This window comes from Porphyromonas sp. C0041D3 (genome assembly GCF_056590575.1).
In genome coordinates this window covers 1-40,400 of sequence record NZ_JBWPWJ010000013.1, presented here as the reverse complement: position 1 = coordinate 40,400, position 40,400 = coordinate 1, and the positions used below count along the sequence as shown (strand labels likewise).

Here is a 40,400-nt window from a genome sequence, read left to right as displayed (position 1 = left end):
CCACCCTCCCCACCCTCGTGGAGCAGCTGCACAACAGCATCCTGCCAGAGGGAGAGGTTGGGCGTCTGCTCGAGATAAGTCCGCCAGAGGTGGGAGAAGCGCCCCCTATCGCTCTGAGAGCGAGGGCTCCACATCGCAGGTCCCTTGCTCCTATTGAGCATCCGAAATTGCATTGACGACCTATCGGTGATGACCCCCATCAGGCCGCCGAGGGCATCCAGCTCGCGCACGATCTGCCCTTTGGCGATGCCCCCCACGGCGGGGTTGCACGACATCTGGGCGATCTTGTCGAGATCCATAGTGATGAGGAGGGTACGGGAGCCGAGCAGGGCAGCCGCATGGGCCGCCTCACAGCCGGCATGGCCGGCACCGACCACGATAATGTCATAGGATAGTCTCATACCTACAAAGATACGCAGATTTGCGCCGTCGCGTGACACCTATCCCGGCAGCGCCAGGGCTGACGTATTAGAGCATTACAGCTATGCAAAGGAGAACTGCGGCGCGAGACTCCTCTCCTAAAGCACAAGCCTGCCGATCCCGCAGGGGCTAAGCCCCGGAGGGATCACCGGACTTTAGCCCGGATGTCGAGGGGCGAAGCCCCGAAGACTCCGGGAAAGAAGAGCTCGGGAAAGATATACGACCCCGCCAGGGTGTCGCACTTACCCAGTCAGACAATCAGTGCGACACCCTGACGGGGTCGAGGATTGCTTGCGAGCCCGGTCCACGGGTCTTCGGGGCTACGCCCCTTGACCCGTGGCTAAACACCGTGCACCCCTGCCGGGGTGCCTCGTTCCCCACCCTTCATAATGAGTTGATGGACTTCTGTGCTACTCAAATGCGTCACCCTTGGACACCCGTCCCGGCAGCCCCAGGGGTGGCGCATTAGAGCATTAGGGTAATTGAGAATGTTGCACGAAGTGCCATTCTCGCACATTTGTTTCAAATGTGCTGAGACTTTGCACGAAGGATGATATGCAAGGCGCTGAGGATGAGGCAGAAGGTAGCGTACTCACGTACGTGACCGAGGCCGAATTCCGAAAGCAACGCAGCAGATCGCCTTCGTGCAACAGCCTCTAATCATATACCAAGGGGGGCACATCCGGGAGGCACCCGAAGGGTGCTCGCTCCATAGGCATCGGTCATCCGCGAAGCGGTGACCGATGTGCCGAGGCCCTCCCCTATCCCTTCGACCCCTTGTGGGTCGCCGAGCAGAAATCCCCCTTTCCAGCGACCCCGCCAGGGTGTCGCACTTGTTGCCTATTCAAGCAGTGCGACACCCTGGCGGGGTCGTATATCTTTCCCGAGGTCTTCGGCACTTCGTGCCTCGAGACCCGGGCTAGGAAGCGATGATCCCTACGAGGCTCTGCCCCTGAGGGATCGGGCGCATCATAAGCATGCGTCACCCCTGACCGGGCTTGTTACCTCTGGTGAGGTGCCCTAGCGGTGGTGCACTGGTTAGTCGTGTCCCGCATTCATACGGTCGATGACTGACTCGAGGGCGCCGGTGCCTTGGTACTTGTCCTTGGAGCTATTGAATCGGTAGGAGATAGTGAAGGCAATACGTGGTGGCACGTGCTCGGTGGACTCCATCACGCTGTACCTGGTGGCGGTACGCACAGAGTGGGTGGTATTGAAGAGGTTGCTGATGGAGAGGGTGGTGAGGAGATTTTTCTCCTTGAGCCACTGCTTGGAGATCTCGGCGTAGCTGGTGAGGATGGGGGCGGTGAACTCCATATTGTCTTCGTTGCCAAATGGGGTGTAGCCGACGTTGAATACCATGCTGATATCCCTGGGGAGCGTCAGTTGGTTGGCCACGCTGAGGGCGAGGGTGGGCTTACGATTGGTGATCCGCTCCTCGAAGTTCCAGAGGTCGTAGCCGATCATCTTGGAGAGGCGCAGAGTGAAGGTGGGCTTCCACCACTTAATCGTAGGGCTGGCTACCATCGCCGCCGAGAGAGCATGGTGTGGAGGGGCGTTGACAGTCTTGTATAGGGTGATATAGGGCCGCACGACTCCGGTGGTGGGGTCGGTAAAGAGGGCGGTCTCCGGGGTGAGACAGTCGCGGCTATAGATGTGGCTGAGAATGGTGGTAAGCCAGCTCTTACTGAGGGTGAGAGAGGTGGAGTAGTCGATGGCGTCCTTGAGGTTGGGGTCACCCACCTTGTACTCGTATCGGCTCACGTAGAGGTACTGTGGCTGTAGCTGTACGTAGCTTGGTCGATTGATCCGGCTCCTGAAGGAGAGCTCGGTGCGCACACCCCAGAGGCGGCCTGAGACTGCCAGTGTGGGGAATAGATTGGTGGTGGTATGGCTCTTATCGGGATCCAGTACCCCCTTGTCGATATACTTATTTTCGAGGTGCTCCATACGTAAGCCTGCGGTGGCACTCCACTCGGAGGCTATCTTGCGCTGATACTCTAAGTAGAGAGCCAGTAGCTGCTCCCGCTGCTCGGTGTCGAGGTCGGTGAGACTGAGGCTGGCATCGAGATGATTGTAAAAGCGGTTATGGACCCTAGTGTACTCGCCACCCATCTCGAGGCGTCCGCCCCAGAGTGGTCCGGAGATGTCCAAGCGTCCTCCTGCAGACTGGTACTTCGCCCCATGGCTATTCTCCACACCGGAGAGCTCGTACGCCTCCGTGTGTCCCTCTGCTGCCCTCTCGGTGGAGTGGCTCATACCGGTCTGGAAGTAGTCGAGGTCGATCTGTGCCCTCCAGTCCCCAAACCTCCTCAGGTAGTAGAGATTGGGGCGGTGTGAGGCATTCCAGGGCTTGAGGGTCTGTGATTTGCCAAAGTAGCGCTCCACCGCCTCGGGTGTGGGCCTGAGGTGGTTGCTGGTGAGGTCGGAGAACATCCAGGAGTCCTCCTTATCGGCGGCAATGCGGTATCTGAAGCCTGCGCTCTGCACCTCATCTTCGTAATTGATGCCCACCGTATACTCCTGTGTCTGTACACCCTCCTTGTGCTTGGTGGTGGATTGATTGATCCACTCGCTTTGATCGGTTTTGCCATGAGTGCGCAGAGAGGGGAAGGAGTGATTGGTCTGCTCGTCCTTGTACATGACACTGGTAAAGAAGTCCCAGTTATTGAGCCGATAATTGAGCCGAAGGTAGGGCTGATAACCCATGGGGCTACCTATCTGATTATTTAGATCGAGCTTTACCTCGCCACTGAGACCGGTGCCCTGCTCGCGCTTGGTGTAGATCTTGATCACCGACTCGGTGGAGGAGCTATACCTGGCTCCGGGATTGGTGAGCACCTCTATGTCGCGGATGAGGTAGGGCTTGAGATTGCGCAGCTGATTGGGGTCGGTCATCAGTCGGTCGTTGATGTAGATGATGGGGGTCCCCTTGCCAGCTACCCGGACTTCGGTCCCCTCGATCTCGACGAGTGGCACGCCTCTGAGCACACTATAGACGTCCGATAGATTTGCGAGCGGAGAGGCCTCTATGGAGGTGCTGATACCGCCGGCGACCATCCGGTGTGTGATACGATTGGCGGTTACGGAGAGCTCCGCCAGCTCTAAGGCACTCTCCTGTAGTATGATCTTGTAGTCGGTGGAGCTTTCGCACCTCACCTCCTTGGGGGTGAAGCCGATCAAGCTTGCCTCGAGTAAGAGGGGTAGCTGATGCTGCTCGATCTGTAGAGTGAAGGAGCCATCGTCACGGGTTACACCTCCTGTGAGCACCTTGCTGCCGTCAATACTTTTCACCTTGATGGTGGCGTAGGGGATGGGCTCCCCGGCTTCGTCATACACTACTACACGGAGATCTAGTGCCGAAACTTCCAAGCTCCCTACCATCATCAGCAGGGAGATCAATAAAAATAATCGCCTCATTAAAACTTATCTATTGTGTACTGAATCGCCTCCCCTTATCACCAGCAAAGGTAGGTACTATCGCTCGCAACTCAGTTGCACACTTCTGCAGACTACACGAATGCGATCTGCAGCGTTGCTTTCCGCCATCCCTACGTGAGCAGCCCACTCCTCAGGGAAATCTCTAATACCGATATTAGAGACGCCTAATACCGATATTAGACTTCACTAATATCGGTATTAGACAAGCCCTGATCCACCGGGCATTGGACACCGTTCTATTATGGTCTCCACAGCAAATGCGATCTCTTTCTCCGCTCCCTCCCAGTTCAGCAGACTGCGAACCGGCCTTATTATGTTCGCCAAACATTATCTTTGTCAAACATAGTTTTTGGCGGAGCAAAATTCATCGGTGATTTTGTGTGTTGGTACCGATCAAGTTATTATCTTTGCGAAAGATAATGTTTGACAAAGATAATTATTGAGGGTATGAAATTTATAGACAGGGTAGAAGAAACAGCTGCACTCAAGCGCTCGCTAAGCCTTAGCCGGCCTGTGCTGATTGTGATTTATGGTAGGCGGCGCATCGGAAAGTCAGAACTCATCAAGCATGTTTTGACCGAACAGGATGTGTACCATCTGAGCGAAGAAGCACAGACTCAGCAACAGATCGACTCCTTTGCCAAGACTGTTTCTTTTACTTTTGACGGCTTTGATCGAGTATCCTACAACGACTGGGAGACAGTGCTTACCTCCGTCAATCTATATGCAGGGGATAACACATCGGTCTGCTTAGATGAGTTTTCCTACCTCGTCAAGAGCGATCCCTCACTGCCCTCCATCATCCAAAGATTAGTGGACAACAAAAGGCTGAAATACAATCTGATCCTGTGTGGTTCCTCCCAGCTGATGATGCACTCACTGGTCCTCAATGAGAAGTCTCCTCTATATCAACGCTGTGCGTGGCAGCCCAAGCTAAAGCAACTGCGCTTGCCTTATATAAAAGAAGCCTTGCACTGCTCTGACCAAGAAGCCATAGAAGAATATGCTATTTGGGGCGGTGTGCCTCGCTACTGGGAACTTCGTGCCGACTATAACAGCATGGAAGAGGCGGTGCGCCATCTGCTAGTCAATAACTATGGCACACTGTACGACGAACCAACTCGCTTGCTCCGTGATGAGCGTAGAGATACGGCTACGTCTTTCTCCCTGCTTACTACGGTGGGCAATGGAGTAAATCGTATTTCGGAAATAGCCGGTCGTATGCAGCAGCCTGCTACTAACCTCTCCCAGCCCATCAGCATACTGACCGACTTGGGCTATGTGGAGAAAGATATCCCCTTTGGGGACAACCCAAAGAGCAGCAAGAAAGGACTGTATCGCCTTGGTGACAACTTCCTCTCCTTTTACTACAGGTTTATCAATCCCAATAGATATCTTATCGAGCTAGACCGCCAGGATCTCGTAATGGATATCATCCGTAAGGACTTCAGTACATACGTTGGTCAGAAATGGGAAAAGAATTGTCGCGACTTCGTCACAGGTAATGAAATCGATGGTGTAGTCTATGGCATCGCCTCACGGTGGTGGGGCGGCATACCCAAAGAGAATGGTAGCAACGACTATGAGCATGTGGAGCTTGACCTTGTAGCTGAGTCAATAGACAAGAAGCACATCCTCGTGGCAGAGTGTAAATGGCGAGAGCGTGACGAGGCACAGAGCGTATATGAGCAATTAACAAGCCGTGCCGGCCGCTTACCCTTCGTAAAGAAGGGGCAAAAGGTACACACGATATTGTTCCTCAAAACAGAAACAAAGGCTGACGTCCCCTGTTATTATCCCAAAGACATCATAGCGTCTATGCTTCCATAAGATACCTCCTAAGGCCACTCGTCTATGATTGGGTTTCTGACCCGCGAGGGCGTCGCACTATCAGACGGCAGCGTGGCACCCCTCCCCTATCCCATCACGCCATAGCCTATCTCAGGAGAGGGGGAGCCGAGGGCGTATGTGACTGGTCGCTACTTCAGGTAGGCCTCAGCGAGCGAAACCCAGTAATTGGCTCCGATGGGGAAAATCTCTTGATCCAGAATGTACTTGGGATGATGCACCATTGGGGTATCCCCATTTCCAATCATCAGATAGGAGCCGGGCTTCTCCCGGAGCATAAAGGCAAAGTCCTCGCTGCTCATAAAGGAGGCGGCTGGATTGACCACATTCTCCTCTCCGTAAGTATCTATTGCTACTTGAGTGGCAAAGGCAGTCTCCTCGGGGGTATTGACGAGTACAGCCCCGGGCTGACCCTCCCTGATCTCGTAGGTACAGCCATAGCACTCTGCTTGGGCCTTGGTGATCTCACGGATACGACGTAGCACCAACTCCCGATCCTCGGCAATCATATTGCGTATTGAGAGACGTAGGATGGCACTATTGGCAATCACATTGCCCGCATTTCCAGCGATAAAGGCCCCAATGGTGACGACGGCATTGTGCCAGGGGCTGAGGTTGCGTGAGACGATGGTCTGGAGTGCCATCACGAGCGAAGCCCCTGCCACCACGGGGTCGATACTCAGCTCGGGCATAGAGCCGTGCGAGCCCTTACCGACCAACTCTATCTCCCAATTATCCACGGCCGACATGGTGGCTCCCTCTCGGAAGTAGAGCTTACCCTTCTCGAGACCGGGGATATTGTGCATCGCAAAGACGGCATCCACCGGGTACCGCTCGAATAGCCCATCTGCGATCATGCCGGGGCCTCCCTGCATGGTCTCCTCGGCTGGCTGGAATATAAGTGTCAGGGTGCCACTGAAGCGCCTGGTATCGATCAGGTACTTGGCTGCTCCGAGCAGCATGGCGGTATGCCCATCGTGCCCACAGAGATGCGACTTGCCCTCAATGACGCTTCGGTAGGGGAGCTCATTGACCTCCTCTATGGGGAGTGCGTCAAACTCCGCCCTTATACCGAGGTTCTTGGAGCCGTTGCCCACCTTGAGCGTAGCCACCAATCCAGTGGTACCGATACCCTCCTCCACCTCATAGCCCATGGCACGAAGCTCTGAGGCAATGTACTTCGCGGAGTTGACCTCCTCAAGAGCTACCTCGGGATGCTTATGCAGGTGCTCCTGCCACTCCCTCATCCTTGGAGCGAGGGCCTCTATCTCTTCTCTAACTTTCATATGCTTTTTATACTCAAAACGAAATGGGGGAGTGTACGAAAACGGTGATACAGTTCACGGCAACGGCGAGCAGCACCAGACAGATATCACTTCCTCGGGGGAGGCGTCAGGTGGTATACTCGGCGGGGAGGGTCGGCATGGCGCCTGCCTGAGTGCAGACGTAGGCAGAGACCTCTACAGCCCTCCGGTGCGCCTCCGAGACAGACATTCCCCTTATGATACTCGCCACGAAGGCAGCAGTAAAGGAGTCCCCGGCTCCGACGGTATCCGCCACCTCTACCTCAGGGGTCGCTTGGTAGGAGATATCCCCCGGGGTAAAGATGTGACTGCCATTGACGCCGCAGGTCAGGATCAGCATCCGGAGGTGGTACCGATCGAGCAAGGCCCGGCACTTGCTCCGGAGGTCGGTACCGGGATAGCCGAGCAGCCGGCTGATGACGATCAGTTCTTCATCATTAATCTTCAGCACGTTGCACTTCTTCATCGACTGATCGAGGATCTCCTTGGTAAAAAATCCCTGCCGGAGATTCACGTCGAAGACGATCAGGGTGTCCTTCTCCTTGGGCATCTCATCGATGAAGCGGTTGATGGTCGCGCGAGAGACGCTACTCCTCTGCGCCAGAGAGCCGAAGCAGACAGCGGTGGTCCTCTGTGCGAGAGCTTTAAGGTCGGCCGTAAAGGGGATATTGTCCCACGCGACACCCTCTCGGATGACATACTGAGGGACACCGACCTGATCGATCTCCACCTGTACCGTACCGGTCGGGTAAGGGACGGTGGCGATATGGGTGCAGAGACCTTTGGCGCTGAAGTTATCCAGGATCTCACTGCCCAGAGCGTCCTCACCGACGGCACTGACGACACAGCTTGATAGCCCGAGCTGAGAGACGTGGTAGGCAAAGTTGGCCGGAGCGCCACCAATCTTCTTTCCCTCGGGGAGTACATCCCAAAGGGCCTCGCCAATCCCGACGACCATTTTTTCTTGCTTCATAATAAACTGGCTACTGGGGGTGTTAGATCCGAAGTCTATACGGAGCGGATCTATCGGAAGCGAAAGTCGTCCAGCATCAGAGCGACATCGGATGCACCGCCTAGCTTGATGGCAAGCATCTCCCGCGCGGGATCCGTATTGAGATCGACGGAGGTGAGGTCCAGCGTGACCGTGATCCACTGACCTCGCGTGTCGATGGTCCCCTTGTAGAGATTTCGCGGCTCAGCCCGAAGCACCTTATCATGCGATGACACCTCACCAAGATTGTAGCAGACGTAGCTCTGCTGACCATTGGTGCCGAGGTGATCACCGTAGACATTGACGGAGAGGGAGCGGGCGGAGCTGGCACCCTTGAGCAGAAAAGTGAGCAACCTCGCACCGGAGGGGATAGCACCCTTGAAGGAAAGGAGGTAGTCGTTGCCACTCAGCTGCTTGACGACTGAGAGGACCTGCCCCCGATCGGGATAGGCGTGGTCGCGAGAGAGGATCGCATAGGAGCGGAGACCCTGCTTGCCGAGCGCAGTGCGGAGGTTAGGCTCGCTCTCGCAGTCAGCCCCGGGGAAGAGCAGCCCCTCGGTCGGTTTGACCCCGGGATCCGGGGTGGCGGAGTCCTCTTGCGGGGTGTCACGCTCCCCTACCCTCAGCACCACATCATCGATACGCCAGAGTGCTTCCTGGTAGTCTCTGCTCTTGTAGACGAAGGCAAAGCGTACCTGCTTTTGCCCGTAGACAAAGTCGGGGAGGGGAATCGAATTGGCCACAAAGTCCTCTGACCCCGCCTCGGGGTACTTGGGGATCTCCACCCGCGTCCAGCGCGCCTCCTCGGGGTAGTCGGGCGTGATCTCCTCCGTCGTCACGTAGAGCATCTGCTCCTCAGACGGACGCTTCCCCCTGCTGATGCTGTGGACAAAGGAGAGAGTCGCCCCTGAGATGTCTGTGAAGTCAAGGGCGGGAGACATTAGGAGGATCTTGGTCATCCCTATGCGGCGACCGGTGACGACGGCGCACCCCTCCACGGCCTCAAATCCGATCCCCTTGCCCAAGATTGTGTGGTTAGTCATCTCACCGAGGGAGGAGTCAAAGTGCTCCTCCAGCAGGATAGACCTCTTGGTGGAGGGCTCGGGGTCGATGAAGATATCCCCCTCGATCGTACCGCCCTCCACAAAGGAGCGGATAGAGGCTGAGAGATCGACGGTGTTCGGCTCGGAGGGGGTACGCCTGAGATGCAGGACGATCTCGTAGTACTTGCCACTCTCCGTCTCGGCGACCCCGCTAATGGCGGGCTCACTGAGGAGAATGGACTTGGTCCCCACCTCGATCTGTATCTTATGGGCGGGATCACCGATGGTCTCACCGGGCAGGATGTAGGTGAGGAAGGTATTGCCGATCCGTGACGATGGGAGCGGGTGGACAGCGGTCCCCGGATCGATGATGCCACTCCGCTTCTCCATCACTCCACCGGAGCGGTAGCCCTGCAGTTCCACCCTCGCATCGGAGAGGTCCAGCCCCTCGATCTCGGAGACAAGGCGGACCCGAAGCTGCGAGAGTCGGTGGGAGAAGGAGAGCGCCACCTTCGTCTCTCCTTTAATCCCTTTCCCCTCCCCATAGAGCAGAGGACACTGGTCTCGCAGGTCAAAGGAGACAGATCCCCCACCGCCGTAGCTGTAGGGGTAGTAGGCGTGGAAGGTCTCCCCCTCAGGAGCCATGGAGATACGCCGATCACCGCGAGGGGCAAAGGTGCCGTCCCCATGCGCCGTGACGTAGGGGACATCGGTCTCGCGTGAGGAGAAGATCCCGATCTGATCGCCTGCCTCCCACCGGTCATTGAGGACACGGAGGAGGGGCACCGTGGCGACAAAGTCGGGGTAGATACGCCCATCGGGCTCCTCGATCAGCTCCGCCTGCTTTTGGCACGCGGGGAGGAGTAGGAGGAGGGTCAGGAGCGTGAGGTAGGAGTATTTTTTCATAACCGTGAGAGGACATTAGCGATCTGCTCGCCTATACCAATGGTGTAGCCCTGGTGGAAGTAGACGACACGATTGAAGGTATCGGCAACAATCACCACCGGGTAGTCGAGTGGTAGGGAGCGCTCCAGACCCTCTGCAAGCGCCTTATCCAGTCCCTGGGTATCTACACCCCAGGCAGCCCCCGGAAGGAGGCCGTGAAGCGTCTCAGAGGGCTTCTGTCGCGTGAGCACCACGGTCGGGATGGGCAACTTGCCGGACCGGTCAGCGATGGCACCGAGGTCTCGGAGGATGTGGTCGGACGGCTCGTGGGCATCGCGTGCCAGCACGAGGAGGTAGTAGCCCCGCCCGGTGGTGCTGAGGAGTGAGCGCTCCTCGCCCTCGAGATCCTGATAGAGCGACTCGGAGTCAAAGTTGCCGATCACTGCCAGGGCGCCCTCCTCCCGATCGAAGTCGATCGCCATAGGCTCTCCGCAGCGCATCCTGCGGATGGAGGCGAGGACGGTGCCGTCTGCAAGCCTGCTGCCGGTGAGGAGGAAATTGTCCGGATAGAGGAGCGACTTGCCCTGCAGATCGGTGTAGGGGACCATGTCATCAAAGTAGTAGGTGCTCATCTGTCCGTCAGCAGGATCAAAGTAGCCGACGGTGAAGTGAGACGTGTAGTGGGGCGTGCGAACGGTATTCGTCCCCTGCTCGTAGGTGAGCTGTAGGGGGCAGTCGGCAGCAGCGGACTCCTTCTCCTCCATTAAGAATGGGATCACCCGCTCCCTACCCTCGTCATCGCGGTAGCGGACGACGCTGTTGCCGAAGTCAAACCATGCCGGCACCTTGACCGTGCGGAGCAGTCGGATCAGCAGGACGGTGAGGGAGCGCTGGTTGCCTCGCTGTAAGATCCAGGTGGAGGCGGGCGTCATCGGGAGGTTGAGGGGATTGTACTGCTTGTCGTAGGCGAGCTGTCCCACCCGCTCAAGGATCCGGGTGACCCGCTCCTCTCGGCTGAGCTCCTCACTGCCGAGGATCTGCTCACAGATCAGATCCAGCTCCGGCTGCTGGGGCGCTATCGGCTCGCGGTCTAGGACTCGCGGGCAGTAGATCATCGGCTCCTGCCACTCGGCATCGGTGAGATCGCGGTCGAGCACCTGCTCGAGGGCGGTGATGGAGACGTCGTGGAGATCTTTCTCGGTAAGCGAGGAGAGGAGGAGCAGCGCGTGATGCAGACGACCGCTCTCAGCCGAGTGGCGGAGGAAGCTCTCTACCGTGGCGTGGTAGCCGCGGCTCTTGGGGAAAAGGTCGAGGAGCAGGGTGCGATCCTCACCAGTGGCGCCCAGCCGGTCCGCCAACGAGGCGGCCTGCTCTGCTGTGGGGAAGGTGGAGGTGTACGCCTCACGGACCGCATCCTCCTCGGCGAGCAGGCGGGCATTCTCTGCCGCCTGAGCCTCGGTATAGCGAACCTCCGGCGTCTGCTCCACCGGTGGAGTAAGTCGCAGGTGCTGCTCTGCCGGGATGGTGTCGAGCGGACGGAGGGTCAGCTCGAGGGTGCTGCCACCCTCCTTATTGGTCATCTTCTCCATCGCCACTCGGTCCTTGCCCATAGAGGCAAAGATCACCACATCCCCGAGACCGAGGTTGGTCACCGCTTCCCCTCGAGCATCGGTTGTTCGTGTGACGAGAGGATAGAGCTCTGCGTAGTTGTAGATGCGGTAGGTGACGGTGGCGCCCTCGACCGGCTTACCGGTTTCGTCCAGGACGCGGACGGTCATCGGTGCGGTGCGGATGTAATTGGGCGTCACATTGAGCTCGGTGAAGCAATCGTTCTTGCTCAGCACCTCCTCGTCGCCATCGTAGTCACCGAAGGCGGTGGTGTGGAGCATCATCGCCCGCATCACCGGGGCGTCAAACCAGGCGTTGTCCAACACGGGGGCAGGTTCACTTGCGCCGAGGTAGTGCCACTTACCATCGACCCAAGCCTCGACCCAGGCGTGGTTGTCGTCCGTATGCGCCCAGCGGGGCGTATAGACCTGACGCGCCGGGATGCCGACGGTACGGAGCACAGCGACGACGAAGGTACTCTGCTCGCCGCAGCGCCCGAGGGCATTCCGCAGCGTGGCTATGGGGCTGGAGGTCCGCCCATCGGAGGGCTGGTAGGTGATGTGCTTATGGGCCCAGCGATTGAGCGCCAGCACCGCCTGCTCCATGGTCATGGTATCGACGAGGGCAGACAACTCATCGTAGTAGGTGGTCCGGAAGTCATCCAGCACCTCGTTATTGACCCGCTTGGGGAGGACAAAAGCGCGGAAGAGCGTCCCGGGGACCTTTTTCCCCCACGGCATCTCCTCCCTTGCCCGCAGCGTCACCCGGACATTATCCAGATGGTAGGCAATGCTGTGATCCATCAGGTCCGGCAGACTCATATAGGCGTAGAGGTAGGTCATGGCGTCCCGCTCCTCGGCGGTCACGTCGACGAAGCGGAGAGAGTCGGTCGGAGAGACGATGCCGAGGGTATCGATCTTCGTCTCGAGGGCTTTCTCCGCACGAGTCATCACGTCTGAGGGAAAAAGCGACTCGCTCCGACCCCCGCCACATGAGGTGGCGAAGAGAGTCAGAGCGAGTAGAAGAGTAAGGGGTGTAAGTCTATTCATGGCTAACGGTTTTATTTACAGACCAAAGTTAGCCAGAAAAACTTAACCGTCAGAAGCCGAACTGGAACTGCATCCGGATGTGGTGGTCCATCGGTCCGTGTCCCTCACCCTGCGGAGCGACGAGGCGGTACTCCAGCTGCCAGCGGGAGAGCTTGCCAAACCAATGCTGCACGCCGAGCGTGCTGGTGAGGAGACTGCCGGGACCCATACCGGTCTTGAGGTAGTCGACAGAGGCGACGAAGTCGTATCGCTTGGTCATGTGTGCCACAGCGGTGAGGTAAGCACCCTGACCACTGACCTCGGCATCCTTGCCATACATATACTCACCCGTAAGGGAGACCGGCTTGGTAGTCAGCTGTACGGCGCCGCTGACACGGTGGCGGATATAGGGAGCACCCGCCTCTATGCCCTTGCCGGCCCCCATCGCGTGGAGCTCACCACCGAGGTAAGAGGCATGGAGCGTCAGCATGGAGGTGGGGCGTAGGTAGAGCGCACCGCCATACATCTTGGAGGTGCCGAGGTCGAGGGTGTTCATCCCCTGACCATTCATCACCGCCAGCTTGTAGGAGAGCACCCTACCCCAGAGGTCACCCGACAGCTCGAGACCAATGTCCCGCCCGGAGGTGCCCGAGTAGAGCGGATCCATCCCCACGCCGGCGAAGTAGACCGTCGGCATGGTCCCGCCAAGGCTCAGCGGATTGAGGAAAGGAGCCACCTGGTTCTCCAGCCCGAAGGGCGTCTTCATCTGCCCCACGCGGAGACTCAGCTCTGGGGCAAAGCGGTAGGACATGTGGAGCTCCTTGAGTATCGCGGGGCTATTGAGCTGAAAGAGGACAGCCGCACTCCACCGGTCGGTGATGCGCATCGTCCCCATAAGCTCCGACTTATTGACGCCAAAAGAATTTTTCCCCGGTCCCAAGAGGGCATCGTAGTAGACCTGACCATACCCATGGATCTCGAGACGCTTTCCCTTATTGAAGTGGTGGTGCCCCTGTGCCGATAGGGCCGGCACCAGCGTCAGGAGGAGGAGGAGAAGTGAGAGTAGTACTTTTTTCATAAGATAAAAAAGAAGTGCATTTAGTGACCTGCAGAGCGCCAGCGACAGAAGCGCTCCTCTGCTATATCTGTGAGGATAAATAGAATAAATCCGGTGATGCTCAGGACGACAATGCCGCCGTACATATCGATGTAGTCAAAGCGCATCCACGCATCTGTGATGAAGTACCCCATGCCGCGCTCCGTGCCGTAGGTCTCGGTGACAAAGAGGACCGAGATCGCCGTGCCGATGGCGACACGTAGGGTGGAGAGGATATCCGGCAGCGCAGCCGGCAGGAGGATGTACCGCAGGATACGCCACCGATCGGCACCAAGAGAGCGGGCAATGTGGAAGCTCTCCCGGGGGATATTCGTGAGGCTGTCGCGGACGTTGACGATCACCTGGAAGATCAGGATCAGGACGATCATCGCTACCTTGCCTCCGTCCCCCAGCCCAGCGATCAGCATGACGATAGGCAGGAGGGCGAGCTTGGGGATCGGATAGGCGAGGTAGGTGAGGGCGTTCATCGCCCGTCCGAAGGGGCGATAGCTGTAGATCAGCCAGGCGATGACCAGACCGAGGAGTAGCGCAATGGGGATGCCGAGGAGGATCCGGTAGAGACTCGCCAGGAGGTGCGGTCCCATCTTCCCCGCCAGGAGCGCCGGCAGATGACGGTATACCACCAGAGGCGAGATCAAGGCCCCCTCTCCGATGAGGAGGTAGGCGACGTACCAGATCACGTTGATCAGCAGCGTGCCGACGAGGAAGCGGTAGGTGATGCTGTCCGGTCTCATGACTTGATCTCCTCTGCGAGGCGCTCCGCCGATGCCCCTCTCGTCTCAGAGAGGATGCGTCCCGGCGTGCCACCCATGACGATCACTCGCTCCGCGAGTCCGGTGATCTCCTCGACATTGTGGCTGACGAGGATCGTCGTCAATCCGAGCCTGCGGCGGAAGTGCTGCAGGAGCGCCCTACTCCGCTCTGCCGTCCCGATGTCGAGTGCCGAGAAGGGCTCATCGAGGAGCAGCAGGTCCGGGTCCTGCACCATCGCCCTCGCTAAAGCGACCCGCTGTCGCTGCCCGCCACTCAACTCGCGCGGATAGCGATCGACGAAGGGGGCGATCTCGAGGGTCTCCAGCACCTCATCTAGGTGGGAGAGATTGGGACACTCCTTTCCTCCTAGCGTATGGGGAAGGAGAATATTCTCTCGCACCGTCATCCACGGGAGGAGGGCAAAGCCCTGCGGCACCAGCGCCACAGAGTGGACCTTGGGATCCGGGGGCAGGTCATCGATCAGCACGGTCCCCTCATAGTCAGTGATGATCCCCGAGAGGACGTGGAGGAGCGTAGACTTACCGCACCCCGAGGGGCCGGTAAGCCCGAGGATCTCCCCGTCATCAAGCGTGAGGGAGAGATTCTCTACCGCCACCGTCTCGCCTCGTCGCCCCTTATAGGCGACCGAGAGCCGGTCGATCGTCACCCGACTCATAAGCTCGGTTACTGAGGGAGGTACGAGCCATCGACCAGTCCCTCACCGGTATAGTCCGCCGGGACGAGATCGTGCTCATGGAGCCAGGCGAGTGTCTCCTCCATATCCTTGGCTGAGGGGAGCGCCGCATGACGATAGTCCGGCAGGGTGACCCGGTCAGCCAGTCCCTCGGGGATGCCGGCGTCCTCGACGAGGATCGACTGCCACTCCGAGCGGGGATGAGAGAGGAGGTAGTCAACGCCGAGATTGTACCCCCTGAGGAGGAGCTTCACCGACTCCGCCTTCTCGTCCAGAGCCTCACGCCGCATCATCGTACCGGTGACAGAGATGCCGAGAGCCTTCGTGGAAGAGAGGGAGGCGAAGCCCTTAGACTTCGCGATGGTGATGAAAGGATCGGGGAAGACCGAGCCGTCCAGCTCTCCTCCGACCATCATCTCGAGCCGAAGGGGGATCTTATTTACCTCCGGCTTCTCGACGTCCGTCGGCTCCATGCCTGCGGTGCGGAGCATCAGGTCGGTAGAGTAGTCGATCACGGTATTGCGGGAGACGCCCACCTTCTTTCCTCTCAGATCCTCCATGGTGGTGAGCCCGCCGGTTGCCATCATCTCGAAGTAGCCATCGTGCGCTGTGATGAGTGCGAGAGGCATCCCGGCGGCATGCTGGATCGCGGCACCGGTATAGTCGATGACCGTGCCATCCACCTGAGCGGCACGGAAGGCGGCATCCCGATCGTTGGCGGAGAAAAACTTGACGATCTCCACCTCCAGACCGAGTGAGTCGTAGATCCCCATCTTCTCAGCCACCACGTAGGGCAAGTAGTCCATCGAGGACATCGCACCGATCTTAAGCGGGGGCAGTTGCTTGCTCTCCTTCCGCTGTCCCCCACAGGCGGAGACGGCAAGGGTGAGCAGCAGTGCGACAGTTAGTACTAGTAAAGACTTAGACTTCTTCATAATACGGTATGGCTCATTTAACATATATTCTCAGCGAAGATACCCAAAAGCCCCGAGATAGAAGGCGGGACGCTTTTTGGTACCTTTGTGCTACTTATGAGTGAGCAAGGATTTACATACACGGGGCGGCGCGTCGCCCTCTGCACGCTGGGCTGTAAGCTCAATTTTGCCGAGACCTCATTCCTCGGGCAGGCACTCCTGGAGCGGGGCATGGTCCTCGCCCAGGAGGGCGAACCTGCCGACCTGGTGCTCGTCAATACCTGCTCCGTTACCTCGGTGGCGGATCGGAAGAGTCGCCAGCTGATCCGCCGCGCTCACCGCGACCATCCCGATGCGGTGATCGTCGTCACCGGCTGCTCGGCTCAGCTCCAGCCGCAGCGGTACGCCAAGCTTCCCGGCGTCGATCTGGTGCTGGGAGCAAAGGAGAAGGGCGCACTCCTCCACTACCTCGACCACCTGAGCGCAGTCGATACGGTGGAGGTGTCGCCGTATGAGGAGGCGACCACCTTCGTCCCCAGTGTCTCGTCGGAGGGACGCACGCGTCACTTCCTCAAGGTGCAGGACGGCTGCGATTACTGCTGCTCCTACTGCACGATCCCCTTCGCTCGCGGTCACAGCCGCAGTGGCGAAGTGGCGGACCTCGTTCGCCGAGCCGAGCAGGTGGCAGCGCACGGCGGGCGGGAGATCGTCCTGACGGGGGTCAATGTGGGCGACTTCGGGCGAGACACCGGGAGCTCCTTCCTCCGGCTCTTAGAGGCATTAGACAATGTGGAGGGGATCGACCGCTTTCGCATCTCGAGCATTGAGCCCAATCTCATCACCGACGAGATCATCGACTTCGTCAGGGGTAGCAAGCGCTTTGCCCCACACTTCCACATCCCACTCCAGAGCGGCTCGGATAAGGTGCTGCGGCTGATGCGGCGGCGCTACCGGCGGGAGGTCTTTGCCCACAAGGTGGAGCTGATCCACCGGCTCATGCCGGACGCCTACATCGGCGTCGACGTGATCGTCGGCATGCGGGGCGAGGAGGAGGCGGACTTCGAGGAGAGCGCTGCCTTCATCGCCGGACTGCCGGTCTCCAAGCTCCATGTCTTCCCCTACAGCGAGCGAAAGGGCACCGCAGCGCTGCGGATCACCCCGGTGGTATCGCCTGAGGAGAAGCACCGACGTGCACATCGGCTGATCACCATCAGCGACCACAAGCTGAGCCACTTCACCCGGAGCCAAGTTGGGAGCGAGAGGCGGCTGCTGGTGGAGGAGCCGGAGGAGCAAGAGTGGCTCTATGGCTATACAGAGAATTATCTCCGCGTCCGGATCCCCTATCAGCCGGGGCTCGTGGGCGAGGTGGTCAAGGTCCAGGCAGATCACGTGGTGCAGGGACATCCGGACTTGGTGGAGGGCGTACCGGTATGAGGAAAAAGGTTGCCGTCGTCGTACTCAACTGGAACGGCTCCACGCTGATCCCACACTACCTCCCGACCCTACTCGAGCATACCGATCCGGAGCTGGCAGACGTGATCGAGGCGGACAACGGCAGCACGGACGACTCCCTCGAGATACTGGCGCGGGACTACCCTCGGGCGGTGGCGCTTCCGCTCGGGAGCAACCTTGGCTTCGCCGCCGGGTACAATCGCGCCATCGCTCAGCTGGAGGGGTACGACTACATCTGCCTCCTCAATGACGACGTCCTCGTGACCAAGGGCTGGCTGGAGCCGCTGGTCGCCTTCCTCGACAGCCATCCCGAGGTGGTCTCCGTCCAGCCGACGATCCGCTGGGAGCGTGAGCCTGAGCGGCTGGAGTATGCCGGCGCTCTCGGAGGCTATATGGATCGGCTGGGCTACCCCTTCTGCCGAGGGAGACTCTTCTCCACCCTCGAGGAGGATCGCGGACAGTATGGGCGGGAGCCGATGCCGGTCTTCTGGACCAGCGGTGCCTGTATGCTCTGCCGACGGGAGGCCTACCTCGCCGCCGGAGGACTGGACGAGACCTTTGTCGCTCATCAGGAGGAGATCGACCTCTGCTGGCGGTGGCAGGCTGCCGGGCACGACCTATACGTCATCCCCGAGAGCGTCGTCTACCACTGGGGTGGGAAGTCGCTCAGCGCCGACAACCCACGGAAGACCTTCCTCAACTTCCGAAACAACATCCTGATGCTGCGGAAGAATCTCCCCTCGCGGGTCCTCCGCTCCACGCTGCGGAAGCGGTGGCTGCTCGACCACATCGCCGCTCTCCACTTCCTCCTCTGCGGGCACCTCGGTGATGCCCGGGCCGTGCTGCGTGCCAGGCGGGAGCTGCGGAAGCTCCGCCCCGTGCGCAGTGGCGGCGACCCGGAGCGCGCCTACAGCCGACTTTATCATAGATCCATTCTCCTCGAGTATCACCTCCGAGGACACCATACCTACGACAGACTATCACCATGAGACCGACACTTGCACTTATCATCCTCTTGCTCCTCACCGGCTGCGTCAGCAAGGAGGAGCGCGCCGCCAAGCAGCTCCTTGCGGAGGCGCAGATCGCCTATCAGGACTCCGACTACAGCCACTCTGCTCAGCTCCTCGACTCTCTCCACCGCACCTACAGCGGTGCCGTGGAGACGCGTAAGGTGGCACTCCACCTGCAGCAGCTGGTCCGTACGGCCACGGCAAAGAGAGACTCGATCCGGATGACCTCGCTCGCCGAGGAGGGCGTCGCCCGCCTCGACTCGCTGCAGCGGCTCTTCAAGCTGATCGAGTACCCCCGTATGCCGGATGAGAACATCCTCCGGTACAAGGGCTACGACCCCTCAGCTGCTAATCCTGAGGCAAACTTCCTCGATGCGTATATCAAGGCAGACGGCAAGATCCAGCTCATCGCCGGCACCTCAGCCCCCAAGGCTCAGGGCGTCACCTACCTCAGACTGATGGAGGAGACCGGCGGGACCTATGTCCTCAGCGACACCATCCCCTACGATAAGGCGCTCAACTACCGCTTCCGCACCGGTGGCGTGACCCACGAGCGGCTGACCCTCTCCCTCGAGGCCTCTGAGCGGCTGGGTGCTTTTGTCCACGCCACCCCGGCATCGTCTGCCATCCGGGCCTCCTTCGGTCCTCAGGGGAAGAGCTTTACCCTCGATGCCCGAGCACGCGAGGCGATCAGCGCCACCTACCTCTACTTCCGCACCTACGTAGGGATAAAGAATGCGGAGGGCGAAGTGGAAGCCGCCACCGCCCGAGCCGCCCACTTCGGTGCCAAGGCTCACCTCAGCACCTCGCAGAAGGAATAAGCTAAGACCTTTGCATAATGGTCTTTCGCCGAAAAAGCACCGCTTTTTCGGCAGGGACTTTGCAGAATACCCCAGATGCAAGGAACTGAGAGTGAGAGCGAAGGGAGTGTGCTTACGCACATGACCAAGCACGAATCTCGAAAGTGACGCTGCAGATGGGGTATTATGCAAAGGTCTCAAGCGGTCAATTTTTCTTAGGCATCAGCACCCGGTCGGGGTCGTCCGGCAGGGCATCGAAGGGGGAGGTGTAGACGATGACGGTGCCGGGGACGATGGAGAGCATATCGGCAAGGACTGCTCCCGCTTCGCTCCGAGCGCGGGAGAGATTCTCTGCCGAGGAGACGCGACGTCGCGCTTCCTCGACCGCTCTCAGCCGCATCGCATTCTCCTGCTGCGTCGAGAGCCTTGGACCGATGAGGTTGGTCCCCAAGTCACGGCTCCAGACATCGACTAAGACGAAGCCGCGAGTCTCATCCTCAAGGATCGCCACCTCAGGCTGGGGCAGCCGGACGAAGAGCGTATCCCCGTGCTGCACCGCCGCCAGCTGCTCCACGTCGAAGTAGATCCTCGTCCGATAGTGCCCCACCCCGAAGGCCTCAGTCCGGCCGGTGCGGTAATGGACCGGCACCACCTCCTCGCTCTCCAGCACCGTCACCCGCAGCACATCCGTAATGTCGGTGATGACGGTATCGTAGAGGTGGGAGAGCCGTGTACGCTCCTTTGCCCTCTCTCCCCGCAGGACCAGGACGCCTCCGATGATGAGGAGGGCGATCCCTATGAGGACTATCACGTACAGCCCTTTACTCTGCTTACTCATGGCGGTCAAAAGCTATATGGACCATCTCGTAGCCGCGCGAGTGCAGTAACCCCCGGAAGTAGGCGGTCGCCTGTCGCTCCCCTCGCTGACGCAGCATATCGTAGGTGGCACTGCCCGGGCGTAGCCGAGCAGCAGTCCGCCGGGATGCCTCATCCTGCAGCTCCTTTCGCTCCCCTGAGGTGATGGGCCTCTTTGTGCCAGTCACCCGCTCGTGCAGCACCTCGAGCGTGGGGGAGCGTCCGGCGAGCTTCACCTCCACAGGTGGCAGGGTGAGCCACACCTTCTTCCCCTCCACCCGCACCTTATCGGTACCGAGCTCGCTCAGGTCGATATAGGCGATGGCGGTATGGGTAAAGGAGTAGACCCCGATGCGGTCGCCGGGTCGGAGGAGGTTGTCGACGTAGTCGGCCGCCTCGCTGAGAGATCGGATGCCCTCAATCGTGGTGCCGCTACCGCGGATGATGAAGCTCTCCGTCAGCTCCATCTCCGTCAGCTCAAAGTGCTGGACTGAGCGGACCTCACCGAGGATCGCCTCATCGTCAGGGACGCCCTCACCGCATCCGACAAGGAGGAGGAAAAGAAATAGGAGAAAAGAGAGCCTACTTTTTTTCATCATCACCGGGGAGAGGAAGCTTCTCTCTAAGGGAGCAGACAAAGAAAAGGACCATCGACGTGATCTCGATGATCAGCCACGTGGTGAGCGGGAAGTCGGGGACGTAAAAGGGGTTGAAGATCACCCCGACGCCCAGCATCAGGACCGCAAGGAGACTGATCCGCGGTCTCTCCATCAGGCGCTTGTAGACGTAGTAGAGGGCAATGCCGCAGATCAGCAGGTGCATCAGGTGCATCACCCACGGCAGCCCGCCGTCGGGCATATCCAGCCGGTCGCCCCTCACCCTCAGGAAGAGCGAGATCAGGCAGGCGAGCGACCCGACAGTGTAGAAAAACTTATTATTCATATCTGCCAACAAAGGTACCAACTCCCTACCTACTGACGAAAGTCTCTTTGCTATCAAAATAAAGAGAGATCGCTCATAGGATGATCCACAAGGCGTATGAACCCATCTAATTAGAAAATACACACCTTGATTCTAAGTTATATTAGAAAGTCAACTGACTCAAATTGCCAGTCGGAGATAGCATTATGGTAAAAAGAGTAGACATATTGACGGGAAATTAAGAAGATTAGACCCGCATTTGAGGATCTTTGTTTGACTTCACTTAAATTGTCTATAGATTTGTGAGGTGCCCAAAGGGGCCCATAGCGAGCAACCATAATCACATAGGACATACACCTTAATCTACATTTCATAACATGGTCAAACACTTCTCTACCTTACTAAGGATGGCGACCATCACGATCGCCACCGTACTGGTGTGCAGCTGCTCCCAGCAGATGCAATCACCAACCCCTCCGGAGGATGTGGTCACTGAAGACCCCTACTTCGTCTCAGAGGCAGATGCCCATCAAGTGGCGGAGTCATTCATCCAAAGCACGGGCCTCAGAGCCCTCACAGACTCACGGATCTCACTGCTGCTTGACGACCTGTCCCTCACAGAGAAAAAGGAGACAGATCAGCAACCGGCTTACTACGTCTATGAGCTCGACAAGGGGGGCTTTGTGATCGTCTCCGCCACAAGACTGGCCAGCCCGGTGCTGGGCTTCTCGCTGCAAAACAACTTCAGCAAGGACAATCGCAACATGCGCTCCTTCCTCTCCGTACTCTCCGACCAGATCAGGGAGGCGAGAGTGGCTCTCACCGCTAATGATCCCGAAAAGGACGATCCTCGATACAAGGAGGGCGAAGAGGTCCCCGGTATGGGGCATGTCGTGGTGCCGATGATGCTACGCACCAGATGGAATCAGGATGAGTTCACCGGTGGTCTCCTCCCGCGAGGCTACGCCATCGGCTGTCTCGCCCTTGCGACCGGTCAGGTGATGAAGTTTTGGTCCTACCCCTCTGAGGCCATGGGCTCCTACAGCTACACGGACAAAAATCTCGGTCCGATCCGGCACGACTACAACTACAAGATCCACTGGGATGCGATGCCCAATATCAATAGTGAGCGAAACCCGATGCTGGAGAAGTTCTTCTACGGGCTGGCTATATCGATGAATATGAACTTTGGTCCGGAGAGCGGTGCCGTCATGACAGACGTGCCGAGTGCCCTCGCACGCCACTACGGCTACCCCAAGGATATGTACGTCCAGCAGAGAGGAAACACTCGGGCTGCTGAGTGGATCGTAGGCGTCAAGGGGGAGATCGACAAGGGACGTCCGGTGCTCTATGGTGGTCAGGGAGATGGTGGCGGTCACGCCTTCGTCCTCGATGGATATACCGACCAGGACTTCTTCCACGTCAATTGGGGCTGGGGTGGCATGTCCGACGGATGGTTCCTCATCGATGCACTCAATCCTGACGCCCTCGGCACCGGTGGCGGTACCGGTGGTGGCTTTAGCAAGTATCAGCATATGATGATGAACTTCCAGCCGCCACTCACAGCCACCGGTGACGACACCGATCCGGTCCCCGGGGATGAGGAGGAAGAGGTCGAGGAGATCGTCTACTCCCCCGCCTACGGTCTGTCACAGCTCTACGCCTTCCTCAGCTTCACCCGCTTCAATGGGAGGGAGACCTCGTCCGGTCCCGAGTCGTACACAAGCTTCCCGGATCGTATCATCCCGGCTGATCGGAGCAAGGGTATCACCTACCTGATCAATCCCACCTTTACCGCAGACGTGAAGCCGGCATGGATCAGCATCTGGATGGACATAGATAATGATGGCTACTTCGCAGACTACGAGATCTTGGCTCAGCACGAGAAGGTCTCCGGTCCTGTCGAGGGCGTCATCCAGATCCCCGAGATCATCTCCGATGGATCGCACCGCATCCGCGTCTACCTGTCTCTGGATGGTGCACCCTCAGCACAGAAGAATACGCTCAATGGTGAGGTAGAAGACTACGTCGTCGTCATCAAGTAACCACTAAATCGAATATTATGTTGAAAAAACGCCATACCGTCCTACTGCTGTCACTTATGACACTCTGCGCGCTCCTCTTTGGATGCTGCGAAGAGGAGGACCCGGTCATCCCTGTACAGTCCGTAGAAGTCAATAGCGATGGAGCAGTACATCAGCTGGCCTTAGGTGAGACACTCAAGCTCTCCGTGACCATTACTCCGACCAATGCCACTGCCGATGTCATCACCTGGACCTCCTCCGATCCCACGATCGCCACGGTCAGTGATACCGGTGTCGTCACAGCCCTGAAGCCCGGTGAGGTGACCATTACCGTCACCGTGGGTGGGAAGAGCTCCAGCTTTACGCTCACGATCTATGATCCCAAGGCAGGCTTCATCACACTGGACATCACAGAGAAAAGTCTCCTCGTAGGGGATGAGCTCACCCTCACCCCCACAGTGAGTCCCGAGACCCTGAAGGATAAGACCATCACCTGGACCACATCAGACGACAAGGTGGCATCAGTCAGCGATAAGGGTATCGTCAAGGCACTGGCACCCGGCGAGTGTACGATTACTGCAGCGCTCTCCAATGGTGAGACCGCTACGGCAAAGGTGACGGTGACCAATTCCTTCTCCATCAGCCCGACATCCCTTGAGCTATTTCCGGGGGAGGAGAAGACGATTGCCGTAACCGATCCCAAGGAGAGAAGCCTCACTTGGGAGAGCTCCGACCCCTCCATTGCGACAGTCGATGGTAAGGGGAAGGTGACAGCTGTAGCACCCGGGAAGGTGACCGTAACAGCCTCCACGGACACCGGTGAGAAACTCAGCTGCGAAGTCACCGTCAAGACCCCACCCTTGGCGATCGCAAAGTCCACCATCGAGATGAATGTCGGTGATGCCACGATCCTCAAGACTACTGGTGGCTCCGGTGAGTCCCTCGAGTGGGTCAGCTCCGACCCCGCCGTCGCTACAGTCTCTGCGACCGGCAAGGTGACCGGCAAGGCTGCCGGCAAGGCAACGATTACCGCAACGGACAAGAAGATCAACCAAAGTGTCACCTGCGAGGTGACTATTATTGCTGATAGAGCCGTACGTACCATCGAGGTCACGCCACGAGAGATGAAGATCGAGGTGGGGTATGTCCACTTCTACACGCTGACTGTCCTGCCTAAGAATGCCGACAATGCAGAGCTTGATATCTGGTCGGACAACAAGGAGATAGCCGAGCCCACCACCTATAAGGAGAGACCCTGCATCTGGGGCAAGAAGCCTGGCAACACCACGATCCACTTCGCTACTAAGGACAAGAAGCACGAAGCCACGATCAAGGTGATCGTGACTGCCCCGGCTCTTGAGTCTATAGTGCTCAATCCTGCGAGCGTGACACTGAAGCCCGGTGGCACCAAGCAGCTCTCCGTAGTACTTGATCCTGAGGAGGCACTGATGCCTGTCCTCGTCTGGAAGTCGTCTGATACTGCCATTGTCACCGTCGACGATGCCGGCAAGATCACTGCTGTGAAGAATGGCAAGGCGACGATCACAGCGACAGTCAAGGGGAGTACCCTCTCTGCCTCATGCTCCGTCGTGGTTACGGACGAGACGATCCCGGACATTCCCGGTCATGAGCTCTAATTCCTCTCTCACCGATCAGAATCATCAGATAATACAATGAGATACCACCATATAACATATCTACTACTCCCGCTCCTCTGCCTCCTCTTCGGGTGCAAGCAGGAGGGGATCCGCCCGGAGGACGACACAGCATCGTCTGATCCGAGGACGCTCACCTTCCATGCCACGGTAGACGATGCCGTCACCCGTGCCATGGTCGAGGAGATCGATGGATCGCTTGACCTGAGCGTCAAGTTTACACCCAAGGACAAGATCTTACTCTTCGTCTCACAGGCCGACACGACAATTTTCCTCACCACCAAGCCGACCGATGTCGGTACAGATGGCAAGAAGTGTGTCTTCGAGGCTACCCTTCCCGAGGACATCGATATCACTAAGCCGATGACCATCATCGGTTACTCGGGTCTCCAAGATGCCATTAGATATGGCACAAATCTTCCCTACAGCTTTGTCATGGACAAGGATCAGGTCTACCTGGAGGCAACCCCCATCAACGGCAACGACCTCACGAATATGAGACCACCGGTCTCCTTCTGCCTGAAGGACTGGACGGTCTCCGAGGCTAAGCTGTCCGGTCTTGATGTGACCTTCAGCCACATTGGAGCCTATGAGGTGATCCACGTGACCAATAAGGGGACCAAAGAGACCGTCGCCAATAAAGCAGAGGTCTGCCTGACAGATGTCGCGGCCTCATTCCCTCCTGCGACCCCATGGACCTACGCCTCCGAGTGGGATCGTACGACTAAAAAGAATATGTACCCCTTCCTCAATCTTGCCACAGGTGAGGTCATCATGGCACCCGCCGGATACTCTCCCAAGTCGATCCGCGCAGCCTCTATCCCTGTGGACGGCAAGGGCATCTACGTCAATTGGTTCCTGCCCCGTCCCGGGGCCACCTTCGGCTCCGTGGGTCTCTGCTACAAGAATGGGGTCAGCTACAGGGGAATGGTGAGCACCGCCAGTCTCTCTAACGACCGCCCCATTGAGGTGGGACACGCCTACCATGTCTACGGAGATATACTTGACGATGGGATAGTCCTCAAGACCAAGGGCGGTGACGAGGTGCAGCCCAAGAACCCTCGCATCACCTTCACCACCACCCTCGAGAAGGGATCCAAGATCACCCTCTACACCTACTTCGACTTCCGCGAGCGCGAAAATGCTTTCGTAGACCTCAATGGCAACGGCATCAAGGATTACGGTGAGGGGATAGACAGAGCCATTGGCGAGTACACCAAGACTGTTGATAGCCAGACCATCACCATCTATGGTAAGGCGCAGGCAATCAAGCTCCCCGAGTCCGGCATCACCTCCATGCGCCTCTACGATCAGTCAGACCTGACGCAGCTGGATCTGACTAAGAACGAGATGGATGGTAAGGCTCTCGATCAGATGATGGAGGATCTCCCCGACATCCACCACGTCAAGGCAGACTTCGTCAATCCCAAGACCCTTAGCATTGGGCGCAATCCCGGAGAGGACTCGTGCAACCCCAAGATCGCACTCGACAAGGATTGGATTATTGATATTCCGGTCATCGATGATACTAAGCCCTACATCTACCTCTGGATGGCCAGTAGCACCAGCGATATTTACCTCAATGTCGATGCTGCAGAGGCAGATAGGGAGAACGTCTGGATCGACCTCAATGGCAATGGTATCAAGGATGAGGGCGAGAAGATCACCCGCTTCGGCATGGAGCAGGACAAGATGGTTGCCCTCAGAGCGACTACCTCTAACGTTGTACTCTACGGCAAGGTGACGATGCTCTCCGCACCGGAGAGTGGCATCTTTGCTGTCATCGAGTCCAATCACACGAGCCTCAAGTACGTCGACCTGTCAAGCAATGGTCTTGTGGCATTCTTCCTCAAGGACATGATCAATCTGGAGTACCTCAATGTATCGGATAATAACTTCCAGCTCCAGGCGATACCTTTCCTTGTCGGGTGCTACCCCAAGCTCAAGGTGCTCGATATGAGCAACTCCAATATCTCCGCTGTGACAGGTGGGTTTGGTGAGAATACCGAGCTCGTCTCTCTCAATGCCAATGGCTGCAACCTTGGCAAGATAGACCTCACAGCCAATACTAAGCTCCAGACGCTCCTGCTCTCAGGCAATGGACTCGAGGAGCTCAGCATTGGTCATCTCAAGGATCTGAGGTACCTCGAGGTGATCGGCAATAATATGAAGAGCCCCGCTCTCACGCAGGTCATCTCCGATCTCTGCACCGTACCCGGTAATGTACCCGGTCGACTCTTCGTGGGTGGAAACCCCGGATCCTCCGGCATCGATATATCCCCGGCGATGAAGAAAAATTGGCAGGTGGATATCGATCACCTCAAGGGAGACAACTACATCTTCCGCCCCGGATTTAAGGGAGAGAAGTGGTAACGCATAGATCATACCATCCACAGACACCTTTTATGATTATGAAACATACTAGCCTTACACTCTCGCTCCTCTCACTGCTTGTCCTACTGGGCATGGCAGCCTGCACGGCAGACACCGTCGGGACTCCGGAGACACCTGACCCCGTACAGGGCGACCGCACCTTTACCCTTCACGTCTCTAATCCCACCAAGTCGGGCTTGAGAGCCATCGTGAAGGATCTCAACTCCGACGACATCATCCTCAAGTGGGATAAGGATGCATTCGCAATCCATCTCATATACAGTCAGGAGGGAATGCTTATCGATGGCGGGCGTATCGCCCCGTCGCTGGTCACGATAGACGGCTTAGAGGCGCTGATGGACTTTACACTGCCTCAGTCCGTTGACATCAAAAAGCCCTTTGACCTCTACGCAGTCATCGGACAGGGTGTCAAGATCCGGGACGGCAAGATCCTCACACGCGTCGATGCTCATACGATGTATGCCCTGACCGAGACCTCATCCAATAAGGATGATCTCGCACCTATGTATGCTGTGATCAAGGGCATCACGCTCAAGGATCGAGAGCTGGAGGCGGAGTTTATCCACCTCGGGACGATGGCCTCTGTTGTCATCAAGAATAGCTCTGACAAGCCCTTCAGCATCTCCGGTCTCGCCATGCTCCCCAAGGATGAGACAAAGGCCTTCTACCTGCCCGGCTCGCTCCCCTTTGCCGGAAATGCCGACCTCCCCTATCTCGACATCCTTGATCAGGAGGCTAAGCCGGTGATGATCCGTACAGAGGTCACCTATCCGGTCTACGACATAGCCCCCGGTGAGATCTCCTATGGCGGATTCTGGTTCCGTCCCACGGGAGAGGAGTGTCCTGAGACGGTACTGGCAGCTTACGACAAGACTACCCGCAAAGCGATCCTCAGCAAGCAGTCCAAGCCCGCCAGGGCAGCACTGGAGATAGGCAAGGCCTATGCCCTCTATGCCGAGTGGGATGGTACCGAGCTGAAGCTCCTCGATGAGGAGCCGGAGAATCCTCTACCCGCAGATCAGCCCTACATCGAGCTCACCACCACCAAGGCGGTAGGCGACACGATTAAGCTCAATATTGATGCGCCTATGAGTGAGCGGATCAATGTGTGGGTGGACCTCAATAACGATGGCAAGCGGGAGCGCGGAGAGTATGTCACCACATTCACCGATGAAAAACGCGGATCGGTAATCCCCTTCAAGCTGGGGTCTCAGACGATACGCATCTACGGAGAGGTGACAGCTCTGACTGCTTCTAAGCAGGACATCACAGCCATCGATGCCTCCAATCATCCCGGACTCGAGTCGCTGACGATCGATGAAAATCCGATCACCACACTTGATGTGGGCGACAATAAGTCTCTCCAGTACTTGAGTGCCTACGACTGCGAGATAGAGACCGTCCGACTGCCTATCTCCATTGAGCTCCAGGAGATCTACCTCGCCGGGAATAAGCTCAAGAGACTGATGATCTTTGCCCCGGGTATGTATGGATTTGACGTGAGCGACAATCCCGACCTCTCCAGTCTCCAGTTGGCAGCCCGCAACTACCCAATGCTGATGGTTGCCAGCTTCAGTGGGTGTAAGCTCGACAAGGATATGATCGAGGGCGTCTACAATAAGTTTGCCGCGGAGCAAGCGGTACCGAAGTACTACGACTGGATGTATACCGTCCAATCATATGACAACCCCGGCTCCAAGGATGCGGACTTTATGATCGCTGTCAATAAGGGCTGGACCGTCTACCAGACGAGTAAGGACACGCCTGATGGCAAGGAGTGATCTAAATCCTCTGAGCTAATCCTCCTCCCGGAGGTCAGCCGATAGATCCCTTCATAGAGGAGGGGGCAGAGTAATGACAGACTCTGCCCCCTCCTCTTTTTTTTGGTATTACTACCACGCTTCCCCATACGAGGGCATCGCGACATCCTTCCTGAGGGGGGGGTATCCACTGGCTGAGAGTCATAGGGCTCCCCCTTCATCTGCGCACAGTAATCCGGTCTGCAGCCCCTACCAGTCGTAAGGAGTGCCACATAAGGTGATGCGCAGGGGTGACGCATATGAGTGGCACATAAGCCACTCAACTCACTGTGAAGAGTGGGAACGATGCACCCCTTGCGGGTGCCCGCTTCCTAGCCACCGGTCGAGGGGCGTAGCCCCGAAGACCCGTGGACCGGGCATTGCAAGCGATCCCACGACCCCGCAAGGGTGTCGCACAATCAAGCCTCGCCCCTGCGGGATCGGCAGGCGGGAGCATCTCGGCGAGGGGTGAAAATGCCCGAAAATCCCAAAATTGTAAGGTAGAGATGACACGTTGTACAATCAATTCAAAAAACCTTTGTATATTTGCACACAGAGGTACATGTTTTCCCTCGATTTTTTCGGTTTCTGCGGTTTTTTTGGTCGTAAAGGACTCACATACAGATCTTCAAAGATTTGACCCTCGCAGACCATATTCCATTAAAACAAGGATTAAGACTCGATTCCGGCACTTGTCTTTGCCTGCAAAGCCTTATACCTCGCAGACCATATTCCATTAAAACAAGGATTAAGACGGATAATGTCTCATAATAAGCTTACTCATAATTGCGATCTCGCAGACCATATTCCATTAAAACAAGGATTAAGACGCTCTCCATGAGCGGGATAAGGTTTCGCTGTTTTTTACTCGCAGACCATATTCCATTAAAACAAGGATTAAGACCTTGTCCTTTACCACGATATACGTGGATCGGTCTCTCGCAGACCATATTCCATTAAAACAAGGATTAAGACCCACGAGGGTGGCTTTCTGTATCGGTTTCATAGGTCTCGCAGACCATATTCCATTAAAACAAGGTTTAAGACTGTGAGACGATAAGCGGGCTAACCGGTAGGGGAGACCCCGAAGGGGTCCGTTTTCCATAGCCCGGTGGTCGAGGCACGAAGTGCCGATGACCCCAGGTTACTTGCGATATGCCTTATATATACGACCCCGATAGGGTGTCGGTCCCTCTATGAGCTCGCCATTACGAGCGACGCCCTGGCGGGGTCGTGGGGAGGGCTCTGCTCGGTGACCCGCAAGGAGTCGAGGGGGTAGGGCGGGTCTGGGTACATCGGTCACCGCTTCGCAGATGACCGATGCCTATGGAGCGAGCACCCTCCGGGTGCCTCACGGTTCGTCCGACTTGTCCGACCCGTCCGACCCGTCCGATAAGAGGTCACCACAGAGAGGGACGTCCTTTTTAGCTATAGCATGGCCCCCGCCTGACCAAGCTGCAGAGAGGCTGTGAATTGCAATTTTGATTACCTTTGTCGTGGGGTGGAGGTCTTATCATCAGCACCAAGAGTAGCAAGAGACATCATGGGTATCAAGAAAGTGTACAACAGCAGGCAAGGTCAGTGGCTCAGGAAGCTCCTCGGCATCAGCAAGGGAGAGGTACTGCCTACCCCCCACGAGCTGCGCATCGTACGCGTGACGAGCAAGAGTATGCTGCGCGACTTTGTCGAGTATCCTGTGAGTCTCTACAAGGGGAGTCCCTACTACTGCCCACCGCTCATCGACGGCGACATGGACACCCTCACCAAGGGCAAAAACCCAACCCTTGAGCACTGCGACTACGTCTGCTACCTCGCCTACCGCGGTGACCGCATCGTGGGGCGCATCGCCGGGATGATCAATCACAACTGCAACGAGCGGTGGCACCAAAATCGTGCCCGCTTTGGCTTCTTTGACTTCGAGGACGATGAGGAGGTGGTCGATGCCCTGATGGATGCGGTAAGGAAGTGGGCCAATGACTACGCCTGCGATGAGCTGGTGGGGCCACTGGGCTTCACCGACATGGACCGCGAGGGGATGCTGATCGAGGGCTTCAGCCAGGTCGCCACCTTCATCGAGAATTACAATTACCCCTACTACCCCAAGCACATGGATCGTATGGGGTTTGAGAAAGATGTCGACTGGCTCGGCTTCCGGATCATCCCGCCGCACACCGTCCCGGAGCGGTACCGCAAGGGGGCCGATCTCGTCCGGCGGAGATACAATCTTGAGGCCTTCATCGTACACGATCGCAAGCGCCTCGTGGAGGAGTATGCAGATGACATCTTCGACCTCTTCAATCGCACCTACAGCAACCTCTATGGTGCCAGCGTGCTCACCAAGGCAGAGACGCAGCAGCTCATCGACACCTTCCTCCCGCTGATCAACACCGACCTCATCGGGCTCGTGCGTCAGGTCTCGGATGGGAAGCTCGTCGGCTTCGGGGTCGCCATGCCCTCGATCACCAAGGCACTGCAGCGCTCGCAGGGCAAGCTTTGGCCCTTTGGCTTCATCCCGATCATGAAGGCGCTCAAGAGCCGCAAGGCGGAGGTGATGGACCTGATGCTCATCGCCGTCGACCCGGAGTATCAGGGCAAGGGACTCATTGCGCTCCTCTTTGATCTCATGATCCCGGTCGTACAGCAGTATGGCGTCCGCTTCCTCGAGTCCAATCTAGAGCTGGAACACAATGTCCACGTGCAGGTGCAGTGGAATTTCTTCCGCAAGATCCACCACAAGACCCACCGCTGCTACGTCACTCCACTGACAGAGAGGGGCGAGGAGCTCGCCAAGAGACGGCGCGCGAAGAGGGCAAAGGAGGAGGCGCAGAGAGACGAGGATCAGCCCAATAGACTGCTGATGCCCCGCACCTCCGTGGAGGAAATGAAGAAATACGAAGGAGAGAATAGGTAAATGACCGACGCAGAAGAGAAGACCGTCCTGCCTACCACACCCGACCCCCTCTACCAGGAGGATAAGATCGTCACCCTCGACCCGATGGAGCACATCCGGCTCCGTCCCGGTATGTACATCGGCAAGCTGGGCGATGGCACAGCTCCCGACGACGGCATCTACGTCCTCCTCAAGGAGGTGATCGACAACTCCATCGACGAGTACACGATGGGGTACGGCAAGCACATCTACATCACGATCGACGAGGAGGAGCATCGCCACGTCACCGTCCGCGACCACGGGCGAGGCATCCCCCAGGGCTCTCTCGCCAAGGCCGTAGGCACGATGAATACCGGTGCCAAATACGACAACGAGGTCTTCAAGAAGTCTGTCGGGCTCAATGGCGTCGGGCTCAAGGCGGTCAATGCCCTCTCCACCCGCATGGCGGTCTCCTCTTACCGCGACGGTACGGTGAAGACGGTCGTCTTCGAGAGGGGGAAGCTCGTCGAGGAGGGCGACATACTGCCCGCCCCCGGCGAGCACGACGGCACCTTCGTCGACTACTACGCCGATCCGGACATCTTCCGCAACTACCGCTACCAGCAGGAGTACGTCCACAGCATGATCCGGATGTACACCTACCTGCAGCCGGGGCTGACGATCCACCTCAATGGCACCCGCTTCATCTCCCGCAATGGTCTCCTCGACCTCCTCGAGGACAATATGACCTCCACCCCGCTCTACCCCATCATCCATCTGCAGGGCGACGACATCGAGGTGGCGATCACGCACTCCACCCAGTACGGCGAGGAGTACTACTCCTTTGTCAACGGGCAGAATACCCTCCACGGCGGGACCCACCTCTCCGCCTTCAAGGAGGCGATCGGCAAGACGGTGAAGGAGTTTTTCGACAAGAGCTACGACTACAACGACATCCGCTCCGGCATCACCGCCGCCATCAGCATCCGGATCCAGGAGCCGGTATTCGAGTCGCAGACCAAGACCAAGCTCGGCAGTCGCGAGATCTCCGAGGGCGGCATCTCGATCCAGAAGTTTGTCATCGACTTCGTCAAGCTCCAGCTCGACAACTACCTCCACAAGCACCCCGACACCGCCGAGATCCTGCAGAAGAAGGTGGTCGACAACGAGCGGGAGCGGAAGGCCCTCCAGGGCATCTCCAAGAAAGCCAAGGAGCGTGTCAAGAAAGCCTCCCTCTACAATAAGAAGCTCCGCGACTGCACCGTCCACTTCAATGACCCCAAGGCTAAGGACCCGGAGCGCACCGAGATCTTCATCACCGAGGGACTCTCCGCCAGCGGCAGCATCACCCAGAGCCGCGATCCCGAGTACCAGGCGGTCTTCTCCCTCCGTGGCAAGCCACTCAACTCGTACGGCCTCTCCAAGAAAGTGGTGTACGAGAATGAGGAATTCAACCTCCTCCAGGCCGCCCTCAATATCGAGGACGGGCTCGAGGACCTCCGCTACAATCGCGTTATCGTCGCCACCGATGCCGATGTGGACGGGATGCACATACGCCTGCTGATCATCACCTTCTTCCTCCAGTTCTTCCCCGAGCTGATCCGAGAGAATCACGTCTTCATCCTCCAGACGCCCCTCTTCCGCGTGCGAGACCGGCAGGGCAAGGAGATCATCTACTGCTACGATGAGCGGGAGCGCAATGAGGCGATGAAGAAGATCGGCAAGAGCGCCTCCGTCACCCGATTTAAGGGTCTCGGAGAGATCAAGCCGGAGGAGTTTGGCAACTTCATCGGCGAGAATATGCGGCTCGACCCCGTGGTGATGAAGAAGGAGGACAACGTCCCCGAGCTGCTAAAGTTCTACATGGGCACCAATAGCCGCGAGCGGCAGGACTTCATCGTAGACAACCTTGAGACCGATGACATCTAATGAGTAAGCCCCTCATCGGCGTCTTCGCCGGCTCCTTCGATCCCTTCACGATAGGGCACGACGACCTCGTCCGCCGCGCCCTTGGCGTCGTCGATGAGCTGCACATCCTCGTGGGGGTCAATGTCGGCAAGCAGTACGACACGGCACCCGATGTGCGGGTGCAGCAGATCGCCGAGCTCTATCGCGACGAGCCGCGCATCACCGTCACCTCCTCCGAGGGGCTCACAGCCCACTACGCTCGGCGGGTGGGTGCTACGATACTCATCCGCGGCATCCGCTCCGTGAGAGATATGGAGGCAGAGCGAGAGATGGCGGAGACCAACCTCAGCCACTTCGGCCTCGACACCTTCTTCTTCTTCACCCGCCCCGAGCTTGCCGCCATCTCCTCCCACCTCGTCCGGGAGCTCGCCCACTTCGGCGAGGACGTCACCCCCTACCTCCCCAAGAAGCTCTCACATCCCGAGGAGCGGTGACCGCATCACGGCGAGGAGGCTATTTCTCACAAGTAGGTAGGGAGTCAGGAGTCGCATCAGCACCCCGGTACTCGCTCCATAGGCATCGGTCATTCGCGGAGGAGATGGACGCGCTTGAGCATTATAGATAAGCAAAACGCACCTCTTTGTGGTGACCTCTTATCGGACAAGTCGGACGAGTAGGACGTGTCGGACGAACCGCAACGCACCCCGACAGGGGTGCTCGCTCCATGAGAATGTTGCACGAAGTGCCATTCTCGCACATTTGTTTCAAATGTGCTGAGACTTTGCACGAAGGATGAGATGCAAGGCGCTGAGGATGAGACCGAAGGGAGCGTACTCACGTACGTGACCGAGGTCGAATTCCGAAAGCAACGCAGCAGATCGCCTTCGTGCAATAGTCTCTCCATAGGCATCGGTCATCCGCGAAGCGGTGACCGATGTGCAGCGACCCGCCCTTACCCCCTCGACCCCTTGCGGGTCGCCGAGCAAAGCCCCCCTGCGACCCCGCAAGGGTGTCGCACTCCCTCGGGTAGGCTGACGGGGCGTCACCCTAGGAGGGGCGTATATCTTATATGCGTCTCGTCTCCTAATACCGGTATTAGATCAAGCCCCTATCCATCGGGCATTGGCCCCCCGGGAAAGGACACCCGGAGGAGCTGATCAGTCTGTAGTCACTATGTCGTGCAGGGTTTTATAGTCCTTCACCACGCCAAATCTCAGGGTGCTGTCTGAGATGGAGGCAAAGTGCCGGCTCGCACACTCAATCTTGGCACGCTCCACCTCCCTCAGCTGCGTCACCGCCTGCGAGCCCTTTGTCTCCGCTACGAAGTAGATGTGCTTCACCGCTCCCTCGCGGAATACCACAGCCCAGTCCGGATTATACTTACCCACCGGCGTATTGATATAGAAGCCACGGGGCAACTTCGTATAGACCTCCACCTCCTTCTGCCGCTCCAGCTCCTCGGCAAAGTTCTTCTCCACCCCCTGGCTGTCCACCACCACCAGGTTATAGAGCGACTTCTCACTCGCAATAGCATCGATACCGAGCCGGCCCCTCAGCTCCTGCTCCGTAAAGATACTCGCCTCGTGCCGCTGCTCCATCTTGTGGTAGGCGATATGCTCGATCACCGCCACCGCCTTCTGCTCATTGATCAGGTTTCCCGCACGGATGATGAATTCCTCCGGATTCTGATGATACATGGCAAAGGTCTCCGGCTTCACCTTCCATAGGATCTCCGCAATCGTACTCCGCTTCAGCCCCGTAAGCTGCACCAGCTCCCCCAGCAGGTCATACTTCACGCCGGGTGCCACCGCCTCATCAAGGCCGATATTCTGCGTCTCACTTACCGTCATTGAGCGTCCCGCCTTCAGCTGCTCACGTGATTGGATATTCTCCAGCGAGCCGGAGGTGAGTGCCACGCGGATCTGTGTCACGTGTAGCGACTGGTCCAGACTCTTAAACGACTGTTCTATCAGACACTCTGTCTCAAAGTCCACCTCATAGTAGGTCTTGCTATTGATCCGCTTCCACAGCTCCTGAAACTCCTTTCTCTTAAAGAAATCCCCTCTAAACCTTGCCACCGTCTTACCACGCCCATCGCTAACCTTTATGGCTGCCGGATCAAAGACCTTATCCAGCACCTGCATGATAGCCGCTTCACACCCCTTCCACTCATCCAGCATGAGGGCGCCTTGCTCCTTATCCTGAAAGTACTTAGGCGTCAGTCTCTGCTTCTTCACATAGCCACCGGTGATCAGCTCCTCCATAATACTCGCTGCCTCACCCGGCGTGACCACCCTACTCACCCCATCGGCACGCTCCATCTGCCTGCCGGTAAATAGGTCACTCGTCACCAGCATAGCCCGCGAAGTGATACTCTCCGCCAGCTCCCTCTGCAGTGCTTCTGAGAAGTGCCTGTAGCTCTCACTCGCCACCACCGTGAGGATATTGGTATCATACACCCCATCCCCCAGCAGGTCGCTATCCTGCCGCTCCCCCTGCTGATTCACACAGAGACGCATCCCGCGCCCCACCTCCTGCCGCTTTTTCACCTCGCTATCACTCTGCTTCAGCGTACAGATCTGGAATACATTCGGGTTATCCCACCCCTCCTTCAGTGCCGAGTGGGAGAAGATAAAGCGCGTCGGCTCCTCCAGCGAGAGGAGTCGCTCCTTATCCCGCATGATCAATTGATAGGCATCCGGGTCATTTGCCTCCGTCTCCCCCCGCTTCACCTTGGAGTCAATCAGCTTCCCCTTCTTATCCCTTGAGAAATAGCCGGCGTGCGTCGCCTCCGGATCTATTCCCTTGAGATAAGCCCGATATCCCTCGTCCAGGTCAGCACTATCCAGCAGCTCCTTCGTCGCTGCTCGATACTCCTCCTCAAAGATCTCCGCCCAGCGGCCCTTCTCCGTCTCCCCGCCGGCCTCATAGAGGCGGTACTTCTCCACCGCATCGATGAAGAAGAGGCTCAGCACCTTGATCCCCTGTCGGTAGAGACTCTGCTCCCGCTCCAGGTGCTTCTCGATCGTCGTCCTGATCTGGATCCTCCGGATCGCCTCCTCCGTGATGTTGCCGATCGCCTGTCCCTCATACACCTCCTGACCGCTGCTCAGGCGGATACAGCCCCTCGCCCCATCGATAAGCTCGATGATGAAGCCATCCCGGTACCCCTCGAGCTCTCCACTCTCCCGGTAGAGGTCAAATCCCTCACCCACCAAGCGTGTCGCGGTCCGCAGCCCCGTCCTGCTCGTCGCATCGTAGGAGATACGGGCACTCGGGGCAGCCCCCTTTTTCTTCGCCAGCACGATCGCATCCAGATAGAGATAGCCACTCGTCCCCGTCGTCCCCACCTGCTCCACACCGATCACCTCGATCTTCTTCACCAGTCGTCTATTAAAGGCATCGATCGCATCGAGTCGATAGACCTGATTGTAGGTATCCCCCTTACGGTGCGTCGCACTATAGAGGAGGGCAAAGAGCGGGTGGAAGCTCTTAAGCCCCTCGCGCGTCTTATTTTTCCTATTCACCCCCAGCACACTCTGCGGCTCATCGATGATCAAGATCGGGCGTGTCGCCGCAATCACATCGATCGGACGGCGGTACCCAAAGGCCTCCAGTGCCATCCTGATCCGTCGCGCATCCTTCCCTGTGGCATTAAAGGCCTGGGTATTGATCACCATCACCTGGATCTTGGCATCCGAGGCAAATTGATCAATCGCCGTCAGGTTGGCGCTGTCGTAGACAAAGTACTGCATCCGCTCCCCATACTGCTCCGCAAAGTGATCCGCCGTCGAGGCGAGGCTCTTCAGCACACCCTCACGTATCGCCACACTCGGCACCACGACGATAAACTTCGTCCAGCCGTAGTGCTTATTCAGCTCATACATCGTCTTGATATAGGTATATGTCTTGCCCGTACCGGTCTCCATCTCGATGCTGAGTGCCAGCATACCGCTGTCGTCTCGCTGTAGCTTATCGATCGGCTCCAGATCTTGCCGCAGCTGCACCTCCCGCACATTACTCATCAGTGCTTCGTCACGCAGCTGGATAGCTCCATTTCGAAACCCCTCGATCTCCAGAGACAGCCTCTGCGGTATCATCCCACCTAAGACACGCTGCCGACCGATATCCGTACGGTAGGCAAATCCCTCCTGCAGGGGCTGCCCCCTAAAGACATCCACCACCGCCTGAGCCGCTTCCCCCTGAAATCTCTGATGCTTGTACTGTATCTTCATCGCCTATCCCCTCCCGCTCAGATCACACGAATGTTGCGGTACGACTCCTCCTCACTCCAGCTGCACAGCTGCTTAAATTGCTCATATACATTGAGCTTATCGGCATCTGTCGCAAAGCTCGACTCACGGAAGATCAGCCGCTGCGGTGAGAGCCCGGCAATGTACCGGATCGTCTCCAGCGGGATCTCCTCCTCAAAGCAGGCGACCAGCGCTCCATCATTGACGACGAAGAGCTCCTTGCCGGCTACCTCCTCACGTCTGATCGGCAGACTCAGCTCCACACCCCAGTCCACCATACAGCCAAAGAGCAGGTCCAGCGGGGTGCGATCCCGCTTCACGCTATCCACCTGGCTGAAGAGGCTTGCTTGACTCACCTTCCCCGGCTCAAAGTAGACCTCCTCCATATTGGACGAGTCGAGCCGAAGCACACGGAAGCCTATGTCCAGGTCATCGCCCAGCAGCCCCAGCTCCTCCTTGATCTGACGGCCGGCCCGACGGATCCGCTCCTTCCCGATCTCACAGATGGTATCATAGCCCGCCTTGCGTGCCTCACTCCCCTCCGGAGTCTTCTCCGGCAGCTGCACCATGATGTACTTACGCTTACCGCCATCCTCCGCATTCAGCTGCATCACCGCATGCGCCGTCGTCGCCGACCCGCTAAAGAAGTCAAGGATAAGGGAGTCTTTATCGGAACCTATTTGACAAAAGTCATAAAGCAGCTGTAGTGGCTTAGGATTGCTAAAAAGACGTTCAGCTTGTAATATATCTTCTAATTCTCGAGTGCCATTTCCACTTGAATACTCAGGCTTATAGAATAAAGTTTTGGGTTTTCTACTAGGTAGCTCACCTATTTCAGGGCGTTGTTTCTTATAGAGAGTAATACCTCGTTTGGTTCTGCTTACTATTATTTCTTCTGCGTCATTGCGGATTCTATCACTCCCCCAACGCCATCTTGCCTCGCGTCCTTTGACGCGAGGCAAGATGGCATCTCCAACACCAGCTTTTTCCTGTTGATCGATATATGAATACAAATATTCATCGTTGAATGTTTTTGTGTTAGAGTCATAGAACTTGTCTAATTCCTCTTTTGGTGGAATAATAAGTTTGTCTTGAGCGGTTACAAAGATGGGGTACCAAAGTCGAGGGCGATGCTCTCTAGGTGAGTTGGTTCCAGTACTGACCAATCCAGCCCCTCTTTTATAATAACCAACATTATCAACTTCCCAGTCAAAATCAACCGTTTCTTCGTCTATCGACAGTCCATTGAGAATAACTTGATCGTATCTCTTCGCATATACAAGTGTGTACTCATGTGTTCCTGCAAATCCGAACTGATCTTGATTGCCCTTGAGGTTCATAATCGTAGGAAGTTCTCCTACGAAGTTGGAGGGACCGAAAACCTCATCGCATATTTTGCGGAGGTTGTGGACTTCGTTGTCGTCTATGGAGATGAAGATGACGCCATCACTGGAGAGTAGGGTGCGGGCGACGAGTAGTCGGCTGTAGATCATGGAGCACCAGTCGGAGTGGTAGCGGGGGTTGGAGTCGAGGTTGCGGCGTAGGCGGTTGCCCTCCTCATCGAGGTTGCCCATCGCCTCGTCCTGCTCCTCACGACTCACGGAGAAGTCGTCATTGTAGACAAAGTCGTTTCCGGTATTGTAGGGCGGATCGATGTAGATCATCTTCACCTTACCGATGTAGGCGGTCTGGAGGAGCTTCAGTACCGCTAGGTTGTCGCCCTCGATATAGAGGTTTTGGGTGCTCTCCCACGCCACACTCTCCTCCTCCACTGGGCGGAGAGTCTGGCGGGTAGGCTTTGCCGCCTCCCGCTTCGCATCCTGCTTGCCGACCCAGTAGAAGCCATAGCGCTCCTCATCAGCATCGGCGATCGCATTGCCCAGCATCTCGCGAAGGTGGTCAAAGTCCACCTTATAGGTAAGCTTATCGCCCTCCCCTCGTACCTCCGTAAAGGCAGAGGGGACCAACTGCCTGAGTGCCTCCAGCGTAAAGTCACTCGGCGCTGCCGAGGTGAGCCCAAGTCTCTTAAATTCCATAAGCTGTTGTATTGATTTGTTCTCCTCAAATCTACCTTTTTCCCGCCACCTCGCCAATTTGCCTGCCCCCTCTCCCAGGGGTGACGCATTTGATCCTTACAGCTATGGAGCGGGCACCCACAAGGGGTGTATCGTTCCCCGCTTCGCGGATGACCGATGCCTATGGAGCGAGCACCCTTCGGGGGCCTCACGGATGAGCCCCCGCCTGTATGCGATTACCCTAAAGCTCAAGCGCATCACGCCTTGGCTGGGGCATAATCAGCGGTGGAAAATACCCAAAAATCCCAAAATTGTAAGGTAGGGCTAATTCGCATTTTGATGTGCTGGGAGGGGGAGGAAAATAGAGATTACCTTTGTTGAGGAGAGGGATTCAGGAGA

The 40,400-nt window shown here is 57.5% G+C and carries 26 protein-coding genes and 1 CRISPR repeat array; of the genes, 11 read left to right on the top strand and 15 right to left on the bottom strand.

From position 1 onward, the window contains the following. The coding region (locus AC1EKE_RS07875; RefSeq protein ID WP_480308971.1) for an FAD-dependent oxidoreductase at window positions 1-401 on the bottom strand (401 nt) is incomplete at its 3' end. Window positions 402-1,458: 1,057 nt separating this feature from the next. Then, window positions 1,459-3,840 carry a TonB-dependent receptor domain-containing protein gene (locus AC1EKE_RS07870; protein ID WP_480308969.1) on the bottom strand — a complete coding sequence of 794 codons (2,382 nt, stop codon included), beginning with the start codon at window positions 3,838-3,840 and terminating at the stop codon, window positions 1,459-1,461. Window positions 3,841-4,308: 468 nt separating this feature from the next. On the opposite strand from AC1EKE_RS07870, the gene AC1EKE_RS07865 reads away from it, so the two are divergent. Beyond that, window positions 4,309-5,691 (top strand): ATP-binding protein, encoded by a 1,383-nt coding sequence (locus AC1EKE_RS07865; RefSeq protein ID WP_480308968.1) that lies wholly within the window; start codon window positions 4,309-4,311, stop codon window positions 5,689-5,691. A 149-nt stretch (window positions 5,692-5,840) separates the two neighbouring features. On the opposite strand, the gene AC1EKE_RS07860 is transcribed toward AC1EKE_RS07865, so the two are convergent. The 8 genes from AC1EKE_RS07860 to AC1EKE_RS07825 all read right to left on the bottom strand — a co-directional run bounded on the left by AC1EKE_RS07860 (window position 5,841) and on the right by AC1EKE_RS07825 (window position 16,067). Next, window positions 5,841-6,995 carry a M20 aminoacylase family protein gene (locus AC1EKE_RS07860; protein WP_480308967.1) on the bottom strand — a complete coding sequence of 385 codons (1,155 nt, stop codon included), beginning with the start codon at window positions 6,993-6,995 and terminating at the stop codon, window positions 5,841-5,843. Window positions 6,996-7,101: 106 nt separating this feature from the next. Then, entirely contained in the window at window positions 7,102-7,986 is an 885-nt protein-coding gene (locus AC1EKE_RS07855) for a carbohydrate kinase family protein (RefSeq protein ID WP_480308965.1), read from the bottom strand. 50 nt (window positions 7,987-8,036) lie between these two features. Next, window positions 8,037-9,953: a fimbrillin family protein gene (locus tag AC1EKE_RS07850; RefSeq protein ID WP_480308963.1), complete on the bottom strand. Its 1,917-nt coding sequence runs from the start codon at window positions 9,951-9,953 to the stop codon at window positions 8,037-8,039. After that, window positions 9,950-12,589, bottom strand: a complete 2,640-nt coding sequence (locus AC1EKE_RS07845; protein ID WP_480308962.1) for a transglutaminase domain-containing protein — start codon at window positions 12,587-12,589, stop codon at window positions 9,950-9,952. Before AC1EKE_RS07845 ends, AC1EKE_RS07850 begins: the two co-directional genes overlap by 4 nt. Window positions 12,590-12,638: 49 nt before the next feature. After that, entirely contained in the window at window positions 12,639-13,646 is a 1,008-nt protein-coding gene (locus AC1EKE_RS07840) for a hypothetical protein (protein ID WP_480308961.1), read from the bottom strand. Between the two features lie 20 nt (window positions 13,647-13,666). After that, window positions 13,667-14,419 (bottom strand): ABC transporter permease, encoded by a 753-nt coding sequence (locus AC1EKE_RS07835; protein ID WP_480308959.1) that lies wholly within the window; start codon window positions 14,417-14,419, stop codon window positions 13,667-13,669. After that, the gene (locus tag AC1EKE_RS07830; protein ID WP_480308957.1) at window positions 14,416-15,114 is read right to left on the bottom strand and encodes an ABC transporter ATP-binding protein; all 699 of its coding nucleotides are present in this window, start codon (window positions 15,112-15,114) and stop codon (window positions 14,416-14,418) included. Before AC1EKE_RS07830 ends, AC1EKE_RS07835 begins: the two co-directional genes overlap by 4 nt. An 8-nt stretch (window positions 15,115-15,122) precedes the next feature. Further along, window positions 15,123-16,067, bottom strand: a complete 945-nt coding sequence (locus AC1EKE_RS07825; protein WP_480308955.1) for an ABC transporter substrate-binding protein — start codon at window positions 16,065-16,067, stop codon at window positions 15,123-15,125. Window positions 16,068-16,163: 96 nt separating this feature from the next. Between AC1EKE_RS07825 and mtaB the strand changes: the two genes are divergently transcribed. From mtaB to AC1EKE_RS07810, 3 genes are read left to right on the top strand one after another with little or no spacing between them, the layout of a single operon-like run. After that, complete coding sequence (mtaB, locus tag AC1EKE_RS07820; RefSeq protein ID WP_480308953.1) at window positions 16,164-17,480, top strand: tRNA (N(6)-L-threonylcarbamoyladenosine(37)-C(2))-methylthiotransferase MtaB; 1,317 nt, start codon at window positions 16,164-16,166, stop codon at window positions 17,478-17,480. Beyond that, the gene (locus tag AC1EKE_RS07815) at window positions 17,477-18,487 is read left to right on the top strand and encodes a glycosyltransferase family 2 protein (protein ID WP_480308951.1); all 1,011 of its coding nucleotides are present in this window, start codon (window positions 17,477-17,479) and stop codon (window positions 18,485-18,487) included. The genes mtaB and AC1EKE_RS07815 overlap by 4 nt, the downstream gene beginning before the upstream one ends. Next, a complete protein-coding gene (locus AC1EKE_RS07810; protein WP_480308950.1) occupies window positions 18,484-19,329 on the top strand; it encodes a hypothetical protein in 846 nt (281 codons plus the stop codon). The genes AC1EKE_RS07815 and AC1EKE_RS07810 overlap by 4 nt, the downstream gene beginning before the upstream one ends. Window positions 19,330-19,513: 184 nt before the next feature. On the opposite strand, the gene AC1EKE_RS07805 is transcribed toward AC1EKE_RS07810, so the two are convergent. Genes AC1EKE_RS07805 through AC1EKE_RS07795 form a run of 3 tightly spaced genes read right to left on the bottom strand, consistent with a single transcriptional unit; the run spans window position 19,514 to window position 21,105 of the window. Then, window positions 19,514-20,146 carry a DUF4230 domain-containing protein gene (locus AC1EKE_RS07805; RefSeq protein ID WP_480308948.1) on the bottom strand — a complete coding sequence of 211 codons (633 nt, stop codon included), beginning with the start codon at window positions 20,144-20,146 and terminating at the stop codon, window positions 19,514-19,516. After that, window positions 20,139-20,759: a DUF4230 domain-containing protein gene (locus AC1EKE_RS07800; RefSeq protein WP_480308947.1), complete on the bottom strand. Its 621-nt coding sequence runs from the start codon at window positions 20,757-20,759 to the stop codon at window positions 20,139-20,141. The genes AC1EKE_RS07805 and AC1EKE_RS07800 overlap by 8 nt, the downstream gene beginning before the upstream one ends. After that, window positions 20,746-21,105, bottom strand: coding sequence for a hypothetical protein (locus AC1EKE_RS07795; RefSeq protein ID WP_480308945.1), 360 nt, complete (start codon window positions 21,103-21,105; stop codon window positions 20,746-20,748). Before AC1EKE_RS07795 ends, AC1EKE_RS07800 begins: the two co-directional genes overlap by 14 nt. Window positions 21,106-21,461: 356 nt before the next feature. On the opposite strand from AC1EKE_RS07795, the gene AC1EKE_RS07790 reads away from it, so the two are divergent. From AC1EKE_RS07790 to coaD, 7 genes are all read left to right on the top strand, one after another. Then, on the top strand, window positions 21,462-23,129 hold the full coding sequence (locus tag AC1EKE_RS07790; RefSeq protein ID WP_480308943.1) for a C10 family peptidase: 1,668 nt from the start codon (window positions 21,462-21,464) through the stop codon (window positions 23,127-23,129). Window positions 23,130-23,146: 17 nt separating this feature from the next. Next, complete coding sequence (locus AC1EKE_RS07785) at window positions 23,147-24,745, top strand: Ig-like domain-containing protein (RefSeq protein ID WP_480308941.1); 1,599 nt, start codon at window positions 23,147-23,149, stop codon at window positions 24,743-24,745. A 36-nt stretch (window positions 24,746-24,781) separates the two neighbouring features. Next, window positions 24,782-27,136 (top strand): leucine-rich repeat domain-containing protein, encoded by a 2,355-nt coding sequence (locus AC1EKE_RS07780; RefSeq protein WP_480308939.1) that lies wholly within the window; start codon window positions 24,782-24,784, stop codon window positions 27,134-27,136. A 38-nt stretch (window positions 27,137-27,174) separates the two neighbouring features. Continuing rightward, the gene (locus AC1EKE_RS07775) at window positions 27,175-28,938 is read left to right on the top strand and encodes a hypothetical protein (protein WP_480308938.1); all 1,764 of its coding nucleotides are present in this window, start codon (window positions 27,175-27,177) and stop codon (window positions 28,936-28,938) included. 660 nt (window positions 28,939-29,598) lie between these two features. Continuing rightward, a CRISPR array of direct repeats spans window positions 29,599-30,003; the repeat unit is 37 nt; unit sequence CTCGCAGACCATATTCCATTAAAACAAGGATTAAGAC. Window positions 30,004-30,499: 496 nt separating this feature from the next. Beyond that, window positions 30,500-31,867, top strand: a complete 1,368-nt coding sequence (locus AC1EKE_RS07770) for a hypothetical protein (protein WP_296158524.1) — start codon at window positions 30,500-30,502, stop codon at window positions 31,865-31,867. Continuing rightward, complete coding sequence (locus AC1EKE_RS07765; protein ID WP_480308937.1) at window positions 31,868-33,754, top strand: DNA topoisomerase IV subunit B; 1,887 nt, start codon at window positions 31,868-31,870, stop codon at window positions 33,752-33,754. Further along, window positions 33,754-34,227: a pantetheine-phosphate adenylyltransferase gene (gene coaD, locus AC1EKE_RS07760; protein WP_480308936.1), complete on the top strand. Its 474-nt coding sequence runs from the start codon at window positions 33,754-33,756 to the stop codon at window positions 34,225-34,227. The genes AC1EKE_RS07765 and coaD overlap by 1 nt, the downstream gene beginning before the upstream one ends. 663 nt (window positions 34,228-34,890) lie before the next feature. Here coaD and AC1EKE_RS07755 read toward each other — a convergent pair. Beyond that, window positions 34,891-37,968 carry a type III restriction-modification system endonuclease gene (locus tag AC1EKE_RS07755; RefSeq protein ID WP_480308934.1) on the bottom strand — a complete coding sequence of 1,026 codons (3,078 nt, stop codon included), beginning with the start codon at window positions 37,966-37,968 and terminating at the stop codon, window positions 34,891-34,893. Window positions 37,969-37,985: 17 nt separating this feature from the next. Further along, window positions 37,986-40,022 carry a site-specific DNA-methyltransferase gene (locus AC1EKE_RS07750; RefSeq protein WP_480308932.1) on the bottom strand — a complete coding sequence of 679 codons (2,037 nt, stop codon included), beginning with the start codon at window positions 40,020-40,022 and terminating at the stop codon, window positions 37,986-37,988. Window positions 40,023-40,400: the final 378 nt, after the last annotated feature.

Bases quoted from the DNA above. Each gene is read 5' to 3' on its own strand.
- AC1EKE_RS07795 (WP_480308945.1), bottom strand. From the start codon at position 21,105: ATGAATAATAAGTTTTTCTACACTGTCGGGTCGCTCGCCTGCCTGATC.
- AC1EKE_RS07800 (WP_480308947.1), bottom strand. From the start codon at position 20,759: ATGAAAAAAAGTAGGCTCTCTTTTCTCCTATTTCTTTTCCTCCTCCTT.
- AC1EKE_RS07770 (WP_296158524.1), top strand. From the start codon at position 30,500: ATGGGTATCAAGAAAGTGTACAACAGCAGGCAAGGTCAGTGGCTCAGG.
- coaD (WP_480308936.1), top strand. From the start codon at position 33,754: ATGAGTAAGCCCCTCATCGGCGTCTTCGCCGGCTCCTTCGATCCCTTC.
- AC1EKE_RS07790 (WP_480308943.1), top strand. From the start codon at position 21,462: ATGGTCAAACACTTCTCTACCTTACTAAGGATGGCGACCATCACGATC.
- AC1EKE_RS07845 (WP_480308962.1), bottom strand. From the start codon at position 12,589: ATGAATAGACTTACACCCCTTACTCTTCTACTCGCTCTGACTCTCTTC.
- AC1EKE_RS07750 (WP_480308932.1), bottom strand. From the start codon at position 40,022: ATGGAATTTAAGAGACTTGGGCTCACCTCGGCAGCGCCGAGTGACTTT.
- AC1EKE_RS07865 (WP_480308968.1), top strand. From the start codon at position 4,309: ATGAAATTTATAGACAGGGTAGAAGAAACAGCTGCACTCAAGCGCTCG.
- AC1EKE_RS07775 (WP_480308938.1), top strand. From the start codon at position 27,175: ATGAAACATACTAGCCTTACACTCTCGCTCCTCTCACTGCTTGTCCTA.
- AC1EKE_RS07765 (WP_480308937.1), top strand. From the start codon at position 31,868: ATGACCGACGCAGAAGAGAAGACCGTCCTGCCTACCACACCCGACCCC.
- AC1EKE_RS07810 (WP_480308950.1), top strand. From the start codon at position 18,484: ATGAGACCGACACTTGCACTTATCATCCTCTTGCTCCTCACCGGCTGC.
- AC1EKE_RS07835 (WP_480308959.1), bottom strand. From the start codon at position 14,419: ATGAGACCGGACAGCATCACCTACCGCTTCCTCGTCGGCACGCTGCTG.
- AC1EKE_RS07805 (WP_480308948.1), bottom strand. From the start codon at position 20,146: ATGAGTAAGCAGAGTAAAGGGCTGTACGTGATAGTCCTCATAGGGATC.
- mtaB (WP_480308953.1), top strand. From the start codon at position 16,164: ATGAGTGAGCAAGGATTTACATACACGGGGCGGCGCGTCGCCCTCTGC.
- AC1EKE_RS07815 (WP_480308951.1), top strand. From the start codon at position 17,477: ATGAGGAAAAAGGTTGCCGTCGTCGTACTCAACTGGAACGGCTCCACG.
- AC1EKE_RS07850 (WP_480308963.1), bottom strand. From the start codon at position 9,953: ATGAAAAAATACTCCTACCTCACGCTCCTGACCCTCCTCCTACTCCTC.
- AC1EKE_RS07755 (WP_480308934.1), bottom strand. From the start codon at position 37,968: ATGAAGATACAGTACAAGCATCAGAGATTTCAGGGGGAAGCGGCTCAG.
- AC1EKE_RS07855 (WP_480308965.1), bottom strand. From the start codon at position 7,986: ATGAAGCAAGAAAAAATGGTCGTCGGGATTGGCGAGGCCCTTTGGGAT.
- AC1EKE_RS07785 (WP_480308941.1), top strand. From the start codon at position 23,147: ATGTTGAAAAAACGCCATACCGTCCTACTGCTGTCACTTATGACACTC.
- AC1EKE_RS07840 (WP_480308961.1), bottom strand. From the start codon at position 13,646: ATGAAAAAAGTACTACTCTCACTTCTCCTCCTCCTCCTGACGCTGGTG.
- AC1EKE_RS07870 (WP_480308969.1), bottom strand. From the start codon at position 3,840: ATGAGGCGATTATTTTTATTGATCTCCCTGCTGATGATGGTAGGGAGC.
- AC1EKE_RS07830 (WP_480308957.1), bottom strand. From the start codon at position 15,114: ATGAGTCGGGTGACGATCGACCGGCTCTCGGTCGCCTATAAGGGGCGA.
- AC1EKE_RS07825 (WP_480308955.1), bottom strand. From the start codon at position 16,067: ATGAAGAAGTCTAAGTCTTTACTAGTACTAACTGTCGCACTGCTGCTC.
- AC1EKE_RS07860 (WP_480308967.1), bottom strand. From the start codon at position 6,995: ATGAAAGTTAGAGAAGAGATAGAGGCCCTCGCTCCAAGGATGAGGGAG.
- AC1EKE_RS07780 (WP_480308939.1), top strand. From the start codon at position 24,782: ATGAGATACCACCATATAACATATCTACTACTCCCGCTCCTCTGCCTC.